This is a genomic window from Clavibacter sp. CT19, assembly GCF_027858075.1.
In the GTDB taxonomy this organism is placed as follows: Bacteria; Actinomycetota; Actinomycetes; order Actinomycetales; family Microbacteriaceae; genus Clavibacter; species Clavibacter tessellarius_A.
In genome coordinates, this window is record NZ_JAQHYR010000012.1 from 55,331 (window position 1) to 111,709 (window position 56,379).

Genomic DNA, 56,379 nt, shown 5'->3' on the forward strand with positions numbered 1-56,379 from the left:
CTCATCGCGCTCCTGCCGCTCATCGCCCTGTCGCTCGTCGGCGCCAACCAGAACTTCCCGTTCGGCGGCGCGAGCATCCTCATCGTCGTGGGCGTCGGCCTCGAGACGGTGAAGCAGATCGACTCGCAGCTGCAGCAGCGGCACTACGAGGGGCTGCTCAAGTGACCCGGCTCCTCATCGTCGGCCCTCCCGGGGCCGGCAAGGGCACGCAGGCCACGCGCATCGCCGCCGAGTACGGCATCCCGGACGTCTCGACCGGCGACATCTTCCGCCAGAACATCAAGGACGGCACCGAGCTCGGGCAGCAGGTCCAGGCGCTCGTCGACGCGGGCAACTACGTGCCGGACGAGCTGACCAACAGCCTCGTCACGGCACGCCTCCGGGAGGACGACGCGCGCGAGGGCTTCCTGCTGGACGGCTACCCGCGCACGCTCGCCCAGGTCGCGTACCTCGAGGATCTGCTCCAGGGCTGGGGCCACCAGCTCGACGCCGTGATCCAGCTCGTCGCCGACGAGGAGGAGGTCGTGGCCCGGCTCACCCGGCGCGCGGTCGAGCAGGGGCGCGCCGACGACGGCGAGGACGAGATCCGGCACCGCCAGGAGGTGTACGTCCGCGAGACGAGCCCCCTCATCGCCGTGTACCGCGACCGCGGTCTGCTGATCGAGATCGACGGCCTCGGCGACGTCGATGAGGTGGCGGCGCGCATCCGCACGGCCCTCGCCGAGCGCGGCGTCCGCCCCGTCTCCGACGCGGGCCGCGCCTAGACCGTGGGAGCGCTCCGCCGCACGCCCGGCATCTACAAGACGCCGGACGAGATCCGCCGCATGGTCGCTCCGGGCCTCGCGACCGCCGCGTCGCTCGACGCCGTGCGCGGGCTCATCGCGCCGGGCGTCACCACGGGCGAGCTCGACGCGGCCGCCGACGCCGCCATCCGCGCGCTCGGCGGGCACTCGAACTTCCAGCTCGTGCCCGGGTACCGCCACACGGTGTGCGTCTCCGTGAACGACGAGGTCGTGCACGGCATCCCGGGCGACCGCGTGCTGCAGCCCGGCGACATCGTCTCGGTGGACAGCGGCGCGGAGATCGACGGCTGGAACGGCGACTCGGCGATGACCGTGGTCGTGCCGGACCCCGCGAACCCGGATGTCGTGGAGGCGCGCGAGCGCCTGTCCCGCGTCACCGAGGACTCCCTGTGGGCCGGCATCGCCCGGCTCGCGACCGCGTCGCACCTCAACGAGGTGGGCGAGGCCGTCGAGGAGAGCGTGGAGGCGGCCGGCTCCTTCGGCATCGTCATGGACTACACGGGGCACGGCATCGGCCGCAGCATGCACGAGGATCCGCCGGTGTTCAACTACCGCGTGCGGGGCAAGGGCCCCGCGGTGAAGCCGGGGCTCGTCGTCGCGATCGAGCCCATGATCACCGACGGCGAGGCGGAGACGCGCGTGCTCGACGACGACTGGACCGTCGCGACCGTCGACGGCAGCATGGCGTCGCACTGGGAGCACTCGGTCGCGGTGCACGCGCGCGGCATCTGGGTGCTCACGCTCGCGGACGGCGGCGCCTCACGCCTCGTGCCGCTCGGCGTCACGCCCGTCGCCCCCTGACACGCTGATCCGCTGACCGTCGGCGGGCCCCCGCTCCGCCCGCTCAGGTGTCCATGACGTGCACGAGCTCCTCGATGAAGGAGCCGTGCGACCCGGACGCCCGCATGATCGCCTGCACGTCCCGGTGGTCGGAGAAGACCTCGACGAACTGGTCGAAGACGTGCTGGAAGCTCGAGCGCCCGCTCGCGCTGAAGGCCACGAGCGCGACCACGTGCACGCGGTTGCCGCCCCACTGCATCGCCTCGTCGTTGACGACGATGGCGATGGCCGTGCGGTGGGCGGTCATGGCGAGCGAGTGCGGCACGGCGAGCGTGTCGGTGAAGGCCGTGGACGAGAGCCGCTCGCGCTCGATCGCGCCCTCGATGTACTCGGGCTCGATGATGCCCTGCTCGACCATCCGCCCGCCGAGCAGCCGGATCATCGCCTCCTCGTCGGGGGCGTGCAGGTCGCGGAAGAAGAGCGACTCGTCGAGGAAGCGCAGCAGGTCGTGCTTCATCGCGCTGCGACGCGCGAGCCGGCGGACGCGCGCGACGGCCCGGCGGATCGCCTCGATGTCGTCGGGCGTCGGCAGCGGCTGCACCACCACGACGGCGTCGCCGGGCGGGCGGGATCCCGTGGCGTCGATGACGAGGTCGACCCCGAGCGCGTCGGCGTCCGCGTCGGTGCGCGTGATCACCGCGTCCACGCTGATGTCCGCGCCGAGCGCCTGCTCGATCCGCGAGCGCATGATCTGGTGCAGGTCGTAGTAGTTCGGGCAGACGAGCGCGCACGCGACCCGGTCGTCGCGGCGGGCGACGCGCTCCCGGTGCGAGCCCACGTGCAGCGCGATGTAGGCGATCTCGTCGTCGTTGATCGCGATGCCCCGGCGCCGCTGCACCTCGCTCGCGATGAAGACCGCGATCTCGTAGGTCATCGGGTAGGACGTCTTGATGGACCGGGCGAGCGGGTTGCGCGAGAACGAGCGGTCGGCGGCGCGGGCGACGAGGTTGCCGAGGTGCAGCGAGAAGCGCACCGTGAAGTCCTCGTCCTCGAGGTCGACCAGGTACTCCTGCTTCACGCGGCGCACGATGGCGCGCACCACGTCGAGGTCGCTCTCGACCACGTGGTCGCGCATCACGGTGGCGAGGGGCTGCTCGTTCCCGGGCGTGACGACGCGCGTGCGGACGAGGAGCGCGAGGTAGGCGACGTCGCCCGCGGGGACGGGCACGTCGAAGTGGGCGCCGAGGAGCCGGGCGAGCACGCCGCGGATCGCGAGGGCCGTGGGATCCGCGGCGGGGGAGCCTGCGTCGGCCGCGTCCGCGTCCACGTCGACTGCCTCGGCGTCGGACACCGCGCCGGCCGGTTCCGCGTGCGCCCGCCGCGGCGCCCGTGCCAGCCGGTCCACCGCGATCGCGACGTGCAGCAGCACGTTGTCGACGCCGTACTCGTTGACGAAGAAGCCGCGCTCCGTGAGCTCGCGGATGAGGTCGGTCTTGAAGGCGCGCAGCGAGTCGGAGGCGAACTCGCGCTGCACGCTCTCGAGCGGCAGGAACCCCTGCGCGCTCTCGTCGCGGAACATGCGCGACAGCAGCCGCCGGAAGTCGCGCTCGGACCCCGCGAGCACGACCTGGGATCCGGTGCGACGGAGCGCGAGCCCGGCGTCCTCCACGAGGGCGCGCACCTTGCGGAGGTCGGCCTCGATCGTGGACTCGCTCACGTGCAGCTCGTCGGCCAGCGCGAAGACGTCGAGGCCGGCGGGGGCGTCGCCCAGGCGGCGCACGAGCGCGTGCAGCCGGTCGCGCGGCGTGCCCTGCGCGTCGCCCGACGCGCGGCTGCCCCGGTGCCGGGCGTAGCTGCCGGCGTCGATGCGGTAGCCGTCGGGGGAGGAGGCGATCGCCACCTCCGAGCGCTCGCGCACCGCGGCCACGTAGCTCCGGACGCTGCGGGTGGTGACGCCCAGCCGGTCGGCGAGCTCCCCGGCCTCGACCCAGCGATCCGCCGTGGACAGGTAGTCCAGCAGCCTCTCCTGGTTGTCGCTGAGCATGCGCGTCCTCCCCGCGGCCGGGCGGATCCCGGGATCGAGGGGACGGGCGCGGCTCGCGTGCACGGTCGAGTCAACCATCCCCGGGTGCCGAGGGCGGTCCTCGCGGCCGCCCCGCCACCGGTCTTCCTACCGGGCGGAAGCGGATCTGCTGGTGGCGCGCCCCCGCCGCGGAGCACGATGGGACGACCAGCGACGACGCGAGGAGGCACAGCATGACCGGGAGGATCCTCGTCGTCTGCGGCTCCGGCGCATCCAGCACCTTCCTCGCCCACCGCCTCCGCTCCCTCGCCGAGGCCGACGGGCTCGAGATCGAGGCCGTCGCGGGATCCGTCGCGGACGTGCGCCTCGACGCCGCGGGCATGGACGTCGTCCTCCTCGGCGCCCACCTCGCCGACCGGATCGACCTCGTGCGCCGGGCCGCCGCCGACGAGGGCGCGACCGCCGTGCTCCTCGACGCGGCCGCCTCGCGTCCCGAGGGCGCCCGCGCCGCCCTCGACCGGGCCCTCGCCGCCATGCGCGCCGGCGGCCGCGCGATGGGGCTGGGCGCCGCGCCGGGCCGTCCCGTCGGGGGAGCGTCGCACCCCGCCTGACCGACCCGCCCGCCTCCGCGACCACCGGCGCCCGCGCCGACACCACCCGATCCCCCCCCGCACGACAGCGACACCGCACGACCACCGCCCACCAGGGCCCCGCCGACGGGGCCGATCGAAGGAGCCACCATGGCAGAACGCACCGTCACCATCGCCTCGTCGCACGGGCTGCACGCCCGCCCCGCCTCGCTGTTCACGCAGGCCGCCGCGAAGGCCGGGATCCCCGTGCAGCTCGCCAAGGGCGACCGCAGCGTCAACGCCGCCAGCATCCTCGGCGTGATCTCGCTGGGCGTCGACACGGGCGACGAGGTCGTCGTCTCCGCCGAGGGCGAGAACGCCGAGCAGGTCGTCACCGATCTCGCCACGCTCCTCGAGTCCGACCTGGACGCCGCATGAGCTCCCGCAGCCTGAACGGCATCGGCATCGGCCGGGGATCCGCCGTCGGCCCTGTCATCCGGATGCCCGACCCGCTCCCCGAGCCCGCCGACACCGCGAGCACCCTGACCGCCGACGAGGAGCGCATCCGCGTGAGCGCGTCGCTCGCCGCGGTCGCCGCCGACATCCGCATCCGCGGCGAGAAGGCCGGCGGCGCTGCGAAGGACGTGCTCGAGGCGCAGGCCTTCATGGCGGAGGACCCGACGCTCGTCGACGACATCACCGCGCGCCTCGCGACCGGCCGCACCGCCGAGCGCGCCGTGCACGAGGCGTTCGCGGGCTTCCGCGACCTGCTCCTCAGCATGGGCGGCTACATGGGCGAGCGCGCTACCGACCTCGACGACGTCTCGCAGCGCGTCGTCGCGCACCTGCAGGGCGTCGCCGCCCCGGGCGTGCCGGATCCCGACCACGCCTTCGTGCTCGTCGCCCGCGACCTCGCGCCCGCCGACACCGCCCTCCTCGACCTCGACAAGGTGCTCGCGCTCATCACGACCGACGGCGGCCCCACCTCGCACACGGCGATCCTCGCCCGCGAGAAGGCGATCGTCGCGGTCGTCGGCGTCGCGGCCGCGGCCGAGCTCGCCGACGGCCAGACCGTCGTGGTCGACGCCCTCACCGGCGCCGTCACCGTGGACCCGACGCCCGAGGAGGAGTCCGCCGCGCGTGACGCCATCGCGGCCCGCGGCGCCCGCGTCGCCGTGCCCACCGGCCCCGGCGCGCTCTCCGACGGCACGACGATCCCGCTGCTCGCGAACCTCGGATCCGCCGACGGCGCGGCCGACGCGGTCGAGAAGGGCGCCGAGGGCGTCGGCCTCTTCCGCACCGAGTTCCTCTTCCTCGACGCCACGAGCGCGCCGACCGTCGCCGAGCAGCAGGAGCACTACACGCGCCTGCTCCAGGCGTTCCCCGGCCGGAAGGTCGTGGTGCGGGCGCTCGACGCCGGCGCCGACAAGCCGCTCGCCTTCCTCAACGACGCCGACGAGGAGAACCCGGCCCTCGGGCTCCGCGGCCTCCGCGCGCTCAGGGCGAACGAGCAGATCCTCCGCGACCAGCTCACCGCGCTCGCGCAGGCCGACGCCGCCACCGAGGCCGACCTGTGGGTCATGGCGCCCATGGTCTCGACCGTGGAGGAGGCGCGCTACTTCTCGGCCCTCGGCCGCGAGCTCGGGCTGAAGACCGTCGGCGTGATGGTGGAGGTCCCGTCCTCCGCGCTCCTGGCCGACCGGATCCTCGGCGTCGCCGACTTCGCGAGCATCGGCACCAACGACCTCACGCAGTACACGCTCGCGGCCGACCGGCTGCTGGGATCCGTGGCCGCGTTCCAGGACCCGTGGCACCCCGCCGTCCTCCGCCTCGTGCAGGAGGTCGGCGCCGCCGGCCGCGCGCTCGGCAAGCCTGTGGGGATCTGCGGCGAGGCCGCGGCCGACCCGCTGCTCGCCGTCGTGCTGGTCGGCCTCGGCGCCACCAGCCTCTCGATGTCGCCAGCGGCCCTCGCCGACGTGCGCGCCGAGCTCGCCCTCCACTCGCGCGAGGAGGCGGAGGCCCTGGCCGCCGTCGCCCTCGCCGCCGACAGCGCCGTCGAGGCGCGTGCCGCGGTCACCGCGGCGTCGGCGCCCGTCACCGTCTGACCCGCCCCCTCACCGCACAGATCCCCCACCACCACCGCAGCAGGCGAGCCGACCGCAGGCCCGCCACCACCACGAACAGGAGCACCACCCCCATGACGACGACGTCACCCACCCGCAGCACGGGACAGTCCGTGCGGATCGGCGTGCAGAAGTTCGGCACGTTCCTCAGCGGCATGATCATGCCGAACATCGCGGCGTTCATCGCCTGGGGCCTGCTCACGGCCCTGTTCATCAAGGACGGCTACCTGCCCAACGCGGAGCTCGCCAGCCTGGTGAACCCGGTGCTGTTCTTCCTCCTCCCGCTGCTCATCGCGAACACCGGAGGCCGCATGGTCTACGACGCGCGCGGCGGCGTCGTGGCGAGCATCGCGACCATGGGCGTCATCGCCGGCACCATCGGCACCCCGTACTTCGACGGCGGCAGCCCGATGTTCCTCGGCGCCATGATCACGGGCCCGCTCGCGGCGTACCTGCTCAAGGTCATCGAGCGGCTCTGGATCGACCGGATCCGCCCCGGCTTCGAGATGCTCGTCAACAACTTCTCCGCCGGCATCCTCGGCGCGATCTTCGCGATCGGCGCGTACTTCGGCCTCACCCCGGTGATCCGCGGCATCACGTCGGTGCTCGGCGGTGGCGTCGGCTTCCTCGTGGACAACCACCTGCTGCCCCTCACGAGCATCGTCATCGAGCCGGCGAAGGTGCTGTTCCTCAACAACGCCATCAACCAGGGCATCCTCACGCCGCTCGGCACCGAGGAGGCGACCCGCACCGGCAAGAGCATCCTGTTCCTGCTCGAGGCGAACCCCGGCCCCGGCCTCGGCGTGCTCCTCGCGTTCACGATCTTCGGCGCGGGCGTCGCCCGCAGCACGGCCCCCGGCGCGATCCTCATCCAGTTCGTCGGCGGCATCCACGAGATCTACTTCCCGTACGTGCTCTCCAAGCCGCTCCTGTTCCTCGCGGTCATCGCGGGTGGCGCGTCCGGCGTCGCGACCAACGTCGCGTTCGGCTCCGGCCTCCGCGGCCCGGCCTCGCCCGGCAGCATCATCGCCGTGCTCGGCCAGACCGAGCGCAACAGCTTCCTCGGCGTGATCCTCTCGGTGCTCATCTCCGCGGCCGTCACCTTCGTCGTCGCCGCGGTCATCCTCCGCACCGGCAAGAAGTCCGAGGGCGACTTCGGCGCCGCGGTCGCCGCGACGCAGGCCAACAAGGGCACGGAGTCCTCGATCCTCTCGGGTCTCGGCGCCGAGACCGGCACCGCGGGCACGGTCGGCGGCCTCGCCGACGGCGCCACGGCCACGGGCGCGGGCACGGACGGCGGCACGGCCACGGCCACCCGCATCCAGGACATCGTCTTCGCCTGCGACGCCGGCATGGGCTCGTCCGCCATGGGCGCCTCGGTCCTCCGCAACAAGATGAAGAAGGCCGGCGTCACCGACGTCACCGTCGTCAACAAGTCGATCGCGGCCCTCGACGGCACGGCCGACCTCGTGATCACGCAGCGCGAGCTCACCGACCGGGCCCGCGAGAAGAGCCCGGCCTCGGAGCACGTCTCGGTCGACAGCTTCATGAACTCGCCGCGCTACGACGAGATCGTGGAGCTGGTCCAGAGGCAGCGCTCGGACAGCTGATCACCCGGGTCCGCCCCCGCGGCGGATCCCGCACCACCGCAATCGCGGGGCCGGGCCAGGCTGGAAGGCGCGGTCCGGCCCCGCACCACGCACACACGTCAGGAGCACCATGTCGAACGTCCTCGAACCCGCCCAGATCCGCGTCGGCGGCACCGCCGCGAGCGTGGAGGAGGCCATCGCCGAGGCGGCGGGCATCCTCGTCGCCGCGGGCGCCGTCACCCCCGAGTACCAGGGCTACATGCTCGAGCGCGAGAAGAGCGTCTCGACCTACATGGGCAACCTGCTCGCCATCCCGCACGGCACCAACGAGGGCAAGGACACGATCCTCGACTCCGCCCTCTCCTTCGTCCGCTACGACGCCCCCATCGACTGGGCGGGCAACGAGGTCCGGTTCGTCGTCGGCATCGCCGGCAAGGACAACGGGCACCTCGACATCCTCAGCAAGATCGCCATCATCTTCAGCGACGACGACGAGGTGCAGAAGCTCCTCGACGCCCCCGACGCCGCCGCGCTGTACGCGCTCCTGGCCGAGGTGAACGAGGCGTGAAGGCCGTCCACTTCGGCGCCGGCAACATCGGGCGCGGCTTCGTGGGGCTGATCCTGCACGAGGCCGGGTACGAGGTCGTCTTCGCCGACGTCAACGCCGAGCTCATCGGGCACCTCGCCGCCGCGGACTCGTACCGCGTCACCGAGGTCGGGCCGCATGCGCGCGACTGGACCGTGACGGGCTTCCGCGCGATCGACAGCGCCGCCGACGGCGAGGCGCTCATCGCCGAGCTCGCGACCGCGGACGTCGTCACCACGGCCGTGGGGCCGAACATCCTCCGCTTCGTCGCCCCGGCCATCGCCGCCGGCCTCCGCGCGCGCTCGGCCGACCTCGGTCCCGTCGCCGTCATGGCGTGCGAGAACGCGATCAACGCCACGGACGCGCTCCGCGCCGAGATCCGGGCGGCCCTCGTCGACGAGCCCGACGCGATCGGCCGCGCGATCTTCGCGAACACGGCCGTCGACCGCATCGTGCCGAACCAGGACCCCGCCGCGGGCCTCGACGTCACCGTCGAGGACTTCTCGGAGTGGGTCGTGGAGCGCGGCCCGTTCGGCGACGCCGTCCCGGAGATCGCGGGCGCCACGTTCGTCGACGACCTCGCGCCCTACATCGAGCGGAAGCTCTTCACGGTGAACACCGGGCACGCGACCGTGGCGTACCACGGCTACGCGCGCGGCGCCGTGAGCCAGTCGGACGCGATGGCGATCCCCGAGGTCGCCGACGAGGTCCGCCAGGTCCTGGAGGAGACCAGCGCGCTGCTGGTCGCCAAGCACGGGCTCGACGAGGCCGAGCAGGCGGCGTACCGCGAGAAGAACCTCGCGCGCTTCGCCAACGCCGCCCTCGCCGACACGGTCGAGCGCGTCGGCCGCCAGCCGCTGCGCAAGCTCTCCCGCGAGGAGCGCTTCGTGGGTCCCGCGTCGCAGCTCGCCGAGCGCGGCCTGCCGCACGAGGCGCTCGTCCGGGCGATGGGCCAGGCGCTCCGCTTCGACCCCGCGGGCGACCCGCAGGCGCTCGAGCTCCAGGAGCTCCTGCAGACGGACACCGCGGCCGACCTCGTCCGACGCGTCACCGGGCTCGACGACGTGCACCCGCTCACCGCGGACCTGGTCGCCGTGGTGGACGCCGCCCAGGCCGACCGCCGCAGCGCGCCGCGCCACCGCGCGGAGTAGCCGGGCGGGAGCCGCACGACGGCATGGGCACGGGCCGGGCGGGCGACCGCCCGGCCCGTGCGCATGCTCCCGACGGCGGTGGCGCTCCGTGGGCGCAGGCGCCGCCGCTAGCGCAGGATCCGCGGATCCGACCGCGACACGCGGGGAGAATTGCGACACGCCCGGGGATGCCGTACTCTCGACCCTTGGTGCGCGGCCGCCTCCCGGCGAGCCGTCCCCACCATGCGCGCTCCACCTGATGCGCATCCGCACGACCAGCAGACACCACCTCTAGCGACAGTGAGTATATGGCCAAGAAAGACGGCGTCATCGAGATCGAAGGCGGAGTTGTCGAAGCTCTGCCGAACGCGATGTTCCGCGTTGAGCTGAGCAACGGGCACAAGGTCCTCGCCCACATCTCGGGCAAGATGCGTCAGCACTACATCCGCATCCTCCCCGAGGACCGCGTGATCGTGGAGCTGAGCCCGTACGACCTCACGCGCGGCCGGATCGTCTACCGCTACAAGTAGGCCTGCTGCACAAGGAACGGCCCCGCATCCGCGGGGTACGAGGCCAGCGAAGAACACATAAGGAAGCGTCATGAAGGTCAACCCGAGCGTCAAGCCGATCTGCGAGAAGTGCAAGGTCATCCGACGCAGCGGCAACGTGATGGTCATCTGCGAGAACCCACGCCACAAGCAGCGCCAGGGCTGATCAGACCCATCGCACGGCACCACCCGCACCACCCATAAGAAGCACGACAGCAGCGCCGGAAGCCGGGACCCGCGAGGGTCCGGGGGACACCATCGGTCGGAGGCCGATGCACAGGCTCTGCTGCAGACCTCCATCCACCACCAGGAGAAGCCTCAATGGCACGTCTAGCAGGCGTCGACCTCCCGCGCGACAAGCGCGTCGAGATCGCACTCACGTACATCTACGGCGTCGGCCGCACCTCGAGCGTCAAGACGCTCGCGGACACCGGCATCGACAAGAACATCCGCGTCAAGGACCTCAGCGACGACCAGCTCATCGCGCTCCGCGACTACATCGAGGGCAACTTCAAGGTGGAGGGAGACCTCCGCCGCGAGGTCGCCGCCGACATCCGCCGCAAGGTCGAGATCGGCAGCTACGAGGGCATCCGCCACCGCCGCGGCCTCCCTGTCCACGGGCAGCGCACGAAGACCAACGCTCGCACCCGCAAGGGCCCGAAGCGCACCGTAGCCGGCAAGAAGAAGGCGCGCTAGGCCTCCGGCCCGCGCCTCGCCACCCGTAGATTCAGGAGAATTCCATGGCAGCACCCAAGTCGGCTGTTCGCAAGCCGCGCCGCAAGGACAAGAAGAACATCGCCGTGGGCCAGGCCCACATCAAGAGCACCTTCAACAACACCATCGTCTCGATCACGGACCCCACCGGTGCCGTCATCAGCTGGGCGTCGTCGGGCGTCGTGGGCTACAACGGCTCGCGCAAGTCCACGCCGTTCGCCGCGCAGCTCGCCGCCGAGTCGGCCGCCCGCCAGGCGCAGGAGCACGGCATGAAGAAGGTCGACGTGTTCGTCAAGGGACCGGGCTCCGGCCGCGAGACCGCGATCCGCTCGCTCCAGGCCGCCGGCCTCGAGGTGGGCTCGATCAACGACGTCACCCCGCAGGCGCACAACGGCTGCCGTCCCCCCAAGCGCCGCCGCGTCTAGCTCGCGCTGATCGGCCGCTGCCGTCCCGCTCCACCAGGAGGGGACGGCGTCGGCCGATCCGCCGTGTGTCCGTTCGACCACCTCCACCACCCGCCCGGGCCGCCACCCGGGGGGCATCGCAGACGTCATATAGCGGACGCCTCGCCGAAAGGAAACAACACAGTGCTCATTGCACAGCGCCCCACGCTCACCGAGGAGACCATCTCGGAGTTCCGCTCGCGGTTCGTCATCGAGCCGCTGGAGCCCGGCTTCGGCTACACGCTCGGCAACTCCCTCCGCCGCACCCTCCTGTCGTCCATCCCCGGCGCGGCCGTCACCAGCATCCGGATCGACGGGGTGCTGCACGAGTTCAGCACCGTCCCCGGCGTGAAGGAGGACGTGACCGAGATCATCCTCAACATCAAGGGCCTCGTCGTCTCCAGCGAGCACGACGAGCCGATCACCGCGTACCTGCGCAAGCAGGGTGCGGGCCAGGTCACGGCCGCCGACATCTCCGCTCCCGCGGGCGTCGAGATCCACAACCCCGAGCTCGTCATCGCCACGCTCAACGAGAAGGCGAAGTTCGAGCTGGAGCTGACGATCGAGCGCGGCCGCGGCTACGTCTCGGCGACCCAGAACCGCAGCGAGTTCAGCGAGGCCGGCCAGATCCCGGTCGACTCGATCTACTCGCCCGTGCTCAAGGTCACCTACCGCGTCGAGGCCACCCGCGCCGGCGAGCGCACCGACTTCGACCGCCTCGTGGTCGACGTCGAGACCAAGTCGGCCATCACGCCGCGCGACGCCATCGCGTCCGCCGGCCGCACGCTCACCGAGCTCTTCGGCCTGGCGCGCGAGCTCAACTCGGCCGCCGAGGGCATCGAGATCGGCCCCGCGCCGGTCGACGCCGTCCTCAGCTCCGAGCTGTCGATGCCCATCGAGGACCTCGACCTCTCGGTGCGGTCGTACAACTGCCTCAAGCGCGAGGGCATCAACAACGTCAGCGAGCTCGTCGCCCTCTCGGAGACGCAGCTCATGAACATCCGCAACTTCGGTCAGAAGTCCGTGGATGAGGTCAAGGACAAGCTGGTCGAGCTGGGTCTGTCGCTGAAGGACGCCGTCCCCGGCTTCGATGGCGCGCACTACTACAGCTACGACGAGGACGAGACCACCACCACCTGATCGTCCGGCCCCGGCCCGACTTCCTTTCGACCATTACGGAGACATAGACCATGCCCAAGCCCACCAAGGGTCCCCGCCTCGGAGGCGGCCCGGCGCACGAGCGCCTGATGCTCGCGAACCTGGCCCAGAGCCTCTTCGAGCACAAGTCCATCAAGACGACCGAGACGAAGGCCAAGCGCCTGCGTCCCGTCGCCGAGCGCCTGGTGACCTTCGCCAAGCGCGGCGACCTGCACGCCCGTCGCCGCGTCATGGGGATCATCCCCTCGAAGAGCGTCGTCCACGAGCTCTTCACGGAGATCGCGCCCCTCGTCGCCGAGCGCGACGGCGGCTACACCCGCATCACGAAGCTCGGCTTCCGCAAGGGCGACAACGCCCCCATGGTGCAGATCGAGCTCGTGCTCGAGCCGGTGACCCCGAAGGTCCGCTCCACGCGCACCGCGACCGCGACGGCTCCCGCCGCGGCGCCGGTCGCCGAGGAGTCCGACGTGCCGGTCGAGGAGACCGACGCCGTCGAGCACACCGACGCTCCCGCCGAGGAGTCGACCGATGCGGCCGCCGCCGAGGTCGAGGCCGACGCCGCGGAGAAGTCCGACAAGTAGGACGCTCCACCGCACCACACGAGGACCCCCGTCGCCCTGCGCGACGGGGGTCCTCGTGCGTCCGGGGCCGCCGGGGCGCCCGGGAGGCGAGGAGGGCGGATCCGGCCGCGGGGCGCGGATCCGGCCCCGGTAGCCTGGGAGCATGACCGACAGCAGCACGACCATGCCGGACGCCCCCTCCTCCACCGCGCCGGTCCCGCTCCCCGAGGGGCCCGACGGGATCACCTGGCGCCCCATGTCCCCGGACGACGTCGACGCGCTCGTCGAGCTCATGGGCGACGTGGCCGACGCCGACCACCCCGAGCACCGCGCCACCCGCGAGGAGATCGCGATGGCGCAGGGCTTCTCCTTCGTCGACCTCGCGCGGGACACGATCGTGGCCGTCGACGTCGACGGGCGCCTCGTGGCCGAGGGCGTCGCCGTCGTGAAGCCGGACGACGAGGCCGTCGTCCGCGCGAACGTGTCCGGATCCGTCCGCCCCGACGCCCGGCGTCGCGGCATCGGCGGTCGGCTGCTCGACTGGCAGGTCGCCCGCGCCACGCGCACCCTCGAGACCGCGCAGCCGGCCCCGCACGTCCGGGAGCCCGTGCCGACGCGCATGGGCTCGGAGGTGTCGGTGGACTCCGCCGGCGCGGTCGCGCTCCTCGAGTCGCGCGGGTTCACGCCGGGTCGCTACTTCATCGAGATGCACCGCGACCTGGCCGAGGAGCTGCCCGACGTGGCCGCGCCCGAGGGGCTCCGGCTCGTGCCCGTCACGCCCGAGTGGTCGGAGCGCACGCGGCTCGCCAAGAACGAGGTGTTCCGCGACCACTGGGGCTCCGAGCCCGTCAGCGTCGAGCGCTGGGAGGCGTACGCGTCGCTGCCGACCGCGCGCCACGACCTGTCCGTCATCGCGGTGACGGGGGACGGCGAGGACGCCGTCGTCGCCGGGTTCGCGCTGGCCGAGGTGTACCCGGACAACTGGGATGCCGCGGGCTACAGCTCCGCGTACATCGCCCTCGTCGGCGTGCGCCGCGAGTTCCGCGGACGTCGGCTCGCGCAGGCGCTGCTCTCCACCGCGCTCGCGGGGTTCCGCGCCGAGGGGCTCCAGCGCGCGGTGCTCGACGTGGACTCCGACAGCCCCACGGGCGCGCTCGGCCTGTACGAGCACCTCGGCTTCACGGAGGCGAGCCGCTCGGCCGTGTACGAGCGCGAGGTCGGCATGACGCGTCCGCGGGGATCCGCCGACCGATGACCGGGGACGCGGCGGAGACCGGCGGCGCGCGCATCCGCCTCGACGTCGCGTACGACGGCACGGGCTTCGCGGGCTGGGCGAAGCAACCCGGCCTCCGGACGGTGCAGGGCGCGCTCGAGGACGCGATCGCGCAGCTCCTCGCCCGCACGCCGCCCGCGCCGGGGCTCGTCGTCGCGGGCCGGACCGACGCCGGGGTGCACGCCACGGGCCAGGTCGCGCACCTCGACCTGACGGACGCGCAGGTCGCGTCCCTCGACCGCCCGCCGCGGGGGAGGGAGGCCGCCGGCCCCGCCGGGGGAGCGGGGCACGTCCCCTCCGCCGAGCGGGCGGCGGCCGCGCTCGCCCGGCGGATGAACGGCGTGCTCGGCGCGCGCTCCGACGTGGTCGTCACCGGCTCCTCCCCGGCGCCGGCCGGCTTCGACGCGCGCTTCTCCGCCACCTGGCGCGCCTACCGGTACCGGATCTCCGACGCGTCCGGCCCCCGCGACCCGCTGCAGCGGCACCGCACGGTCGAGGTGCCGGTGGAGCTCGACGCGGCCGTGCTCCAGCAGGCGGCCGACGCGCTGCTCGGCCTCCACGACTTCGCGGCCTACTGCAAGCCGCGCGAGGGGGCGTCGACCATCCGCACGCTGCAGGAGCTCACCTGGACGCGCGCTCCCGACGGCGCGCTCGAGGCCGTCGTGCGGGCGGACGCCTTCTGCCACAGCATGGTGCGCGCGCTCGTCGGCGCGTGCGTCGCCGCCGCATCCGGCCGCGCGACGGTCGCGCGGCTCCGGGAGCTGCTGGAGATCCGCGAGCGGACCAGCGAGTTCAGCGTCATGCCCGCCCGCGGCCTCGTGCTCGAGCGCGTGGGCTATCCGGCCGACGACGAGCTCGAGGCGCGCAACGCGATCACCCGGAACAGGCGCCGGGCGCACGAGGTGGACCCGGCCGCGGAGGGCGCCGCGGGGGCCGCACGCGCCCTCGCCCGGTTCGGCGACACGCCCGGGATTGCCTGATCCGCTCCGATCGCGTACTCTGAACCGGTTGTCTGCACGTCTGCGTGCGGCACGTACAAGGTTGAGCCCTCCACCGGATGCGTTCTCGTCAGAACGCCCACGGAGCGGGATCCACGACCATCTCACCTCGAAAAGAAGGCAGTCAGATCAATGACGCGCACCTATTCCCCCAAGGCCAGTGAGGTCCAGCACGACTGGGTCGTCATCGACGCCACGGACATCGTCCTCGGCCGTCTCGCCAGCCACGCCGCCGCGCTCCTGCGCGGCAAGCACAAGGCCACCTTCGCCCAGCACATGGACATGGGCGACTTCGTGATCATCGTCAACGCCGAGAAGGTGGCGCTCACGGGCCAGAAGCTCGAGAAGAAGCTGGCCTACCGCCACTCCGGCTACCCGGGCGGCCTCACGGCCACCACCTACGTCGAGATGCTCGAGAAGCACCCCACGCGCGCGGTCGAGAAGGCCATCCGCGGCATGCTGCCGAAGAACTCGCTGGGTGCGGCGCAGCTGAAGAAGCTCAAGGTCTACGCGGGCCCCGAGCACCCCCACGCTGCTCAGCAGCCCACCCCGTACACCCTCGGCCAGGTCGCTCAGTAGCTCCGGCTGCCGACAGCGACGACCAAAGACCTCAGAAGGAATCGAACCCAGTGGCTCAGATCTCAGACTCCCTCGACGTGGCTCCCGAGAGCTTCTCGACCGAGACCCCGAACGAGGAGGCCCCCAAGGCCCCCCGCGCGGTCCTCAACGTGTCCGGCGGCGCCGTCGGACGACGCAAGCAGGCCATCGCCCGCGTGCGCCTCGTCCCCGGCTCCGGCTCCATCACGGTCAACGGCCGTGAGTTCGCGGACTACTTCCCCAACAAGCTGCACCAGCAGCTCGTGAACGACCCGTTCAAGGTCCTCGACCTGCTCGGCAGCTACGACGTCGTCGCGCGCATCTCCGGCGGCGGCCCCTCCGGCCAGGCCGGCGCGCTGCGCCTCGGCATCGCCCGGGCCCTCAACGAGATCGACGAGGAGAACAACCGCGCCACGCTGAAGAAGAACGGCTTCCTCAGCCGCGACGCGCGCGTCAAGGAGCGCAAGAAGGCCGGACTCAAGAAGGCCCGCAAGGCGCCCCAGTTCTCGAAGCGCTAAGGCGCTCGGGCACACCGGCAGCCATGCCCCGGCTCTTCGGCACCGACGGCGTCCGCGGACTCGCCAACGGCGAGACCATCACCGCGGACCTCGCCCTGCGCCTGGCCCAGGCCGCCGCGCACGTGCTCGGCCAGGACGCGCGGGATTCCGGACGACGACCCACCGCGGTCGTCGCCCGGGATCCCCGCGTCTCCGGCGAGTTCATCGCGGCGGCCGTGGCCGCCGGCCTCGCGAGCTCCGGCGTCGACGTGTTCGACGCCGGGGTCATCCCGACGCCGGCCGCCGCCTACCTCATCGCGGACGTCCACGCCGACTTCGGCGTGATGATCTCCGCGTCGCACAACCCCGCCCCCGACAACGGGATCAAGATCTTCGCCGCCGGCGGCCGCAAGCTCGCGGACGAGCTCGAGGACCGCATCGAGGCGCAGCTGAGCCAGCCCGTCCTGCTCCCCACGGGAGCCGACGTCGGCCGCATCCGCCGCTTCGCCGACGCCGAGGACCGCTACGTCCTCCACCTGCTCGGCACGCTGCAGCACCGGCTCGACGGGATCCACGTGGTCCTCGACTGCGCGCACGGCGCCGCCGCGGGCATCAGCCCCGAGGTCTTCACGGACGCGGGCGCCCGCGTGACCGTCATCGGCAACGACCCCGACGGCATGAACATCAACGACCGGGTCGGATCCACGCACCTCGACCTGCTCGCGGACGCCGTCCTCGCGCACGGCGCCGACGTGGGCATCGCGCACGACGGCGACGCCGACCGCTGCCTCGCGGTCGACCACACCGGCCAGATCATCGACGGCGACCAGATCATGGCCGTCCTCGCGCTCTCCATGGCCCGCCGCGGACTGCTCGCGGAGCGCACGCTGGTGGCCACGGTCATGAGCAACCTCGGCCTCCGCATCGCCATGGCCGAGAACGACGTCACCGTCCTGCAGACGCGCGTGGGCGACCGCTACGTGCTCGAGGCCATGAACGAGGGCGGCTACTCCCTCGGCGGCGAGCAGTCGGGCCACCTCGTCATCGCGGAGCACGCGACGACCGGCGACGGCATCCTCACGGGCATCCAGCTGCTCGGCGAGATGGCGGCCACGGGCAAGACCCTCCGCGAGCTCGCGTCCGTCATGACCGTGTACCCGCAGGTGATGATCAACGTCCGCGGCGTCGACCGCGAGCGCGTGGGCGACGACGCGGAGCTCGCCGCCGCGGTCGCGCGCGCGGAGGCGGAGCTCGGCGACACCGGGCGCATCCTCCTGCGCGCGTCGGGCACCGAGCCGATGATCCGCGTGATGGTGGAGGCCGCCGACCAGGTGACCGCCGAGCGTCACGCGCAGCAGCTCGCCGCGCTCGTCACGGAGCGCCTCGCCATCTGATCGACGCACGCGGCTGCGCCTGACGGCAGCTGCTGTGGAGGAAGTCGGCGGCGTATACCGAGTTCCTCCGACATGTCCTCATCCTCGATCGAGGAGGGCCATTTTATGAACAACATGAACCGCCTGGCGCGAAACACGATTCTCGTAGCCGTAGTCATTGCGGTGGCAAGTCCGTCCCCAGCGTTCGCTGACGCGTCGGGGGACGCACGGGACGGAAACGTCGTCCAGATATGCGCTGGTCAAGCCATTGATCTTGATGATGCGAACGGCTCGCCGCTGCCAGTCGAACGGCAGCAGAGCCTTCGAGATCATGCGGAATTTCGCTGTAATCAGCCTGGGTTGGCATCCCGAGGTCGAACCGCGACGTCATCCTCAGCTGAGGCCGTGCACGCTGACTCGGACGGCTACTACCCGGTAGCGAATCTCGACATTCAGCCGGGTCAGGTCACGTGGCTGGCGACAGTGGGTGGTATGCCGGTGGGCCCATACAAGACACTGACCTGCGAGTGGCGTATCGACCATGGAGCTTGGCAAGACTGTGGAGCTGCCTCGGGGTCCGGGTCCGAATTGCGAACTCGTACGAATCAGTATTGCCCTTTCCCGGGTCTCCTATTCGAAGTAGAGGCGTTCGTTCATGTGAACAACGTGGATTACTTTGATAATGCAGACGGCATAACGCAATGAGTCGCGTGTTCTGCATCATCAGGTCGACGAGCCGCACCCCTGACCTCAGGTTGCGGACCCTGGATGCCCGACCCGGAGCGTGGGTCTGCATCCGCGCGGAGACGACCACCGCTCCACAAGGCCCCCATGCGACGGAGCGTTCGACCTCTGTCGCGGTCTTGCCCTCGCTGGAGGACGGTCGAGGGCATCGTGTCGTCGCGGAACGGGTGCTGAGCGGTGGCGGGGAGCCGCTCACCGGCGTCATCGACTGGATCTTCCGATGGCCCTACGAGGTGGACCTCACGCGCGCCTTTCGTCTGAGCGACGGCGACCGCTGGTCCGTGTCGTTCACGTGCCTCGACGTCGACGACATCCTCGACCAGCGGGGCCGCGAGTAGGTCAGAGCTTGCGGAGCGCCACGCTCGTCACGGAGTGGTCCGCGCCCTTGCGCAGCACGAGCGTCGCGCGCGAGCGGGTCGGGCGGATGTTCTGCTCGAGGTTCGGCTCGTTGATGCTCGACCAGATCCGCCGCGCGTGCGCCACCGCCTCGTCCACGCTGAGGTCGGCGTAGCGGTGGAAGTACGAGCGCGGGTTGCTGAAGGCGCCGCGTTGGAGGCTCAGGAAGCGCTCCTCGTACCACTGCGCGATGTCGTGCGTGCGGGCGTCCACGTAGATGGAGAAGTCGAAGAGGTCGCTGACGGCGAGCTTCGCGCCCGAGGCCGAGGGCTGCAGGACGTTCAGGCCCTCGATGATGAGCACGTCCGGCTGCCGCACGACGACCTCGGCGCCCGGCACGATGTCGTAGGCGAGGTGCGAGTAGAACGGCGCGCGCACCTCGGGGACGCCGCTCTTCACCTGCGTGACGAACCGCAGCAGCGCACGCCGGTCGTACGACTCCGGGAAGCCCTTCCGCTCCATGAGGCCGCGGCGCTCGAGCTCGGCGTTCGGGTGCAGGAAGCCGTCGGTGGTCACGAGCTCGACGCGCGGGGTGTCGTCCCAGCGGGCGAGCATCTCGCGCAGAAGGCGCGCGACCGTGGACTTGCCGACGGCCACGGATCCCGCGACGCCGATGACGAACGGCGTGCTCTTGGCGCGCTCGCCGAGGAACGCGCTCGTCTCGCGGTGGAGCTTCTTGGTGCCGGAGACGTAGAGGTTGAGCAGCCGGCTGAGCGGGAGGTAGACGTCGCCGACCTCGCGCATGTCGAGCCGGTCGCCGATCCCGCGCAGCTGCACGACCTCCGTCTCCCGGAGCGGGAGGTGCGTGGCGGGGGCGAGGGCGGCCCAGTCGGCCCGGGCGATCTCCACGAACGGGGAGACGTTGCCATGGCTCGTCGGGTGTCCCGTCGCGGTGTCTGGCATGGCGATCCCATCCTACGGCGGGGCTCGGGCGGCGTCCGGGCCGCGGGGGCGCGCCGCGGCGCCGGGCGCGCAGGGGAACCCGATCCGGACGACTAAAGTGGTGCCCCATGTGCGGAATCGTGGGATACGTCGGTGAGTCCAAGAGCCTCGAGGTGCTCCTCGGGGGGCTGCGGAGGCTCGAGTACCGGGGTTACGACTCCGCGGGGGTCGCGGTCCTCGACGCCGACGGCACGCTCGGCGTCCGCAAGCGCGCCGGCAAGCTCGACCGCCTCCTGGAGGACCTCGAGGCGTCGCCGCTGCCGAACGGATCCACCGGCATCGGCCACACCCGCTGGGCGACCCACGGCGGCCCGACCGACCGCAACGCGCACCCGCACCTGGGCGACGACGGCAAGCTCGCCCTCATCCACAACGGCATCATCGAGAACTTCGCGGAGCTCAAGGACGACCTCCTCGCGGACGGCTACGAGTTCCACAGCGACACCGACACCGAGGTCGCCGCGCAGCTGCTCGGCCGCGAGTACGGCATCACGCACGACCTCGAGCAGGCGTTCCGCAACACCGTGAGCCGCCTCGAGGGCGCGTTCACGCTCCTCGCGGTGCACCGCGACCAGCCCGGCCTCGTGGTCGGCGCGCGTCGCAACTCGCCGCTCGTCATCGGCCTGGGCGAGGGCGAGAACTTCCTCGGATCCGACGTCGCGGCCTTCGTGGAGTTCACGCGCCGCGCGGTCGCCATCGGCCAGGACCAGATGGTCGCCATCCGACCCGACTCCGTCACGGTCACCGACTTCCACGGCGCGCCCGTCGAGACGCACGAGTTCGAGATCGCCTGGGACGCCTCCGCCTCCGAGAAGGGCGGCTGGTCGAGCTTCATGGCGAAGGAGATCAGCGAGGGCCCGGACGCCGTGGCGAACACGCTGCGCGGCCGCATCGTCGACGGCGTCGTCGTGCTCCCCGACCTCGACGCGATCGGCGAGGTCGACCTCGCCGACATCTCGCGCATCGTCATCGTCGCGTGCGGCACGGCCGCGTACTCCGGCATCCTCGGCAAGTACGCCATCGAGAAGTGGGCCCGCGTCCCCGTCGAGGTGGAGCTCGCGCACGAGTTCCGCTACCGCGACCCGGTGCTCGACAGCACGACGCTCGTCATCTCCATCAGCCAGTCCGGCGAGACCATGGACACGCTGCTCGCCGTCCGCTACGCCCGCGAGGCCGGGGCGCGCGTGCTGTCCATCTGCAACACGCAGGGCGCCACGATCCCGCGCGAGTCCGAGGCGGTCGTCTACACGCACGCCGGTCCCGAGGTGGCGGTCGCGTCGACCAAGGCGTTCGTCGCGCAGGTCGCCGCGCTCTACCTCTTCGGCCTGCACCTCGCGCGCATCCGCGGCACGCTGTCGGCCGACGAGATCGTCGAGAACACCGAGGAGCTGCTCGCGGTCCCCGAGAAGCTCCAGGCCGTCGTGGAGCAGGGCGAGAAGATCAGCCAGCTCGCCGGGTGGATGGCGGACACGCGCGCCGTCCTCTTCCTCGGTCGCAACGTGGGCTTCCCCGTCGCGCTCGAGGGCGCGCTGAAGCTCAAGGAGCTCGCGTACATCCACGCGGAGGGCTTCGCCGCGGGCGAGCTCAAGCACGGGCCCATCGCGCTCATCGAGCCGGGCCAGCCCGTGTTCGTCATCGTCCCGAGCCCGGTGCACCAGCTCGCGCTGCACAAGAAGGTCATCTCCAACATCGAGGAGATCCGCGCGCGCGGCGCCCGGGTCATCGCGATCGCCGAGCAGGGTGACGCGTTCGTCCTCCCGCACGCCGACGAGGTCATCCCGATCCCGCTCGCCGCGCCGCTGTTCGAGCCGCTGCTCGCGGTCACGCCGCTCCAGATCTTCGCGATGGAGCTCGCGGCGGCCAAGGGCCTCGACGTCGACCAGCCGCGCAACCTCGCGAAGTCCGTCACCGTCGAGTGACCGGCCGCGCGTGATCAGGGGCATCGGCGTCGACGTCGTCGACGTCGTGCGCTTCGCCCGGAGCGCCGAGCGCACGCCGGGTCTCGTGCCGCGCCTGTTCGCGCCGGCCGAGCGTCCCCTGCCCGCGCGCTCGCTGGCGGCGCGGTTCGCGGCCAAGGAGGCGCTGATCAAGGCGCTCGGCGGACCGGGCGGCATCAGCTGGCAGGACATGGAGGTCGTGCGCGACGACCACGGCGATCCGTCGTTCCGGGTGCGCGGCGCCGTGGCAGAGGTCGCGGCCGCGCGCGGCGTGACGCGCATCCACCTGAGCATGAGCCACGACGCCGGCCTCGCGACCGCGTTCGTGGTGACCGAGGGGGAGGGCGCATGACCGACGAGGCCACCGTCCAGCTCCCCGCGGCCCTCCGCCGCGAGGCGCGCATCGACGCCGGCGCCATCTCCGCGAACGTCCGCACCCTGCGCGCCACCACGGGCGCGCCGCTCGTCATGGCCGTGGTCAAGGCCGACGGCTACGGGCACGGCGCGGTCGCGTCCGCGCGCGCGGCGCTGGCGGGCGGGGCCGACCGGCTCGGCGTCGTCGACATCCGCGAGGCGCTCGCGCTGCGGGCGGCGGGCATCGAGGCGCCGATCCTCACCTGGATGCACGCGCCCGGCGCCGACTTCGCCGCCGCGATCGCGCAGGGCGTCGACCTCGGCCTCAGCAGCCTCCGTCAGGTGCGGGAGGCCGCCGCGGCCGCGCGCGCGATCGGCCGGCCCGCCGAGATCCACGTCAAGGTCGACACCGGGCTCGGCCGCAACGGCGTCACGCCGGCGGAGTGGCCGGGCGTCGTCGCGGAGGTCGCGCGGCTCGTCGACGAGGGCGCGCTGCGGCTGGGCGGCGTCTTCAGCCACCTCGCCAACGCCGGCGCCGAGGAGGACCTCGCGCAGGTGCGCGCGTTCGAGGCGGCCCTCGACAGGGTGCGGTCCGCGGGGCTCGAGCCCGGCATCCGCCACCTCGCCGCCACCGCGGGAGCACTGCGCGTGCCCGAGGCGCGGTTCGACATGGTGCGTCTCGGCATCGGGATCTACGGCATCTCCCCGCTCGACGGCGTCACCTCGGCCGACCTCGGCCTCGTGCCCGCGATGACCCTCGTCGGCAGCGTCGTCGCGGTCAAGCGCGTGCCCGCCGACACGGGCGTCTCCTACGGCTACACGTACCGCACCACCCGGGCCACGACCCTGGCGCTCGTCTCGCTCGGCTTCGCCGACGGCGTGCCGCGCCTCGCCAGCAACCGCGCGCCCGTCGCGATCCACGGCGCCCGCTTCCGGGTGAGCGGCCGGATCGCCATGGACCAGTTCGTGGTCGACGTGGGCGACGGCCTGATCGACGGGCGGCAGGTGGCCGTGGGCGACGACGCCGTGCTGTTCGGGGATCCGGCCACCGGCGCCCCCTCGGTGGAGGAGTGGGCCGAGGCGACCGGCACCATCGGCTACGAGATCGTCACGCGCGTCGCCGGCCGCGTGACCCGGAGGCTCGTCCCATGACCGGATCCGCGCACGCCGCCGCGGCTGCTTCCGCTGCCGCCCCGCTCGCTCCCGCCGCCCCGCAGGCCCCCGGCCGCCGCGCCGTGGTCGACCTCGATGCGATCCGCCACAACGTCCGCACGCTCGCCGCGCTCGCGGCGCCCGCGCGCACGATGGTCGCGGTGAAGGCCGACGCGTACGGCCACGGCGCCCTGCAGGTCGCCCGCGCCGCGCTCGAGGCCGGGGCCGAGAGCCTCGCGGTGCTCGACGTCGCGTCCGCGGTCGAGCTGCGTCGCGCCGGGATCACCGCCCGCCTCCTCGCCTGGCTGCACGGGGTGGACACCGACTTCCGCGTCGCGGTCGAGGAGGGCATCGACCTCGGCGTCTCGGCGCTGTGGGAGCTGGAGCGCATCGCCGCGGCCGGCCGCGCCACGGGGATCCGCGCGCGCGTGCACCTCAAGGCCGACACCGGGCTCAGCCGCAACGGCGCGACCCCGGAAGCTTGGCCCGACCTCGTGCGCGCCGCCGTGGCGGCCGACGCCGCGGGCGAGCTCACGCTGCACGCGCTCTGGTCGCACCTCGCCGACGCCTCGCCCGAGGACGACGACGCCGCGCTCGCCCGCTTCCACGAGGCGGTGCGCGTGGCCGAGGAGCTGGGCGCGCGCCCGGTCGAGAAGCACCTGGCGGCGAGCTCCGCCGGGATCCGCCTGCCCGCCGCCCGCTTCGACATGGTGCGCTTCGGCATCGCCGTCTACGGCATCTCCCCGTTCGACGACCGCTCGGGCCGCGACCTCGGCCTGATCCCGGCGATGACGCTCGAGGCCGACGTCGTCTCCGTGAAGCGCGTCGAGGCGGGGCAGGGCGTCTCGTACGGCCTCGACTATCGCACCGCCGGCCCCTCGACGCTGGCGCTCGTGCCGCTGGGCTACGCCGACGGGATCCCGCGCATCGCCGGCCCCCGCGCCTCGGTGCTCCTGAACGGCCGCCGCTTCCCGATCGCCGGGCGCATCGCCATGGACCAGCTCGTGCTCGACGTGGGCGACCTGCCCGTCGAGGTGGGCGACACCGCCGTGATCCTCGGCACGGGCGACCGCGGCGAGCCCACGGCCGAGGAGTGGGCCGGCTGGGCCGAGACCATCGGCGACGAGATCGTGACGCGCGTCGGGCCGCGCGCGGACCGGGTCCACCTGCACGAGCGCGACGCATCGGCCGCGACCGGAGCGGCCTCCGCCGACGAGGTCCTCTCCGACGAGCTCGTCCCCGTCCCCACCCCGGACGCGATGGAGGAGCTCGGTCGCGCCTTCGCCGGCGAGCTCGGCGCGGGCGACCTCGTCGTCCTCTCCGGCCCGCTCGGCGCAGGCAAGACCACCTTCACGCGGGGGCTCGGCGCGGGCCTCGGCGTCCGCGGTCCGGTCACGAGCCCCACGTTCGTGCTCGCCCGCACGCACCCGAGCCTCGTCGACGGGCCGCCGCTCGTGCACGTCGACGCCTACCGCCTCGCCGACGCCCGCGAGCTCGACGACCTCGACATCGACTTCGCGCGCTCCGTCGTGGTGGTCGAGTGGGGCGAGGGCAAGCTCGACGGCGTCGCCGAGGAGTGGTGGGACCTCCGCATCGCGCGGCCCACGGGCGCCGGCGACGTCCACGCGGACGACGCCGCGGACGACGGCGAGGAGCCCGCGGATCCCGACGACGCCCCCGAGGAGCCGCGCACCGTCCGGGTCCGCCGTCTGCGCGCGCGCCCCCGCGCCTAGACTCATCCAGTGCTCCTCGCGATCGACACCTCCGCCGGAACGGGCGTCGCCGTGATCGACCCCGACGGCCGCGTGCTCGCCGAGCGCCAGGAGGCCGACACCATGCGGCACGCCGAGGTCATCGGCACCCTCCTCGACGAGTGCCTCTCCGCGTCCGGCGTCGAGCGCTGCGACATCCGCGCCGTCGTCGCCGGCATGGGCCCGGGTCCCTTCACGGGCCTCCGCGTCGGCATCGCCGCGGCCCGCGTGCTCGCGACCGGCCTCGACGTCCGCGTGATCCCGGTCGTCAGCCACGACGCCGTGGCGCACGACCACTACGCGGCGGGCGCCACCGGATCGCTCGTCGTCGTCACCGACGCCCGCCGCCGGGAGCTGTACTGGTCGGTCTACCGCGCCCCCGTCGACGGCGGCGTCGCCGAGCGCACCGCGGGTCCCGGCCTCAGCAAGCCGGACGACGTGCCGGCCGCGGACCACCGCATCGACGCCGCCGGGATCCGCGCCGCCTCCCTCGCGCAGGTCGCCCGCCGCATGGACGAGCTCGACCTGCCCTTCGCCGTCGACGAGGCCCTGTACCTCCGCTCGCCCGACGTCACGGTGTCGACCGGCCCGAAGCGGGTCACGTCGTGACCGTCCTGTTCCGCCCGGCGACCATCGACGACCTCGCCGCGCTCATGCACCTGGAGACGACCACGTTCGTCACCGACGCGTGGTCGTCCGACGCGATGCGCGGCGAGCTCACCTCCCGTCACGGCTGGTACGTCGTGGCTGCCGACGAGGCCGACGGCGGGATCCTCGGCTACGCCGGCTTGTCCTGCCCGCGGGGGGCGCAGGCGGCCGACGTGCAGACCATCGCCGTCGCCGAGTCCGCCCGGGGCCGCGGCATCGGCCGCGCGCTGCTCACGCGCCTCGTCGCCGAGGCCCACGCCCGCGGCGCGCGCGAGGTGCTGCTGGAGGTGCGCGCGGACAACCCTGTCGCCCAGGCGCTCTACACCTCGCTCGGCTTCGAGCCCATCGCCGTCCGCCCGCACTACTACCAGCCCGACGACGTGGACGCGGTCGTGATGCGCGTCGCCCTCGGCGGCACCCCGCCGTCCGTCTCCGAGCCCCGCGAGGCCACGGCCCCCGCCACCGGCGGCCCCGGAGTCGGCACGGAGGCGCGAGCCGACGACGACGCCTGCGTCGACGAGGACGAGTGCGACGCGACCGCCGGCCCCCTCGTCCTCGGCATCGAGACCTCCTGCGACGAGACGGGCATCGGCATCGTCCGCGGCCAGACCCTCCTCGCCAACGTCATCTCCAGCTCCATGGACGAGCACGCGCGCTACGGCGGCGTCGTGCCCGAGGTCGCGGCCCGCGCGCACCTCGAGGCGCTGACCCCGGCCATCGACGCGGCCCTCGAGGACGCCGGCGTCACGCTCCGCGAGCTCGACGCGATCGCGGTCACCGCAGGCCCCGGCCTCTCGGGCGCGCTGATGGTGGGCGTCGGCGCGGCGAAGGCGCTCGCCGTGGCCCTCGACATCCCGCTGCACGGCGTCAACCACCTCGTCGGCCACGTCGGCGCCGACCTGCTCAGCCTCGACGGCGGATCCGGCCGCCCGCTCGAGACCCCGTCCATCGCGCTCCTCGTCTCCGGCGGACACACCTCGCTGCTGCTCGTGCGCGACCTGGTCGACGACGTCGAGCTCCTCGGCGAGACCATCGACGACGCCGCGGGCGAGGCGTTCGACAAGGTCGCCCGCATCCTCGGCCTGCCGTACCCCGGCGGCCCGCACATCGACCGGGTCGCGGCCGACGGCGACCCGAGGGCGATCCGCTTCCCCCGCGGCCTCTCCCTCCCCAAGGACATGGAGCGCCACCGCTACGACTTCTCGTTCTCCGGTCTCAAGACCGCGGTCGCCCGCTGGGTCGAGAAGCGCCAGGACGCGGGCGAGCCCGTGCCGGTCGCCGACGTCGCCGCGAGCTTCCGCGAGGCCGTGGTCGATGTGCTGCTCACGAAGGCCGTCGCCGCGTGCGTCGACCACGGGATCCCGCGCCTGCTGCTGGGCGGCGGCGTCGTCGCGAACGCGCGCGTGCGGGAGCTCGCGGCGGAGCGGTGCGCGGCCGCGGGCATCGAGCTGCGCATCCCGCCGCTGTCCCTCTGCACCGACAACGGCGCGATGATCGCGGCCCTCGGCGCCCGCCTCATCACCTCCGGGCGTGCGCCGTCCGGCCTCGCGTTCGGCGCCGACTCCACGCTCCCCGTCACCGTCGTGCAGGTCGGCTGAGCCGGCGCACTGCAGCGACGCGCCGTGCGCATTGCATCCATTGCGCGCGTCCTCTCGCGCCGGGCCCGGAACACGGTATGTTCCCAGGGACGAAAGGAACCACCATGACCGATCCGCAGAATCCGGACCGCTCCTCCGACGACTTCCCGCCCGCACCGAGCCAGCCCTCCTACCCGGCGGCGCCCGCGGCCGGATCCGGCTCGCCCTACGCGGCCCCCTACCAGCCCGGCCAGGGCGGTGCGCCCAAGAAGGGCCTCGCCATCACCTCGCTGGTGCTCGGCATCGTGTCGCTGGTGCTCTCGATCCCCCTTTGGTTCCTCACGTTCTTCGTGGGCATCGCGGCGATCGTCACGGGCGTTCTCGCGCGCAAGCGCAACCCCGGCACCAAGGGCTTCTGGCTCACCGGCCTCATCCTCGGCATCGTCGGCGTGCTGGTCAGCGTGCTGATCGGCATCTTCGCGCTCGTGGTCCTCAACGCCATCAGCACCGGCCAGATCAACGGCACGCCGATCCCGATGCCGTCCGGGCGCTAGCACGCACCACCGCATCACACGCGCGGCCGTCCCCTCGGGGCGGCCGCGTCGTCGTGTCCGGGCAGCGGCCCGGCGGTCGGGCGTCAGCCCGCGTGCACCCCGTGCCGGTCCGCGAGGATCGCCACGCGCCGCCCGCCCACGCGCGTCGCGATGAGCGTCGCCGACGCGTCGCCCTTCAGCTGGAGTCGCGTCCGCAGCCGCGCCGGATCCACGTCGACTCCGCGCTTCTTGATCTCGAGCGTCCCGATGCCGCGCGCCCGCAGCTCGCGCTTCAGCCGCTGCTCGTCGAGCGGGAGCACCTCGCGCACCCGGAAGCCGCGCGCGAACGGCGTGGCCTGCTCCCGGTCCGCGGTGATCCAGGCGATCCCCTCGCCCACCATCCGCCCGTCGAGCGAGCGCGCCAGGTCGCCGATGAGGCGCGCGCGGATCACGGCGCCGTCCGGCTCGTACAGGTGCTCGCCGAGCTCGCCGAGCTCCGCGTCCGCGCTGTCGGCCGCCGCGGTGAGCTCCGCGTGCGACCCGCCGCTGATCACGAGCGCCGCCCGTCGCACGCCGTCGCGCCGCGTCGGCCCGAACCACAGGCCCATCTCCACGGCCTGCCCGTCGACCGACACCCACTGCGCCTCCGCCTCCGCCGGGATGAGGTCGCGGTCGAGGCCCGGGCCGAGCTTGATGCCGGCGGCGCGCCCCGACGCCCGCTCGAACGCGGCGGTGAGCGTGGGGGAGTAGGCGTCCGGATCCGAGATGCGCCGCGTCGACGAGTGCCCCTCCGTGCGCCGCGCCGGGTCGAGGTAGACGCCGTCCACGCGACCCGCGTCGAACGCCTCGGCTGTGCCCTGCTCGACGACCGCCTCGGGGAACGGCGCGAGGTTCCAGCCGGCGATCGCCGCGGTCACCTCGTCGCGCTCGACCGCTGTGACGCGGATCCCGATGGCCGCCATCGCCATCGCGTCCCCGCCGATCCCGCAGCCGAGGTCGGCGACGTGCGCGACGCCGGCCTGCTGGAAGCGGCCCGCGTGCTGCGCGGCGACCGGCAGCCGGGTGGCCTGCTCGAGCCCGGCCTCCGTGAACAGCATGCGCTCGGCGAAGTCGCCGAACTTCCCCCGCGCCTTCGCGCGCAGGCGGGACTGCGTGAGCACCGCGCGCACCCGCTCGGGGGAGTGGCCCTCGGCGCGCAGGGCGCTCACGATCCGCACGGCGTCATCGCCGGGCTGAGGCTGGGGCAGGGAGTCGAGCAGGCGGAGCCCCTCGAGGGAGAGGACCTCGCGGAGGTCGGTCTGATCCATCCGCCCACCGTATCGGGGCCGCTCCCCACCGATTGGCACTCGCGTTGCGCGAGTGCAAGCGCGGCCCGTAGAATCTCACCTGGCACTCTCCCCCGGAGATTGCCAATGAAGTCTTGTCCCTTAGTCACGAAGGAAGAGGTCAACCGTGTCGGTCTCCATCAAGCCGCTCGAGGATCGCATCGTCATCCAGCAGGTCGAAGCCGAGCAGACCACCGCGTCTGGTCTGGTCATCCCCGACACCGCCAAGGAGAAGCCCCAGGAGGGCGAGGTCGTGGCCGTGGGCCCCGGCCGCATCGACGACAACGGCAACCGCGTCCCCCTCGACGTCGCCGTCGGCGACAAGGTCATCTACTCCAAGTACGGCGGCACCGAGGTCAAGTACGACGGCAAGGACCTCCTCGTCCTCTCCGCGCGCGACGTGCTCGCCGTCATCGAGCGCTGACGCTCCCCACGTAGCGACACCGCACCACGCACCACGCGAGAGCCCGGCCGACACGTTCGGCCGGGCTCTCGTGCGTGCGGGGCCGACGGTCGCACGCCGATGCCCTCAATGGGATCCCGCAGCTGTGGGGGAACACCGACCGGGTGCCTGGGATCTGTGACACTCGTCGAGTGCATGCCGTCCCGATCCTCGCCACCTCCGCTCTACTCGCCCTCGCCTCCGACGACTCAGCGAGCCGCAGCCTGCTGGCCTCCGCTGTCACCGCGGCCCTCATGGGCCTGGTCTTCCTCGGAGTGGGTGCTCTGGCGTATTCCGGTGTGTGGCGATGGTGGGCCCGCATGAAGCGCCCCATCGTCACCATGTTCTACTTCCCGTACTTGCCCTTGGCGATCGGCTGGATGGGCGTGGGTCTTCTGATCATCGGTGCTTTCATCCTCTTCCCGCCAGCCGCTCGCTTGCCCGTCATCTACCTCGGGATCTTCGTGGAGATCCTCGCGGTGTGCAGCGCCATGTGGATGCCTCGTGCGCTCCTGCCTCGGTGGTACCGGGCCGCGAAGGGGCTGGACGGAAGCACGTCGAGCGATCGTCGCTACCCGATCTCGGCGGGCAGCCCGTCGCCGACGCAAGCGGGGGCTGGACCGGCCGCTCAGGGCGGCGCGTCCGGGAAAGACGAGACCGCTGTCAATGACGCGGTCAGCCGGACGTTCGGCTCGGCGGACTGAGCCGAGGCTGACGTGGAGGAGATCGTCTGCTCACGGACGCTGTCGTGATGCGGTCGGCCGCAGGAGTAGTCCACGCCCTCGTCGTCGCGGGAGGTGCCCCGAGCGGCGACACGTCTGCTTCGATCTACGTCGAGTCCTTCCTCGTCGGTGTGGTGATGGTGGCGATCGGGGCGGTCGCGTACACCGGGCTGTGGCGTGCGTGGTCGAGGAACCGATATACCTATCCTTTGGGAATCGGTGTCATGGGAGTGGGAGCCCTCGCCGTATCCGCCGGCAGAGTGCTCCCACCCTTCCTCAGCTCGGTCTTCCTGTACCTCGGGCTGGGCATCGGCGTGGTGGGTGCCATGTCGATGATCGGGGTCCCGAGGGTCCTGCTCCCTGCGTGGTACCGAGCGCGGATGGACATGGACTCTGATCGGAACGGTGAGGACCCGGTCGATCGGCCCTGAACGGCCCCGGCGATCGACGTGACATGCGCTGGCAAGTGTGGAAGCTCGGTCGAGTCGATCACCTGGACCCTATTGCTGGCGAATGCCCTCTCGCCTCAGCAGGTGAGGTGGAAAGGTGCTCAGGCTGTGGGCGACAGCCGGCGCAATTCCCACCATCTGCGAGGCTCAGCAGGTGCTCCCGTTCCGGTCGTCTCCTGCGTATTCATTCAGAGCGATGCTGAGCGAGACGAGCGGCGCGAGCGGAGGCATGTCCTCCCTCGGCATCGCGGCTGAAGGACTCGTGATGGCCATCGTGTTTCTCGCCATCGGGCTGCTGGCATTCTCCGGACTGTGGAGGTGGTGGGCTCGCTTGAAGCCCCCTGTGGTGAGCATCTACTACTTCCCGTATCTGCCGCTCGGCATCGGGTGGATGGGGGTGGGCTACGCGGTCATGGCTCCAGGGTTGTTCCTGCCTCCGGCGATCGAGATGCCGGTCATCTACCTCGGCGTGGCGATCGTGTTTCTCGGCTTGATCGGTATGCGCTTCATGCCCCGGGCACTCCTGCCTCGGTGGTACAGGGCCGCGAAGGGCCTCGACCGCCGAGCGGCGGATGCGTCTCTAGGCGCCACATTCTCACGCGACTCGCCCAACGGGCGGGCGGGCGACGAGCGCGCATGCCCGGGTGCTGAGTCGCCGACGGGGACACGAGACGGCGTCGCGATGGAAGAAGTGATGAGGAAGGCCTTCGGGTCATCCGACTGAGTCGAGGTGTCGCTCCTCTCGCGCCCGGGAGGCGCCCATGCGTGCGTCGCTTCGGAAGGGACATCGAGCGGCGGCGAGACGCCTACATCGATGACTCTCCGGTGGGGCCCGTTCGTCGAGGTGATGGCTCGGAGCCGAGCCCGATGTCGACACCTTTTCCGGGGTCGGAGGAGGCGCGCACGAGGGTTGTGCTCCTGAGCGACCGCCGGCTCTCGAGGGCAGGGGGTGTGGGGGACGGCCGACGGGGTTTCCCCGATTTGTGAGACTCGGCAGGTGCTGCTGCTTCTGCTCCCGATCTCCGCTTCGTCATCCTCGACCGCGATCGTCGGCATGACGAGTGCCTCGAGCCAGGACGCGTCTTCCCTTGGCATAGCGGCCCGGTTGCTCGTCCCGGCGATCGTCTTCCTCACTGTGGGTGCTCTCGCCTACTCTGGACTTTGGAGGTCGTGGGCTCGGTGGAAGCCACCTGTGGTGAGCATCTACTACTTCCCGTACCTACCGTTGGGCATCGGCTGGACGGGAGTGGGCCTTCTCCTCGGGGCTGTGGCGCTCGTCCTGCCTCCTCCGGCTCAGATGCCGGTTGCATTCCTCGTAGTAGCCATCGTGGTGCTAGGCCTGATCGGCATGGGGTTCATGCCCCGCGTGCTCCTGCCTCGGTGGTACAGGGCCGCGAAGGGCCTCGACCGCCGAGCGTCGGAGTCATCTCGAGGTGCTGCTGTCTCACGCGATGCGTCCGCTGTGCGGTCGACCGTCGCGGGTTCGGAGCAGGACGCCCCGTCGCCGAAGGGGACACGAGACGGCGTCCCCTTGGAAGAAGTGATGAGGAAGACGTTCGGCTCAGCTGACTGATCGAGTCCTCGCGAAGGGTGCGGCGGCCCTACGTGCGGGATTCGGCCGCTCAGGGCGCTGAGCGGACTGCCTCACGTTCCGGCTCCCCCCCCCAGAGCGGAAGTAGCTCGACGCCTCCCCTGTGCACAAGAGCGGTGCCGAACTCCTACCGCGTGTAAGGCTCCGCCCGTGTCCAGAATCTCGCCGATCATGCTTGCCTCGATTGCTACCGTCTCTCCTATCGTCGCGTCCGTCAGCGGTCGTCGTCACTTCGCGGCGGGACACCGGCCCACTGTGACGAACTCGTCCTCCTGGGAAGGCCGCGCGGCATGACCGGGCAGACCAGCGGCAACGGCTGGAGGATCGATCCCGACACGGTGAGGACCGTCCTCACCGCCACGCGCAATGACCTGTCCGGGCTGGACACCGCCAAGGCGGCAGTCACGAAGGCCATCGAAGGTGCCTCTGCTGTCGTCGGACCCAAGACAGCGGCAGCGCTCGCCCTCATCAGCGGGAATCCTCTCCTGTCCCAGATCGCCGCGGTCGACTCCGCAGTGGGCAAGGTCATCGACCAGACGCAGCTCGCCCTTGACGCCTACACCCAAGGCGACGACGAGATGGCCACCAACCTCTCCCAGGGGGCGGGCCGATGACGTCATCCGACCCCGCGGACCGGCTGTCGGACATACCGAGCGCGGCCGATGTCGAGACTGCGGCTGCCGCCTTCGACAAGATCGGCGCGGCGATGGACGAGGCCATGCAGTCAATCACCCGCTCATGGTCAGGCCTCTCGGCTGTCGACGTATTCGACACCCCTGACTCCGCACGACTATTCGATGCCCTCTCCTCCGCGCAGACGCTCTCGAGGACCCTTGGTGAGGATGCTGCCGCGGCGAAAGCGGCGCTCCTCGCCTATTCGACGTCTCTCGCCGACCTGCCGGCCAAGCGCAAGGAGGCGGCGGATTCCCTGGCGGCGGACAAATCATCCGAGGTTGCCACCGCGATTCCGCTCGCCCCGGGCATCATCGACGGATTCAACAACGAAGTCGACCATGCCGACGAGGAATGTGCAGAGGCTCTGCTCAAGCTGACGCGATACGCAGGCGATGCGCTCGTGGATGCGGTGCAGGGGATCGGCGAGACGCTGGAGCAGCCGGCCCTGAAGCTCGGGATCGATGGTGGTACGGACCTCATTAAGGATTCGCCGAAGGTCAAAGACGCATTTCACGCCGTGACGGACTTATTGGGGATCACGGAACAAGACGGCAACCACACTGCGGAGCCAGTCGTCGACGGCGCGCAACCTGCCTCTGAGCGTCTGACTGCGGCGGGCGACGAGGCCCTGGGTAGGCGTGTCGCCGAAGTCGGTGCTGCGGGGGAAGGAATCGCCCGAGGCTTAGGGGCCGCAGGCGTGCTGGTATCGGGTGCGGCGGCATTCGCCAATACGTACGACCACGATGAGGCGGAACATCCCGACTGGAATCCTACCGAGCGGGCCACACACGCGACGACGCATGCTGCGGTAGTTGCGGTAGGAGGAGTGGCGGGCAGCATAGTCGGCGGCGAGATAGGCACAGTCGCCGGAGAAGGCCTGGGCGCTGTGGTCGGCAGTGCAGTCTTTCCTCCGCTGGGTACCGTGGTCGGTGCGGAGATCGGTGGTTTCCTCGGCGGCCTTGCCGGAGGATATATCGGCGATAAAATAGGATCGACTTCAGGAGAGGGCTTCACCAACTTCGTTGATCACTTCTTCGGATGACGCGCGCGAGGCGATACGGCTACTTGAGTACTGAGAAAGCGATGAAATGACAGAGGACTGGACGGGCATCGAGACCCCGTGGCTGCACATGGAGATGCCCCCGACGTGGGAGAGGCTGCCGTCAGATGATGACCGCGCCGTCGCCATCGCGAACCCGAGCACGCCCGACGAGGGATTCCGGGCGAACGTCATCGTCGTGGTGCGCGCCTCGACGGAGACCGTGATCCAGCTCGGCGCGCGGAGCATCGCGGAGGGCCTGGTGTACCCGGGCTGGTCGCACGTGGTCTCGGACTCCGAATGGCGGCGTCCCGACACGACCGGGCGCGTGGTGAACTTCGTCCATGAGACCGCCGGGAGGTGCGTCGCCGTGACGCGCTCCGCGCTGGTCACCGGCTCGCACGTCCTCGAGGTGACGGCGAGCTGCGACATCGTCGACCGCTTGCGCTTCGAGGATCTGTTCAAGACGATCGCGCGCACTGCGCGAGTGGCGGTGCAGGCATGACCGACATCAGGCTGGACGAAGAGGCCGTGGCGCGCGGCGACGGCAGGCCGTTCGAGCTGGTCACCCGCGTCGCCGGGATGCAGCCGTACCCGGCCAGCTCGATCCTGCTCAGCCCGGCGGCCTGGGAGAAGCTGTGGTCGATCCGCAGGCGCGGGATCTTCGCGCGTCTCGGCGGCGACCCCGCGGAGGTGGCGGAGCTGTCCCGTGCGGGTCTGCTCGACCGGAGGGGTGGCCTGTCGGTGGCGAGCGAGGACCTCTTGCGTGTCCGCGCAACCGCGGTCCTCAACTTCGGCGGCACGGCAGACGCGCACGGCAAGCGGCGCACCTTCACCGGGTGGTACGTCGGCCGTGAAGCGCTCGTCGCCGCGGAGATCCCTCAAGAAGACGGATCGACGGTCATGTCCATCCACCGCACGACCTTCTCCGCGTCGCTGGGCCTGCTCATCTCGTGGCTCCGGATCGGGCCGGCATGGACCTTCGGCCATGACATCGGCGACGGCACGCACGATGCCGCTGCGGTGAAGCAGCGCATCGATGCGGCGCCGGATGACGAGATCCCGCTTCCCTCGGATGCCAGCCAGAGCACGACGCGAGCATGGCGCGCGGGCGAGTGGACCAGCTACTACGTCGGGTCTCCCGCCGCGGACATGGCGTTCCACCGGATCCGGACCGGAGAGGTCGGCTGGTTCAAGCCGGAGGAGCTGCCGGACGGCCGCGTCAGGCTGGCACCCGAGTCACCCCTCGACGTCATGCGCGACGTCGTCGGCCTGTTCCTGCAGGCGGTGCGCGCGACGCGCTGACGGAGGCCGGTTCATTCGCGCTGGCGGCGGCATCGCGACTCGGGCATCCATGACGTTGCAGGTCGGAGTGAGTGCACAAGGTGAGGGGAACCGGATGTCCACCCACGATGAAGCCCTGACGCCGGATTGGGCGACGGTCGAGAGCGCGCTGGCGACGGTCGAGATCCCCGACTTCTGGGAGGCTCTGCCCTCCGAGGACGACCGTGTGCTCACGGTCGCCGAGCGCACCGGCCGGAAGAGCACCTTCCGGGCGAACATCGTGGTGGTAGTGCGCCCTTCCATCGAGACGGTGGAGCAGCTGGGTGCGCGTTCGGTCGCCGAGGCGCTGGCGCTCCCGGGCTGGTCCCATGTCGTGGCCGACAAGGAGTGGCTGTACCCGGGGCTCACGGGGCGCTACGTCAAGTTCCTCTACGAGGCGTCCGGGGTGTGCGTGGAGGTCACGCGCCGAGCTCTCGTCACCGAAACCCAGGTGATGGAGGTCACCGCCAGCTGCGACGTCATGGACACGCTGCAGTTCGAGGTCGTGTTCAGCCGGATATCGCGCACCGCACAGCTGAAGGGCATCGCATGATCGACATCGCATTGGATGACGAGGCGAGCTCCCAGAACGAGGGCAAGCCCTTCGAGCAGCTCGTCGGCGTCGCGTCCCAGCAGCCTTTCCCGCTCGGCGAGATGCGGATGAGCCGCGCTGCCTGGGATCAGTTGTGGCTCATCAGGCGACGCGGCATCTTCGCCCGGGTCGGACGAGCCCCGGGCGTGACCGACGAGCTCCGCGCCCTCGGCCTCCTCGATCGACTCGGCGGGCTGACCCCCGCGGGAGAGGGTCTGCTGCGCGTCCGTGCGACCGCGAAGATCGTGTTCGGGGTGCTCGCGGACACCGGCCGACGACGCCGGATCCTCAACAGCTGGTACTCCGGCAGGGAGGCCTTGGTCGTCGCCGAGCTCCCCCTTCCCGACGGCTCCACCGTCATGTCCATCCACTCCACGACCATGTCGGCGTCCTTCGGCCTCCTCATCTCCTGGATGCGCATCGGTCCCGCGTGGGCCTTCCCCCACGGAGAAGGGCGGGGCGAGTTCGACGCTGACCTAATCACCCACCGCATCGACGCGGCGCCCGGCAACGAGCCGGCAGTCCCCGAAGGCGCGAGCGGGATGACCGCCCGAGCCTGGGCTGCCGGGGAGTGGACCCGATACACCGTCGCCTCGCCCCAGGCCGGCATCAAGTACGAGGCCATCCGGACAGGCGACGTCGGCTGGTTCCAGCCGGAGGACCTGCCGGACGGACGCGTGCGACTCGCCGTCGTGTCCGGCACCGATGTGATGCGGAGCGCCCTCGAGCTGTTCTTCGACACCATGGCCGCTCTCCGCAGGTGAGGCCGCGGCAAGAGCGCGCTCGGGTGACGCGTGGACCAGTCGCGGAGCACCTCTCGGACCGCTCGAGCGCGCGCTAGCCTCACGGATGTGACACCCGAACCGCGCGACACCCCCACCCGCACCGGCCTCCTCGCGGCGATCGGCGCCTACGGTCTCTGGGGCGTCCTGCCGGTCTTCTTCCTCCTGCTGGTGCCGGCGGGCGCGTTCGAGATCGTCGGCTGGCGGATCCTCTTCTCGCTCGTCGTGTGCGCCCTGGTCATCACGCTCGCGCGGCGGTGGCCGCACCTGGTCGCCATCGCGCGGCAGCCGCGGCTCCTGTTCGGCCTCGCCCTCGCCGGGCACCTGATCCTCGTCAACTGGACCGTCTACGTGTACGGCACGCTGTCCGGCCACGTGGTCGAGACCGCGCTCGGCTACTTCATCAACCCGATCGTCACGGTGCTGCTCGGCGTGATCCTCCTGCGCGAGCGCCTGCGTCCGCTGCAGTGGGCGGCGGTCGGCCTGTCCGCGGTCGCGGTGGCGGTCATCGCGATCGGCTACGGGCAGCTGCCGTGGGTGTCGCTCGCGCTCGCCGGGTCCTTCGGCCTCTACGGGCTCGTGAAGAAGCGCGTCAGCGGGGGAGCGGACGCGCTCTCCGGCCTCGCGCTCGAGACCGCGTGGCTCGTCCCCGCGGCGACGGTGATGCTCGTGATCACGGGCGCGGGCGCCGGCCTCACCATCGGCACGGTCTCGCTCGGGCACACGCTGCTCCTCGTCAGCACGGGCGTGGTCACCGCGGGCCCGCTCCTCCTGTTCGGCTTCGCCGCGGGCCGGCTCCCGCTCTCCGTCATCGGCCTCACGCAGTACCTGGCGCCGCTGCTGCAGTTCGCGTTCGGGGTGTTCGTGCTGCACGAGGCGATGCCGCCCGAGCGCTGGGCCGGCTTCGCGATCGTGTGGGCGGCGCTCGTGCTGCTCACCGTCGACATGCTCCGGGCGTCGCGCCGGCCGAGCGCGGCGTCGGCGCCCATCCGGAGGGATTCGGCGGTCGTCGACCGCATCTGATGCGGATCCCGTCGCGCATCGCGCGAACGGTAACGATCCGGTCGCGTTACACGACGGAAATGCCGATGCATTGTGCCCGTCTCATCCGCGCCCTAGGGTCGCACCAGGCGAGGCGCGCATTCGCGGGCCTCATGCACCACATTCCCGAGCATCACCACACACATCCATAAGGAGCACCATGAGCGCATTCGGCAGGGTCTCATCCTCCCGCTCACGATCTGCCCGCACAGCCCTCAGCGCGGTGACCATCGCGGTCGCCGGCGCCCTCGTCCTCGCCGGCTGCTCCGGCGGCGGCGGCAGCGGCGGCACCACCGCGAGCGGCGACCTGGACCTCAAGATCGGCACGATCCTGCCGCAGACGGGCTCCCTCGCCGTGCTCGGCCCGCCCGAGATCGCGGGCGTCGGGCTCGCCGAGAAGGACATCAACGATGCCAAGGCCGGCATCCAGGTGACCGTCACCGACAAGGACTCGGGCGACACCACGACCGACATCGCCAGCCAGTCGGCCACCTCGCTCATCGCGGACGGCAACAGCGCCATCATCGGCGCGGCGTCCTCTGGCGTCTCGAAGACCTTCATCGACCAGGTGACCCAGGCCGGCGTCGTCCAGCTGTCGCCCGCGAACACCTCGCCCGACTTCTCGACCTACAAGGACGACGGATACTTCTGGCGCACCGCCCCCTCGGACGTGCTCCAGGGCCGCATCCTCGGCAACAAGATCCTGAAGGACGGCAAGACCAACGTCTCGATCCTCTACATGAACGACGCCTACGGCACGGGCCTCGAGGCGAACATCAAGAAGACGCTCGAGGACAACGGCGCCACCATCGCGGCCGAGCAGGTGTTCGAGCCGTCCGCGACGGACTTCAACAGCGCCATCACGTCCGTGCTCGCGCCGAACCCCGACGCGCTCGTCGTGATCTCGTTCGACGAGGTCAAGACCATCGCCGACCAGCTCGCGTCGAAGGGCTTCGACTTCAACAAGTTCTACGGCACGGACGGGAACTACGGCATCATCACCGAGGCCGACACCAACGTCGACATCGCGGGTGCGCAGTTCACGAACCCCGGCGTCGAGGCCAAGGAGGACTTCCAGTCCCGCCTCCAGGACATGGTGAAGGCCGAAGGCGACCCCGCCCTCACGGTCTTCAGCTACTCGGCCGAGTCGTACGACGGCACCGTGCTCCTCGCGCTCGCCGCTCTCCAGGGCAAGAGCACCGACGGCGCGACGCTGAAGGCCAACCTGAAGTCGGTCTCCGAGGGCGGCACCAAGTGCGAGTCGTTCGCCGACTGCGCGAAGCTCATCAAGGAGGGCACCGACATCGACTACGACGGCCTCTCCGGCCCGATCACGTTCGATGACAACGGCGACCCGACCGAGGCGTACGTCTCCGTCTACAAGTACGGCCAGGGCAACACGCGCACCTTCTCCGAGCAGGTCTACGGCAAGCTGAACTAGCACCCGCACCACGCACTGCTGAGGGCCCGGTCCGCATGGACCGGGCCCTCCGGCGTGCTCGGGGTGGAGCCGAGGCCCCGCGGGCGTGCGGCGGCGTCCACCACGGCGATCGCGGGATCACCCACCGGCCCGCGCGCCTCGCCGTCGACGTGCTCCCGCTCCCCGCCCCGCCCCCGACACGACGACGCGGCACCCCCGGAGGGATGCCGCGTCGCGTGGTGCGGGAGGGCGGATCAGGGCTGGGGCGCCGCCTTCGCCTTCTCCTGGTCGGCCGCGAGGGTGCCGAGGTACAGCTCGATGACCTTCGGGTCGTTCATGAGCTCGCGCCCACGACCCTCGTACGCGTCCTTGCCCTGGTCGAGGACGTAGCCGCGGTCGCAGATCTGCAGCGCGCGGCGGGCGTTCTGCTCCACGATCATCACGGAGACGCCCGCGCGGTTGATCTGCGCGACGTTGATGAACGTCTCGTCCTGGCGCACGGGGGAGAGGCCCGCCGACGGCTCGTCGAGGAGCAGCACCGTCGGGTCCATCATCAGCGCGCGCGACATGGCGACCATCTGGCGCTCGCCGCCGGAGAGGGATCCGGCGCGCTGCTTCAGCCGCTTGCCGAGCTCCGGGAACAGGTCGGTGACGAACGCCAGCCGCTCCTTGTACATCTTGGGCTTCTGGTAGGCGCCCATCTGCAGGTTCTCGTCGATGGTGAGGGTGGGGAACACGTTGTTGTTCTGCGGCACCATGCCGACGCCCCGCGAGACGAGCTTGTCGGCCTTGAGCCCGGTGATGTCCTGGCCGTTCAGCTCGATGCTGCCGCCGCGCACGTCCACCTGGCCGAAGATCGCCTTGAGGAGCGTGGACTTGCCGGCGCCGTTCGGGCCGATGATGCCGACGAGCTCGCCCTTGTCGACGTGCACGTTGCATCCGTTGAGGATGTTGACGCCGGGCAGGTAGCCCGCGTGGAGGTCGGTGGTCTGGAGGACCCGCTCTGTCGTCACTTCTCTGCCGCTTCCTTCTCGATCTCGTCCTTGACGAGGTCGGACTCCATGTCCTTCGCCACCTCGCGCTGGCCCGTGAGCGTGCCGAGGTCGGTGTCGTGGTGAGCGCCGAGGTAGGCGTCGATGACGGCCGGGTCGCTCATCACCGTCGAGGGCGGGCCCTCGGCGACGATGCGGCCCTCGGCCATGACGACCACCCAGTCGGCGATCTCGTTGACCATGTGCATGTCGTGCTCGACGAACAGCACGGTCATGCCCTCGGTCTTGAGGTCGAGGATGTGGTGGAGCAGCGACTGCGTGAGCGCCGGGTTCACGCCGGCCATGGGCTCGTCGAGCATCACCAGCTCGGGCTCGGTCATGAGCGCGCGGGCCATCTCGAGGAGCTTCCGCTGGCCGCCGGAGAGGCTGGCCGCGTAGTCCTCCTCCTTGGCGTCGAGCTTGAACTTCTTCAGGAGCCCGCGGGCGCGCTCCGTGATCGCGTCCTCCTTCGTGCGCCACAGCGGGCGGATCAGCGCGGAGAAGAAGTTCTCGCCGCCCTGGCCGGTGGCGCCGAGGCGCATGTTCTCCAGCACGGTCATGCCGCCGAGGGCCTTGGTGAGCTGGAAGGTGCGCACCATGCCGAGGCGGGCCACGCGGAACGCGCTCATCCCGGCGAGGTCCCTGCCGGAGAACTCCCACGTGCCGGTGTTCGGCTTGTCGAAGCCGGTCAGCAGGTTGAAGAACGTGGTCTTGCCGGCGCCGTTCGGGCCGATGAGCGCGGTGATGGAGCCGCGCGGGATCTCCAGGTGCTCCACGTCGACCGCCGTGAGGCCGCCGAACTGGCGGCTGACGCCGTGCGCGACGATGATCGGGTCCTTCTTGGCGCAGCCGGGCCCGGCGTCGCCGTCGAGGATGGCCGAGACCGGGGTCTTGTCAGGCAAAGTGCGTCTCCTTCTTCTTCCCGAAGATGCCCTGTGGTCGGAAGATCACGAGCAGCATGAGCGCGACGCCCACGATGATGAAGCGGATCGGGCCCTGCTGGGTGCTCGAGATGGGCAGCCAGCCGTTGGTGACCGCGAGGCTGAGCAGGCCGTCCGAGAGCGACAGCGTGACCCAGAAGATGATCGAGCCGATGACGGGGCCGAAGATGGTCGCGGCGCCGCCCAGCAGCATGATCGTGTAGAGGAAGAACGTGAGCTGCGTGCCGTAGTTGTCGGGCTGCAGCGACCTCGGGAGGATGAAGACCACGCCCGCGAGCCCGCCGAACACGCCGCCGAGCACGAGCGCCTGCATCTTGTAGGAGTACACGTTCTTGCCGAGCGCGCGGACGGCGTCCTCGTCCTCGCGCACGCCCTTCAGCACGCGGCCCCAGGGGCTGCGCATGAGGAGGAACACGAGGAGGCAGGCGATGCCCACGAGGCCCCAGCCGACGATGCGGATCCACCACTGGTCGGAGGAGTACGTGAGCACGCCGGCGCCGAAGCGGCCCTCGGGCAGCGGGTTCAGCTCGTTGAAGCCGACGGCCGCGCCGTTGATGCCCTCGGAGCCGCCCGTGACGTCCGAGAACTCGGGTGTCTTGACGCTCAACCGGATGATCTCCGCGGCCGCGATGGTCACGATGCTGAGGTAGTCCGCCCGCAGCCGCAGCGTCGGGATGCCGAGGATGAGCGCGAACACGGTCGACGCCAGGATGGCCATGAGGAGGGACGCCCACACGGGCCAGCCGTAGATGACCGCAGTGACGGCGAACGCGTATCCGCCGATGGCCATGAACCCGGCCTGTCCGAAGTTGAGCAGTCCCGTGAAGCCGAAGTGCACCACGAGGCCGACCGTCGCGAGCGCGTACGCCGCGGTGGTGGGCGAGAAGATCTCGCCGATCGCCAGGAAGATGAAGTTGGTGTTCATGCGCGGCTAACCGATCCGATCTTTCCGGCCCAGGATGCCCTGGGGCCTGATGAGCAGGATGACGATCATGACCACGAGCGCGGCCACGTACTTCATGTTCTCGGGCAGGACCATGGTGCTGACGTTGATGAACACGCCGATCACGATCGAGCCGATGAGGGCGCCGAACGCCGTCCCGAGCCCGCCGAGCACGACGGCGGAGAAGACGAGCAGCAGGATGGACGCGCCCGTGTCCCAGCGCAGCGACTGGTAGTAGGCGATGAAGACGCCCGACAGCGCGGCGAGGGCGGCGCCGCCGACCCAGACCACGCGGATCACACGCTCCACGTCGATGCCGGACGCGGCCGCGAGCGAGCGGTTGTCGGAGACGGCGCGGGTGGCCTTGCCGATCTTCGTGTAGAGCAGCACGTACGCGACCGCCAGGAGCAGCACGATCGAGACGATCGCGCCGGCGACGTCGGTGAACTTGAGGCTCACCGGCCCGACCACGAGGAACGGCGCGGGGCTGTTGGGGAGCGTCAGGCGGTCGGCGCCGAAGATGAACTGGAAGAGGTAGCGCAGGGCGAGCGAGAGGCCTATGGTGACGATCATCAGCGGCACGAGCCCGAGGCTCCGCTTCCGCAGCGGCTTCCAGATGAGCCAGTCCTGCGCGTACCCGAACGCCCCGCCGAGGACCACCGTGATCGCGATCGCGAGCACGGGGTTGAGCCCGAGCAGGTTGCTGAAGAGGTACGCCATCAGCGCGCCGAAGGTGACGAGCTCGCCGTGCGCGAAGTTGTTGAGGCCCGTGGTGCCGTAGATGAGGGAGAGCCCGATGGCCGCGAGGGCGAGGAGGAGGCCGAAGATGAGGCCGGTCACCACCTTGGGCCAGAAGATCTTCCAGAAGTTGTTCTGGGTCACGGGCTCCGCGGTGCCGGAGACCGCGCCGGTCTCGGTGTCCGGCGCGGCCGTCTCGCCCCCGGTGGGGGTGGACGCGCCGGCCCCGGCGCTCGCGCTCGGCGCGGGGGTCGACCCGCCGGAGCCGCCCGCCGCCGCGTCGGGCGAGACGAAGAAGAAGGCCGGGACGCCCTTGTTGCCCGGGGAGACGTCGATCTCGCGCGGGCTCGAGCCGGCGCGGGGGACGCCGGCGCCCTGCGGGATGGTCGACTCGTCGACCTGGACGGTGAACGACCCCGGCGCGGCGAGCCCGACCTCGGCCTTGCCGTCGGCGCCGGTGACGCCCGTGGTCTCGACGCCGCCGCCGGTCACCGTGACGGTGACGCCGGCGATGCCCGTCTTGTCGGCGTCGGCCCGCACCCAGACGAGCAGCGACTGCTCGGCGGTGGCCGGGTCGACCGCCTGCGGTGCCCCGCGCGGATCCGCGTGGGCGCCGGCCGGGGCCGAGAGGACGAGCGCGGCGCAGGCGAACGCCACCGCGAGAATCAGGGCCCAGACGCGCTGCGCGCGCGCTCCGGCCGAACCAGTGGCTATCACTAGACCTCCATGGGGGGAGCCGGCGGATGGTGAGATCCGCGCAGGCGCCGCGACTACCGTCAGGACGACGTTGGTTGACAGTACGTGCTGATTATGTCCTGGATGTTTCAGCCGTGTGCCGCGTGGCGGCGTGCTACGGCGGGAATGCGCACCGGCTACGGCGGTTAACATCGACACACCGGTTGCCGACGCGGTCCCCCGGCCCCACCACCCGCCTCTCATCCCCCCTGGAGGGAACTTGGATCAGTCCGACCCGTTCGGCGTCATCGGCCTCACCTACGACGACGTCATGCTCCTGCCGGGGCACACCGACGTCATCCCGAGCGAGGCGGACACCACCTCCCGGCTGACGCGCAACATCAGCGTCGCCGCCCCCCTCCTCTCCTCCGCCATGGACACCGTCACCGAGGCGCGCATGGCCATCGCGATGGCGCGCCAGGGCGGCCTCGGCGTGATCCACCGCAACCTCTCCATCGAGGACCAGGCCGCCTTCGTCGACAAGGTGAAGCGCAGCGAGTCGGGCATGATCACCAACCCCGTCACCACGCGCCCCGACGCCACGGTCGCCGAGGTCGACGCGCTCTGCGGCCAGTTCCGCGTCTCCGGCCTCCCGGTCGTGGAGTCGGACGGCACGCTCGTCGGCATAATCACGAACCGCGACATGCGCTTCGTGTCGCCCGTGCAGGCGGCGACCACCCTCGTGCGCGACGTCATGACCCGCACGCCGCTCATCACCGGCCGCGTCGGCATCGACCCGGACCACGCCATCGCGATCTTCGCGGAGCACAAGATCGAGAAGCTCCCGCTCGTCGACGACGCGGGCAAGCTGCGCGGCCTCATCACGGTCAAGGACTTCGACAAGTCGGAGCAGTACCCCGACGCGACGAAGGACGCCGAGGGGCGCCTCCGCGTCGGCGCGGCCATCGGGTTCTTCGGGGATGCCTGGCAGCGCGGCATGGCCCTCGTGGACGCGGGCGTCGACGTGCTCGTCGTGGACACGGCCAACGGCGACAGCAAGGGCGTGCTCGACATCATCCGCCGCCTCAAGTCCGACCCCGCGTCGGCGCACGTCGACGTGATCGGCGGCAACGTCGCCACGCGCTCGGGTGCCCAGGCGCTCATCGACGCGGGCGCCGACGCGATCAAGGTGGGTGTCGGCCCCGGATCCATCTGCACCACGCGCGTCGTCGCGGGCGTGGGCGTGCCGCAGGTCACCGCGGTCTACGAGGCGTCGCTGGCGGCGCGCGCGGCGGGCATCCCCGTCATCGCCGACGGCGGGCTGCAGTACTCGGGCGACATCGCGAAGGCGCTCGTCGCCGGCGCGGACACCGTCATGCTCGGCAGCCTCCTCGCCGGCTGCGACGAGAGCCCCGGCGACCTCATGTTCGTCGGCGGCAAGCAGTTCAAGAGCTACCGCGGCATGGGCTCGCTCGGCGCCCTGCAGACGCGCGGATCCAAGACCTCGTACTCGAAGGACCGCTACTTCCAGTCCGACGTGCCGAGCGACGACAAGCTCATCCCCGAGGGCATCGAGGGCCAGGTGCCCTACCGCGGGTCCCTCGCGAACGTGGTGTACCAGCTCACGGGCGGCCTCCGGCAGTCGATGTTCTACGTCGGCGCCCGCACGGTCGGCGAGCTGAAGGACCGCGGCCGCTTCGTGCGGATCACGGCGGCGGGGCTCAAGGAGTCGCACCCGCACGACGTGCAGATGGTCGTCGAGGCGCCCAACTACCGGCGCTGACGCGGGAACGGGGCGGGAGCCGCTCGGGTCCCGCGCGGCCGAGGAGGGGCCGGTGCATCGTGCGCCGGCCCCTCCTCCGCGTCCCGGGCCTCCCTCACAGGCGACGGGCGGCCACGCGCGTCCGGCGCGTCCTCGACGAGCGGCCCACCGCATCGGCGACGCGGCGACACTGCCCGCATGCCCTCGCATCCGCCCTCCTGCTGCCCGCCTCCCCCTCCACCCGTCCCCGGCCTCCGCGCGTGGGCGCTCGGTCCGCCCGGTGTGGTCCTGATCCTCTCGGGGCCCCCGGCGGCGGCTCCGGCAGCAGGCGCGGGCACGGCGGTCGCCGCGGTCGAGGAACGCGCCGAGGCCGCCACGGTGGCGCGTGCCGAGGCGCGCGGCGAGCTCGTGCGGCTGCGCGCCGGCGTGCACGTGGACCGGCGAGCGTGGGAGGCGGTGTCGGCGCGGGAGCGGCACCTCCTGCGCATCCGCGCGCTGGCCCGCGTCTCGACGACGCCCGTGGTGCTGGGCGGGGCGTCGGCGGCGGCCGTGCACGACCTGCCGCGCATCGCGCCCTGGCCCGCGCTCGTGACGCTGCTCGACGCGCCGGGCACGTCCCCGGGCCGCCGGGCCGGCACGCGCGTCGTGCGGGACCCGGCGGAGGGGCGGTCCCCGCTGGTAACCGTCGCCGACGCAGTCCGCGCGCCGGGCCTGGCCGCCGCCGCGCTCGCCGCCTCCCACGACGCGGCGATGGAGGCGGTGCGTTCCGCCGCTCCCCGCGGTCCCGGCTGGTTCGCCCACGGGCTCGTCGCGCTGGATGCCGCGCTCGCCGCGGGACGCCCCGCGCCCTGCAGCCGATCCGCTCTCGACGCCGAGCGCGCTCTCCGCGGGCCCGGCCCCTGGAGCCGGCGGTCCGAGGCGCTCGTCGCCGCGGCGGACGGGGCGTCGGCGTCCGCCGTCGAGTCGATCGCCCGGGGGATCGCCCACGAGGCCGGGCTCCCCGTCCCCCTGGTGGCGCCGCACGCGCCCGGGCACGGTCGTCTCGCCCTGGCGTGGTCGCGCGAGCGGGTGGCTCTGCGGATCCTCGGCGGGTCCCCTCGCGACGCTCCGACGGCCGCGCCGGCGACGGGGCCGACGGGCGACTCGGAGGGATCGGACGGCGGCTGGCGCGTCATCGAGGTCGCCGAGCGCGACGTCCTGGGGGCAGGGCGCCTGAGGGCGCTCCTCCTCCACGCCGGCCTCGAGCCGGAGCGGCGGTCCGCGCCCGCCGGGGTCCCGGGTGGTCGCGGCGGCCCGGCCGACGACCGGCCGCGCAGGAGCCCGCCGCTAGGCTGTGGGGGTGAGTGATGTAGAGATCGGCCGCGCCAAGCGCGCCCGCCGCGTGTACGCGTTCGACGACATCGCCATCGTCCCGTCGAGGCGCACGCGCGACCCGCAGGACGTCGCGGTCTCGTGGTCCATCGACGCGTACCAGTTCGAGATCCCGATCCTCGCGGCGCCCATGGACTCCGTGGTCTCCCCGACCACGGCCATCGCGATGGGCCGCTTCGGCGGCGTCGGCGTCCTCGACCTCGAGGGCCTCTGGACCCGGTACGAGCACCCCGAGCGGCTGCTCGAGGAGATCCGCTCGCTCCCGCCCGAGTCGGCCACCGCGCGCATGCAGCAGATCTACGCCGAGCCGATCAAGCCCGAGCTCATCACCGCGCGCATCGCCGAGATCCGCGCGGCCGGCGTCGTCGTCGCCGCCGCGCTCTCGCCCCAGCGCACCGCCGACCACTACGAGACGGTCGTCGCAGCGGGCGTCGACCTCTTCGTCATCCGCGGCACCACCGTCTCCGCCGAGCACGTCTCCAAGGGCGCGGCGCCGCTCAACCTCAAGAAGTTCATCTACGAGCTCGATGTGCCCGTCATCGTCGGGGGCGCGGCCACCTACACGGCGGCCCTGCACCTCATGCGCACGGGCGCGGCCGGCGTGCTCGTCGGGTTCGGCGGGGGAGCGGCGTCCACCACCCGGTCCACCCTCGGGATCCACGCGCCCATGGCTACCGCGCTCTCCGACGTCGCCGGCGCTCGCCGCGACTACATGGACGAGTCCGGCGGCCGCTACGTGCACGTCATCGCGGACGGCGGTCTCGGCAGCTCGGGCGACATCGTCAAGGCCATCGCGGTCGGCGCCGACGCGGTCATGCTCGGGAGCACGCTCGCCCGCGCCACCGATGCGCCCGGCCAGGGCTACCACTGGGGCGCCGAGGCGCACCACTCCGAGCTCCCGCGCGGGCACCGCGTGCGGGTCGACCAGGTGGCGCCCCTCGAGCAGATCCTCTACGGCCCGTCCACCACGGCCGACGGGAGCGCCAACCTGGTCGGCGCGCTCCGTCGTGCCATGGCCACCACCGGCTACTCCGACCTCAAGGAGTTCCAGCGCGTCGAGGTCGTCGTCGCGCCGTACGGCAAGTAGCCCGCGTCCGGCCGCCCGGCCGGTCCGGATCGCGCAGGCGGCACGGGAACATGCGGGGCGCGGCCCGCGTTGTGAACCACAGGAAGAGGGAGGTGCGCGCATGGCGGAGGTCCGTCGCGTCAAGCTGCCTGGTGTCGGCGTGCTGCACACCTTCATCACGGACGATGGGGGCAAGGTCGGCGTCATCGCCCACCGCTCCGGCCACAGCGACCTGATCACCTTCTCCGAGGAGCAGGACGGGCCCGACACGCAGAAGGTGTCGCTCCGCCTCAGCGAGGACGAGGCCCACACGCTCGCGGAGCTCCTCGGCGGCACGCGCATCACGGAGTCGCTCGACAAGCTCGACCAGATCCCCGGCCTCAGCATCGACTGGTTCACGGTCGACTACGACGACCACATCGCCGGACAGGCGCTCGGCAACCTCGCGTCCCGCGGCGTCGTCGGCCTCACGGTGGTCGCGGTCGTCCGCGGCGAGTCCGCGAACCCGGCACCGTCCGACGACTTCACCGTCTACCCGGGCGACACGCTCGTGGTGGCCGGATCCCCCGAGAAGGTCGCCAAGGCCTTCGCGTTCTACCGGACGGGCGAGTTCCCGCACCGCCCCGCCTCCGGCTCCGCGCCGGACGGAGGGTAGCGGGTGCATCACGGCCTCGACCTCATCGTCCTCGGCCTGCTGTTCGTCCTCGCCTACGCGTTCGGCCAGCTCGGCAAGCGCATCGGCCTGCCCGCGATCCCCATCTACATGCTCGTCGGGCTCCTCGCGAGCCCGAGCGTGGAGTGGTTCCCGCTCGACTTCGCCTCGGGCGACATCGAGCTCATCGCCGTCTTCGGCCTGATCCTGCTGCTGTTCAACCTGGGCCTCGAGTTCGACCAGGACGAGTTCTTCGGCAACGCCGGGAAGCTCATCGTCTCGGGCGGCTCGTACGTGCTCATCAACATGGGCGTCGGGTTCGCGTTCGGCTTCGCCCTCGGCTGGGGCACGCGCGAGGCGCTCGTCATCGCGGGCATGACGGCGACCTCGTCGAGCGCCATCGTCACGAAGCTCCTCATCGAGCTGAACCGCCTCGCGAACGACGAGACGCCCATGATCCTGGGCGTCACCGTGGTCGAGGACATCTTCATCGCCGTGTACCTCGCCATCGTGTCGGTCGTCCTGAGCGGCCAGACGGAGCCGTGGGCCGTGGTCGGGCAGCTGGCGATCTCGTTCGCGTTCCTCGTGGTCATGTTCACGGTCGCGCGGAAGGGCGGCGCGTTCCTGTCGCGCTTCATGCGCACGCGCGACGTGGAGCTCTTCACGGTGCTGTTCTTCGGCCTCGCGATCCTGTTCGGCGGCATCGGCGAGGTGCTCGGCGTCACGGACGCGATCGGCGCGTTCCTCATCGGCCTCGTGCTCGGGGCGACGCGCATGCGCAACCGCATCGAGCAGATCGCCATCCCGCTCCGCGACGTCTTCGGCGCGTTCTTCTTCCTCAACTTCGGCCTCGCGCTCGACCCGCGGGAGTTCCCCACCGTCCTGATCCCGGTGCTCGTCGCCGTGCTGATGACCGTCGCGCTGAACCTCATCGCCGGCCAGTTCGTCGCCTGGCTGAACGGGCACGGCGCGCAGGCGGGCATCAACACGGCCTTCATCCTGCAGAACCGGGGGGAGTTCGCGCTCATCCTGGCGACGCTCTCGCTCTCGGCGGGGCTCGACGAGCGCATCCAGCCGTTCGCGGGCCTCTACGTCCTCGTGATGGCGATCATGGGGCCGCTGCTCGCCGCCAACTCGGTGCGCATCGGCACGGCCGTGCTGCCCACCCGCTACCGCTCCGCCACCAAGCGGGCCGCCGCCAAGGCCGAGCGCGACGCGGAGCGGGCGGACGCGCTGGCGCTGTTCGAGGCGGCCGAGCGCGGCGAGGCGCGTGGCGACGCGGCCTCCGAGGCGTACGACGACGGCCTCGCGGTGACGGGATCCCGTCCGGGCACGGCCGCCCGCGGCATGGCGCCGGGCACCGGCCCGGAGGCCGACGGCGCCCGCCGACCGACCGCCGCGGCGGTCGGCCCCGACGCCGGTGCGCCCGACGACGACGACGCCGACGGGCACCCCGCCCCCGACCGGCGTCGCGCCGAGCAGGCCGGCCAGCAGTCCGACCACGACACCTGGACACCGCCCACCCGCGAACGGGAACCCGACTACTGATGACGCACGCACCCGAGCCCCGCCCCGGCCCCGCCGCCGGATCCGCGCACCTCGCCGACGAGGCGGACCCCGTTGCTCCCACCGTCGGCCAGGTCGCCCGCCGACCCCGCTTCATCGCGCTGCTCGCGCTGGCGCTCCTCATCGCCGCGGGCTTCGCCGCCCTCGGGCAGTGGCAGCTGGCGCGCGCGGTCGAGTCCGGCGTCGTCATCGAGCGCGACACCGAGACCGCGCTGCCGCTCGGCACGCTCGTCGAGCCGCAGGGCTACGTGACGGACCGGTCGGCGGGTCACCTGGTCACGGTGTCGGGATCCCTGGTGCCCGGCGACTACGTCGTCGTGTCCGACCGCCTCAACGACGGACGCACGGGCGCCTGGGTCGTCGGCCACCTCGCCATCTCGGACGCGGGCGCGCCCGGGGGAGACACCGACGGCGGCCTCCCGGACAGCGTGCCCGTCGCCCTCGGCTGGGCCGCCACGGACGCCGATGCCGCGGGCGTCGCCGCCGCGCTGAACGCGGGCGTCGGCGCGCCGACGGGCGACGCCGAGCTCGTCGGCCGCTTCCTCCCGAGCGAGTCGCCCGAGCCGCCCGGATCCGGCCAGGACCCCGCGCGCATGACGCGCCTCGCCACCTCCGCGCTCGTCAACCTCTGGCCGGGCGACGTGGGCGACGTCTACAACGGCTTCATCGTCGCGTCGACCCCGGTCGCCGGCCTCCAGGCCATCGACTCGCCGCCGCCGAGCGAGGCCGTGCAGCTCAACTGGCTCAACATCTTCTACGCGGCCGAGTGGGCCGTCTTCGCGATCTTCGCCATCGTCATCTGGTACCGCACCGTCCGCGACGCGTGGACGCGCGAGCAGCCCGGCTACCGCGAGGACGACGAGGACGAGGACGACGAGGATCCGCTCCCCGAGGATGCCGACGACGAGGTCTCCGGCGCTCCCCGCCGCGGGAGCCGCGCAGACGCCGACCGGTAGGATCCACGCATGGCCTACGGACTCAAGCGCTCCGACGTCCCGCAGATCCGGAGGGTCCTCGGCTTCTACCGCGTCATGGCGTTCATCACCGGCGCGTTCCTGCTCCTCCTCGTCGTGGAGATGGGCTTCAAGTACCTGCCGGGCTTCCAGTTCGTCGACGGATCCCTGCAGTACCTCGCGGGCGCCGGCTACGAGCTCGAGCTGAACGGCCCGTCCGGCTTCCTGGCGCTGTCGCCGGCCGACACCCTCACGGGCACGAACCTCAGCCTCATCATCCAGATCGTCCACGGCAACATCTACGTGGTCTACCTCATCAGCGACTTCCTGCTCTGGCAGAAGATGCGCTGGTCGTTCACCCGCTTCATCCTCATCGCCGCGGGCGGCGTCGTGCCGTTCCTCTCCTTCGTCGTCGAGTCGCGCATCGCGCGCCAGGTGCGGGAGGTCATCGCGAAGCTCGAGACCCCGCGGCGCGCGAACGCCGCCGACCGCGACGACGAGGACCCCCGACCCATCGACCCGACCACCACCACGGAGGCCACCACTTGAGCGTCGACAACCCCACGAACCAGCGCCCCGTCCTCGTCGTCGACTTCGGCGCCCAGTACGCGCAGCTGATCGCCCGCCGCGTCCGCGAGGCCAACGTCTACTCGGAGATCGTGCCGTCCACGATCACGGCCGAGGAGATCCGCGCGAAGGACCCGTCCGGCATCGTCCTCAGCGGCGGCCCGTCGAGCGTCTACGAGGAGGGCTCGCCCGGCCTCGACGAGGGGATCCTCGACCTCGGCGTCCCCGTGCTCGGCATCTGCTACGGCTTCCAGGTCATGGCCCGCGCCCTCGGCGGCGAGGTCGCGCACACCGGGCAGCGCGAGTACGGATCCACCGCGGTCACGCTCACGCCCGGCAGCACCCTGCTCGACGGCCAGCCCGACGACCAGACCGTGTGGATGAGCCACGGCGACTCCGTGTCGAAGGCGCCCGAGGGCTTCGAGGTGCTCGCCTCCAGCGCCTCCACGCCCGTCGCCGCCTTCGCGAGCGACGAGCGCCGCCTCTACGGCGTGCAGTGGCACCCCGAGGTCAAGCACTCCGCGCACGGCCAGGCCGTGCTCGAGAACTTCCTGCACCGCGCCGCCGGCATCCCCGGCGACTGGAACAGCGGCAACGTCATCGCCGAGCAGGTCGAGCGGATCCGCGCCCAGGTCGGCGACGCGAAGGTCATCTGCGGCCTGTCCGGCGGCGTCGACTCCGCGGTCGCCGCGGCCATCGTGCATCGCGCGGTCGGCGACCAGCTCACCTGCGTCTTCGTCGACCACGGCCTCCTCCGCCACGACGAGCGCCGCCAGGTCGAGGAGGACTACGTGGCCGCCACGGGCGTCCGCCTCGTCACGGTCGACGCGGCCGAGCAGTTCCTCGACGGGCTCGCGGGCGTCACGGATCCCGAGGCCAAGCGCAAGATCATCGGCCGCGAGTTCATCCGCTCGTTCGAGGGCGCCGCGGAGGCGCTCGTGCTCGAGGCGAAGGCCGACGGCGAGCCCATCCGCTTCCTCGTGCAGGGCACGCTCTACCCGGACGTGGTGGAGTCGGGCGGAGGCACGGGCACCGCGAACATCAAGAGCCACCACAACGTCGGCGGCCTCCCGGAGGACCTCAAGTTCGAGCTCGTCGAGCCGCTCCGCACCCTGTTCAAGGACGAGGTGCGCGCCATCGGCCGCGAGCTGGGCCTGCCGGAGGTCATCGTGGGACGCCAGCCGTTCCCCGGCCCCGGCCTCGGGATCCGCATCGTCGGCGAGGTCACGGCCGAGCGCCTCGAGCTGCTGCGCAAGGCCGACGCCATCGCGCGCGCCGAGCTCACCGCCGCGGGCCTCGACCAGGAGATCTGGCAGTGCCCCGTCGTGCTCCTCGCGGACGTCCGCTCGGTCGGCGTGCAGGGCGACGGACGCACCTACGGCCACCCCATCGTGCTGCGTCCCGTCTCCAGCGAGGACGCGATGACCGCCGACTGGACCCGCCTCCCGTACGACGTGCTCGCGCGCATCTCGAACCGCATCACGAACGAGGTGGACGGCGTGAACCGCGTCGTGCTCGACGTCACGTCGAAGCCGCCGGGGACCATCGAGTGGGAGTGATCCTCCCGCGCACGCCGTGAACGACGAAGGCCGCTCCCCTAGGGGAGCGGCCTTCGTCGTGCTGCAGGTCCGCGGTGCTGTGCCGGGGACCTGCGGTGGTGCTAGTTGTTGCCGCGCAGGATGGCGAACAGGCGGAGCAGCTCGACGTACAGCCACACGATGGTGACCACGAGGCCGAACGCCGCGGTCCAGCCGTAGCGACGCGGGGCGCCCGAGCGGACGCCGCGCTGGATGAAGTCGAAGTCGAGCACCAGCGAGTACGACGCGAGGATCACGACGAAGATGCCGAGGATCACGCCGAGCGGGATGCCGAAGACGGGCTCGCTCCGGAGGCCGAACGCGCTGTTCGTGACGCCGAACGCCATGAGGGCGAAGTTCAGCACGGAGAACAGCAGGTAGCCGACCATGGCGACCATGAAGATCTTCGTGGCCTTCTTCGACGCCCGGATCCTGCCGCTGCGGAACAGCAGCAGCACGGTGACGAAGACGGCCGCCGTGCCGAGGACGGCCTGCGTGGCGACGCCGGGGTAGATGCCCTCGAAGACGCGCGAGATGCCGCCGACGAAGAGCCCCTCGAACGCCGCGTACGCGACGATGAGCGGGACGGACGGCTCCTTCTTGAAGGAGTTGACGAGGCCGAGCACGAGGCCGCCGATGGCACCGAGCATGGCGAGGGGGAGCGCGAGCGGGCCCGAGAGCCACGCGACCGCGCCGAGGACGACGACGATGGCGAGCAGGCTGACCGTCTTGACGGTCGTGTCCTCGAAGGTCATGCGGTCGGTCTCGGAGGCCGTCGCGGACGGGCGGCTGTACAGCTCGTCGAGGCTCTCCGGGGTCACATCCCTCGTGGGCGTCGCACCTCGGCCGTTGAAGACCGGGTTGTTGGAGAACGTGGGGTTGGCCATGATCCTTCTACTCTCGATGGTGGATGAACGTGATCGGGGTCAATTTAGCCGACCAGGCTGGGAAAGCACTCGCGCGGGCCCTGAATTTCCCCAGATGAGTACGCGCCCGCCGTCCACCCGGCGCCTGTAGCGTGCGCGGCGTGCATCACGCCTCCCGCCCCCGCCCCCTCGTCATCGCCCATCGCGGAGCCAGCGGCTACCGCCCCGAGCACTCCGCCTCCGCCGTCCGGCTCGGCTTCGCCCAGGGCGCCGACGCGGTCGAGCCCGACCTCGTCGCGTCGTCGGACGGCGTGCTCGTCATCCGGCACGAGAACGAGCTGTCCGGCACGACCGACGTCGCCGACCGTCCCGAGTTCGCCGACCGCCGCGCCACCCGCGTCGTCGACGGCGTCGAGCGCACCGGCTGGTTCACCGAGGACATGACGTGGGCCGAGATCCGCACGCTCCGCTGCCGCGAGCGGATCCCGGCCGTCCGCCCCGCGAGCGCCGCGCACGACGACGAGGAGACGGTGCTCTCGCTGCCCGACCTGCTGCGCATCATCGACCAGGAGTCCGCGCGCCGTGGCCGCCCGTTCGGGATGGTCGCCGAGATCAAGCACGCCACGCACTTCGCCGGCCTCGGGATGCCGCTCGACGAGCTGCTCGCCCGCGACCTCGAGGCCCACGGCTGGGCCTCGGACGCCTCGCGGCTCACCATCGAGTCGTTCGAGCGCGACGTGCTGCTGGGCGTGCGGGAGCGGGGGATCCGCGCCCGGCTCGTCTACCTCCTCGAGGGTCGCGGCGCCGCGATCGACGAGGTCGCGCGGCACGGCGACGACGCGATCACGTTCGACGCGCAGCTCACGGACGCCGGGCTGGCGGCGCTCGCCGCGGACGTCGACGGGATCAGCGTGGGCCTCGAGCGCATCTGCCCGGCGGCCGGCTTCGGCGGTGCCGGGAGCCCGGGCGACGCGCCCGTCTCGGACCTCGTCGACCGGGCGCACCGCGCGGGGCTCTCCGTCTTCACGTGGACGCTCCGGCCCGAGAACGCGTTCCTCCCCCGTCCCCTCCGCGGCGCCGGCGCGAAGTCGGACCACGGCGACCACCGCGCGCACTGGGGCCGCCTGCTGGACGCGGGCGTCGACGGCGTCTTCGCCGACCATCCCGACCTGGCGGTGCGGCTCGTGGCCGACCGCGCGGAAGCGGCGGGCGTGGCCGCCGGGTAGGGGAGGCCCGCCCGGCGGTGCGCGAGGTGCCCGGACGCGTCGTGCGCCGGGCACCTGCCGTGTCGGCAGGACGCCCGACGACCGTCGGCGGCTGCGCCCGGAGGCCCGTCGGGGGCAGAGCCTAGGATCGAAGCCGACATGAGTGCCGACCCCGCAGCCGTTCCCGCCTCCCGCCCGCCGATCATCCTCGACGGTCGGCAGGGCGGCGTCGGCGGGCCGGGTGCACCCGCGGATCCGCTGCTGGAGGGGCTGAACCCGGAGCAGCGCGAGGCGGTCGTGTACCGGGGCCCCGCGCTGCTCATCGTGGCCGGCGCCGGCTCCGGCAAGACGCGCGTGCTCACCCACCGCATCGCGAGCCTCATCGAGTCGCGGGAGGCGTGGCCCAGCCAGATCCTCGCCATCACGTTCACGAACAAGGCGGCGGCCGAGATGCGCGAGCGCGTCGAGTCGCTCCTCGGGCAGGCGTCCGAGGGCATGTGGATCTCGACCTTCCACTCCGCGTGCGTGCGGATCCTCCGCCGAGAGGCCGAGGCGTTCGGCTTCACCCAGAACTTCACGATCTACGACTCGGCCGACAGCCGGGTCCTCATCAAGCGGATCATCAAGCAGCTCGACGCGGACACGCTGGGCTTCACGGTCTCCTCGGTGTCCGGGCGCATCTCGAAGCTCAAGAACGAGCTCTCCGACGCGGACACGTTCGCGCGCACCGCGAACTTCAACGACCCGGCCGAGGCGATGTTCGTGGAGATCTTCCGGCAGTACACGCGCTCGCTCGCCGCGGCGAACGCCTTCGACTTCGACGACCTCATCGGCCAGACCGTGTTCCTCTTCCGGGCGTTCCCCAAGGTCGCGGCGCTCTACCAGCGCCGCTTCCGCCACGTGCTCGTGGACGAGTACCAGGACACGAACCACGCGCAGTACTCGCTCATCCGCGAGCTCACGCGCGCCGTCGCCCCGGAGGACGTGCCCGTCGACACGCGCATGTCGACCAACGGCATGGGCGGCATCGACGGCGCCTCCCTCACGGTGGTGGGCGACAGCGACCAGTCGATCTACGCCTTCCGCGGCGCCGACATCCGCAACATCACCGAGTTCGAGCGCGACTTCCCGCAGTCGAAGGTCGTGCTCCTCGAGCAGAACTACCGCTCGACGCAGAACATCCTCACCGCCGCCAACGCCGTGATCTCGAACAACTTCGACCGCAAGGACAAGAAGCTGTGGACGTCCATCGGCGACGGCGACAAGA

General features: G+C 71.7%; 59 protein-coding genes (2 of these 59 only partly in view). 50 read left to right on the forward strand and 9 right to left on the reverse strand.

The window, feature by feature from the left end:
* The 3 genes in view from secY to map are tightly spaced (at most 3 nt apart) and all read left to right on the forward strand, a layout consistent with a single transcriptional unit that may run on beyond the window.
* On the forward strand, window positions 1–165 hold the 3' portion of the coding sequence (gene secY, locus PED38_RS14460) for a preprotein translocase subunit SecY (RefSeq protein ID WP_063070801.1). It extends 1,158 nt beyond the left edge of the window; 165 of the gene's 1,323 nt are visible here — the last part of the coding sequence; the start codon falls outside the window, past its left edge; its stop codon occupies window positions 163–165.
* Window positions 162–764, forward strand: coding sequence for an adenylate kinase (locus PED38_RS14465; RefSeq protein ID WP_270981775.1), 603 nt, complete (start codon window positions 162–164; stop codon window positions 762–764). The genes secY and PED38_RS14465 overlap by 4 nt, the downstream gene beginning before the upstream one ends.
* Before the next feature lie 3 nt (window positions 765–767).
* On the forward strand, window positions 768–1,604 hold the full coding sequence (gene map, locus PED38_RS14470; RefSeq protein ID WP_063070803.1) for a type I methionyl aminopeptidase: 837 nt from the start codon (window positions 768–770) through the stop codon (window positions 1,602–1,604).
* Between the two features lie 43 nt (window positions 1,605–1,647).
* Here map and PED38_RS14475 read toward each other — a convergent pair whose 3' ends face one another.
* Complete coding sequence (locus PED38_RS14475) at window positions 1,648–3,627, reverse strand: BglG family transcription antiterminator (RefSeq protein WP_270981804.1); 1,980 nt, start codon at window positions 3,625–3,627, stop codon at window positions 1,648–1,650.
* A gap of 212 nt (window positions 3,628–3,839) precedes the next feature.
* Here PED38_RS14475 and PED38_RS14480 point away from each other — a divergent pair, with 212 nt between their 5' ends.
* The 17 genes from PED38_RS14480 to glmM all read left to right on the forward strand — a co-directional run bounded on the left by PED38_RS14480 (window position 3,840) and on the right by glmM (window position 17,785).
* On the forward strand, window positions 3,840–4,217 hold the full coding sequence (locus tag PED38_RS14480; RefSeq protein WP_063070805.1) for a PTS sugar transporter subunit IIB: 378 nt from the start codon (window positions 3,840–3,842) through the stop codon (window positions 4,215–4,217).
* A 129-nt stretch (window positions 4,218–4,346) separates the two neighbouring features.
* Window positions 4,347–4,613, forward strand: coding sequence for an HPr family phosphocarrier protein (locus PED38_RS14485; RefSeq protein ID WP_012039282.1), 267 nt, complete (start codon window positions 4,347–4,349; stop codon window positions 4,611–4,613).
* Window positions 4,610–6,280, forward strand: a complete 1,671-nt coding sequence (gene ptsP / locus PED38_RS14490; protein WP_270981776.1) for a phosphoenolpyruvate--protein phosphotransferase — start codon at window positions 4,610–4,612, stop codon at window positions 6,278–6,280. The genes PED38_RS14485 and ptsP overlap by 4 nt, the downstream gene beginning before the upstream one ends.
* A 92-nt stretch (window positions 6,281–6,372) precedes the next feature.
* Complete coding sequence (locus PED38_RS14495; protein ID WP_063070809.1) at window positions 6,373–7,908, forward strand: PTS mannitol transporter subunit IICB; 1,536 nt, start codon at window positions 6,373–6,375, stop codon at window positions 7,906–7,908.
* 109 nt (window positions 7,909–8,017) lie between these two features.
* Window positions 8,018–8,455 (forward strand): PTS sugar transporter subunit IIA, encoded by a 438-nt coding sequence (locus PED38_RS14500; RefSeq protein WP_063070810.1) that lies wholly within the window; start codon window positions 8,018–8,020, stop codon window positions 8,453–8,455.
* Entirely contained in the window at window positions 8,452–9,624 is a 1,173-nt protein-coding gene (locus PED38_RS14505) for a mannitol-1-phosphate 5-dehydrogenase (protein ID WP_063070811.1), read from the forward strand. Before PED38_RS14500 ends, PED38_RS14505 begins: the two co-directional genes overlap by 4 nt.
* Window positions 9,625–9,911: 287 nt before the next feature.
* A complete protein-coding gene (gene infA, locus PED38_RS14510; protein WP_012039277.1) occupies window positions 9,912–10,133 on the forward strand; it encodes a translation initiation factor IF-1 in 222 nt (73 codons plus the stop codon).
* A 70-nt stretch (window positions 10,134–10,203) separates the two neighbouring features.
* Window positions 10,204–10,317: a 50S ribosomal protein L36 gene (rpmJ, locus tag PED38_RS14515; protein ID WP_043668846.1), complete on the forward strand. Its 114-nt coding sequence runs from the start codon at window positions 10,204–10,206 to the stop codon at window positions 10,315–10,317.
* Window positions 10,318–10,472: 155 nt separating this feature from the next.
* Window positions 10,473–10,847: a 30S ribosomal protein S13 gene (gene rpsM, locus PED38_RS14520; protein ID WP_063070813.1), complete on the forward strand. Its 375-nt coding sequence runs from the start codon at window positions 10,473–10,475 to the stop codon at window positions 10,845–10,847.
* A gap of 44 nt (window positions 10,848–10,891) precedes the next feature.
* Entirely contained in the window at window positions 10,892–11,290 is a 399-nt protein-coding gene (gene rpsK, locus PED38_RS14525) for a 30S ribosomal protein S11 (protein WP_012039274.1), read from the forward strand.
* Between the two features lie 162 nt (window positions 11,291–11,452).
* Entirely contained in the window at window positions 11,453–12,448 is a 996-nt protein-coding gene (locus tag PED38_RS14530) for a DNA-directed RNA polymerase subunit alpha (RefSeq protein ID WP_063070814.1), read from the forward strand.
* Window positions 12,449–12,498: 50 nt separating this feature from the next.
* Entirely contained in the window at window positions 12,499–13,047 is a 549-nt protein-coding gene (gene rplQ, locus PED38_RS14535; protein ID WP_270981777.1) for a 50S ribosomal protein L17, read from the forward strand.
* Between the two features lie 142 nt (window positions 13,048–13,189).
* Window positions 13,190–14,281 carry a GNAT family N-acetyltransferase gene (locus PED38_RS14540; RefSeq protein ID WP_254654465.1) on the forward strand — a complete coding sequence of 364 codons (1,092 nt, stop codon included), beginning with the start codon at window positions 13,190–13,192 and terminating at the stop codon, window positions 14,279–14,281.
* Complete coding sequence (locus PED38_RS14545) at window positions 14,278–15,279, forward strand: tRNA pseudouridine synthase A (RefSeq protein ID WP_270981778.1); 1,002 nt, start codon at window positions 14,278–14,280, stop codon at window positions 15,277–15,279. Before PED38_RS14540 ends, PED38_RS14545 begins: the two co-directional genes overlap by 4 nt.
* A gap of 150 nt (window positions 15,280–15,429) precedes the next feature.
* Entirely contained in the window at window positions 15,430–15,876 is a 447-nt protein-coding gene (rplM, locus tag PED38_RS14550) for a 50S ribosomal protein L13 (protein ID WP_063070817.1), read from the forward strand.
* Window positions 15,877–15,926: 50 nt separating this feature from the next.
* Window positions 15,927–16,412: a 30S ribosomal protein S9 gene (gene rpsI / locus PED38_RS14555; RefSeq protein ID WP_043668864.1), complete on the forward strand. Its 486-nt coding sequence runs from the start codon at window positions 15,927–15,929 to the stop codon at window positions 16,410–16,412.
* A 23-nt stretch (window positions 16,413–16,435) separates the two neighbouring features.
* A complete protein-coding gene (glmM, locus tag PED38_RS14560; RefSeq protein WP_063070818.1) occupies window positions 16,436–17,785 on the forward strand; it encodes a phosphoglucosamine mutase in 1,350 nt (449 codons plus the stop codon).
* A gap of 78 nt (window positions 17,786–17,863) precedes the next feature.
* Here the strand turns inward: glmM and PED38_RS14565 are convergent, their stop codons facing one another.
* A complete protein-coding gene (locus tag PED38_RS14565; protein ID WP_270981779.1) occupies window positions 17,864–18,097 on the reverse strand; it encodes a hypothetical protein in 234 nt (77 codons plus the stop codon).
* 377 nt (window positions 18,098–18,474) lie between these two features.
* On the opposite strand from PED38_RS14565, the gene PED38_RS14570 reads away from it, so the two are divergent.
* On the forward strand, window positions 18,475–18,846 hold the full coding sequence (locus tag PED38_RS14570; protein ID WP_270981780.1) for a hypothetical protein: 372 nt from the start codon (window positions 18,475–18,477) through the stop codon (window positions 18,844–18,846).
* Between the two features lies 1 nt (window position 18,847).
* Here PED38_RS14570 and coaA read toward each other — a convergent pair whose 3' ends face one another.
* Window positions 18,848–19,807 (reverse strand): type I pantothenate kinase, encoded by a 960-nt coding sequence (gene coaA / locus PED38_RS14575; RefSeq protein WP_063070861.1) that lies wholly within the window; start codon window positions 19,805–19,807, stop codon window positions 18,848–18,850.
* A 107-nt stretch (window positions 19,808–19,914) separates the two neighbouring features.
* Between coaA and glmS the strand changes: the two genes are divergently transcribed.
* From glmS to PED38_RS14610, 7 genes are all read left to right on the forward strand, one after another.
* Window positions 19,915–21,765 (forward strand): glutamine--fructose-6-phosphate transaminase (isomerizing), encoded by a 1,851-nt coding sequence (gene glmS, locus PED38_RS14580; protein WP_270981781.1) that lies wholly within the window; start codon window positions 19,915–19,917, stop codon window positions 21,763–21,765.
* A gap of 10 nt (window positions 21,766–21,775) precedes the next feature.
* Complete coding sequence (locus PED38_RS14585; protein ID WP_270981782.1) at window positions 21,776–22,135, forward strand: holo-ACP synthase; 360 nt, start codon at window positions 21,776–21,778, stop codon at window positions 22,133–22,135.
* The gene (gene alr, locus PED38_RS14590) at window positions 22,132–23,289 is read left to right on the forward strand and encodes an alanine racemase (RefSeq protein ID WP_063070821.1); all 1,158 of its coding nucleotides are present in this window, start codon (window positions 22,132–22,134) and stop codon (window positions 23,287–23,289) included. Before PED38_RS14585 ends, alr (PED38_RS14590) begins: the two co-directional genes overlap by 4 nt.
* Window positions 23,286–25,022, forward strand: a complete 1,737-nt coding sequence (gene alr, locus PED38_RS14595) for an alanine racemase (RefSeq protein ID WP_270981783.1) — start codon at window positions 23,286–23,288, stop codon at window positions 25,020–25,022. Before alr (PED38_RS14590) ends, alr (PED38_RS14595) begins: the two co-directional genes overlap by 4 nt.
* 9 nt (window positions 25,023–25,031) lie before the next feature.
* Window positions 25,032–25,649, forward strand: a complete 618-nt coding sequence (gene tsaB, locus PED38_RS14600) for a tRNA (adenosine(37)-N6)-threonylcarbamoyltransferase complex dimerization subunit type 1 TsaB (RefSeq protein WP_063070823.1) — start codon at window positions 25,032–25,034, stop codon at window positions 25,647–25,649.
* Window positions 25,646–27,286 (forward strand): tRNA (adenosine(37)-N6)-threonylcarbamoyltransferase complex transferase subunit TsaD, encoded by a 1,641-nt coding sequence (gene tsaD, locus PED38_RS14605; protein WP_270981784.1) that lies wholly within the window; start codon window positions 25,646–25,648, stop codon window positions 27,284–27,286. The genes tsaB and tsaD overlap by 4 nt, the downstream gene beginning before the upstream one ends.
* Before the next feature lie 104 nt (window positions 27,287–27,390).
* Complete coding sequence (locus tag PED38_RS14610) at window positions 27,391–27,819, forward strand: DUF4190 domain-containing protein (RefSeq protein ID WP_063070825.1); 429 nt, start codon at window positions 27,391–27,393, stop codon at window positions 27,817–27,819.
* Window positions 27,820–27,902: 83 nt separating this feature from the next.
* On the opposite strand, the gene PED38_RS14615 is transcribed toward PED38_RS14610, so the two are convergent.
* On the reverse strand, window positions 27,903–29,105 hold the full coding sequence (locus tag PED38_RS14615; protein WP_270981785.1) for a class I SAM-dependent methyltransferase: 1,203 nt from the start codon (window positions 29,103–29,105) through the stop codon (window positions 27,903–27,905).
* 145 nt (window positions 29,106–29,250) lie between these two features.
* Between PED38_RS14615 and groES the strand changes: the two genes are divergently transcribed.
* The 12 genes from groES (at window position 29,251) to PED38_RS14675 (ending at window position 39,220) form a co-directional block, all read left to right on the forward strand.
* Window positions 29,251–29,547, forward strand: a complete 297-nt coding sequence (gene groES / locus PED38_RS14620) for a co-chaperone GroES (protein WP_063070827.1) — start codon at window positions 29,251–29,253, stop codon at window positions 29,545–29,547.
* A 170-nt stretch (window positions 29,548–29,717) separates the two neighbouring features.
* On the forward strand, window positions 29,718–30,269 hold the full coding sequence (locus PED38_RS14625) for a hypothetical protein (RefSeq protein WP_063070828.1): 552 nt from the start codon (window positions 29,718–29,720) through the stop codon (window positions 30,267–30,269).
* A gap of 663 nt (window positions 30,270–30,932) precedes the next feature.
* Window positions 30,933–31,460: a hypothetical protein gene (locus tag PED38_RS14630; protein ID WP_270981786.1), complete on the forward strand. Its 528-nt coding sequence runs from the start codon at window positions 30,933–30,935 to the stop codon at window positions 31,458–31,460.
* 273 nt (window positions 31,461–31,733) lie between these two features.
* Window positions 31,734–32,309, forward strand: coding sequence for a hypothetical protein (locus PED38_RS14635; protein ID WP_131798097.1), 576 nt, complete (start codon window positions 31,734–31,736; stop codon window positions 32,307–32,309).
* A gap of 308 nt (window positions 32,310–32,617) precedes the next feature.
* On the forward strand, window positions 32,618–32,941 hold the full coding sequence (locus tag PED38_RS14640) for a DUF6507 family protein (protein WP_063070832.1): 324 nt from the start codon (window positions 32,618–32,620) through the stop codon (window positions 32,939–32,941).
* Entirely contained in the window at window positions 32,938–34,044 is a 1,107-nt protein-coding gene (locus tag PED38_RS14645; protein ID WP_063070833.1) for a hypothetical protein, read from the forward strand. Before PED38_RS14640 ends, PED38_RS14645 begins: the two co-directional genes overlap by 4 nt.
* 46 nt (window positions 34,045–34,090) lie before the next feature.
* On the forward strand, window positions 34,091–34,546 hold the full coding sequence (locus PED38_RS14650) for a hypothetical protein (protein ID WP_063070834.1): 456 nt from the start codon (window positions 34,091–34,093) through the stop codon (window positions 34,544–34,546).
* Entirely contained in the window at window positions 34,543–35,346 is an 804-nt protein-coding gene (locus PED38_RS14655) for a hypothetical protein (protein ID WP_063070835.1), read from the forward strand. Before PED38_RS14650 ends, PED38_RS14655 begins: the two co-directional genes overlap by 4 nt.
* 94 nt (window positions 35,347–35,440) lie before the next feature.
* Complete coding sequence (locus PED38_RS14660) at window positions 35,441–35,917, forward strand: hypothetical protein (protein ID WP_063070836.1); 477 nt, start codon at window positions 35,441–35,443, stop codon at window positions 35,915–35,917.
* Window positions 35,914–36,720 (forward strand): hypothetical protein, encoded by an 807-nt coding sequence (locus tag PED38_RS14665; protein WP_270981787.1) that lies wholly within the window; start codon window positions 35,914–35,916, stop codon window positions 36,718–36,720. Before PED38_RS14660 ends, PED38_RS14665 begins: the two co-directional genes overlap by 4 nt.
* An 87-nt stretch (window positions 36,721–36,807) precedes the next feature.
* Entirely contained in the window at window positions 36,808–37,761 is a 954-nt protein-coding gene (rarD, locus tag PED38_RS14670; protein WP_270981789.1) for an EamA family transporter RarD, read from the forward strand.
* Between the two features lie 241 nt (window positions 37,762–38,002).
* Window positions 38,003–39,220 (forward strand): ABC transporter substrate-binding protein, encoded by a 1,218-nt coding sequence (locus tag PED38_RS14675; protein WP_270981790.1) that lies wholly within the window; start codon window positions 38,003–38,005, stop codon window positions 39,218–39,220.
* 233 nt (window positions 39,221–39,453) lie between these two features.
* Here the strand turns inward: PED38_RS14675 and PED38_RS14680 are convergent, their stop codons facing one another.
* The 4 genes from PED38_RS14680 to PED38_RS14695 are packed head-to-tail and all read right to left on the reverse strand — an operon-like array spanning window position 39,454 to window position 43,569.
* Window positions 39,454–40,212 (reverse strand): ABC transporter ATP-binding protein, encoded by a 759-nt coding sequence (locus PED38_RS14680; protein ID WP_063070840.1) that lies wholly within the window; start codon window positions 40,210–40,212, stop codon window positions 39,454–39,456.
* Window positions 40,209–41,132 (reverse strand): ABC transporter ATP-binding protein, encoded by a 924-nt coding sequence (locus PED38_RS14685; protein ID WP_063070841.1) that lies wholly within the window; start codon window positions 41,130–41,132, stop codon window positions 40,209–40,211. The genes PED38_RS14680 and PED38_RS14685 overlap by 4 nt, the downstream gene beginning before the upstream one ends.
* The gene (locus PED38_RS14690) at window positions 41,125–42,096 is read right to left on the reverse strand and encodes a branched-chain amino acid ABC transporter permease (RefSeq protein ID WP_063070842.1); all 972 of its coding nucleotides are present in this window, start codon (window positions 42,094–42,096) and stop codon (window positions 41,125–41,127) included. Before PED38_RS14690 ends, PED38_RS14685 begins: the two co-directional genes overlap by 8 nt.
* Before the next feature lie 6 nt (window positions 42,097–42,102).
* The gene (locus PED38_RS14695) at window positions 42,103–43,569 is read right to left on the reverse strand and encodes a branched-chain amino acid ABC transporter permease (protein ID WP_270981791.1); all 1,467 of its coding nucleotides are present in this window, start codon (window positions 43,567–43,569) and stop codon (window positions 42,103–42,105) included.
* A gap of 238 nt (window positions 43,570–43,807) precedes the next feature.
* Between PED38_RS14695 and guaB the strand changes: the two genes are divergently transcribed.
* The 8 genes from guaB to guaA all read left to right on the forward strand — a co-directional run bounded on the left by guaB (window position 43,808) and on the right by guaA (window position 53,023).
* Window positions 43,808–45,310, forward strand: coding sequence for an IMP dehydrogenase (guaB, locus tag PED38_RS14700; protein WP_063070844.1), 1,503 nt, complete (start codon window positions 43,808–43,810; stop codon window positions 45,308–45,310).
* A gap of 177 nt (window positions 45,311–45,487) precedes the next feature.
* Window positions 45,488–46,636, forward strand: coding sequence for a hypothetical protein (locus PED38_RS14705; protein ID WP_270981792.1), 1,149 nt, complete (start codon window positions 45,488–45,490; stop codon window positions 46,634–46,636).
* On the forward strand, window positions 46,629–47,747 hold the full coding sequence (locus PED38_RS14710; RefSeq protein ID WP_063070846.1) for a GuaB3 family IMP dehydrogenase-related protein: 1,119 nt from the start codon (window positions 46,629–46,631) through the stop codon (window positions 47,745–47,747). The genes PED38_RS14705 and PED38_RS14710 overlap by 8 nt, the downstream gene beginning before the upstream one ends.
* 100 nt (window positions 47,748–47,847) lie before the next feature.
* Window positions 47,848–48,381 (forward strand): cation:proton antiporter regulatory subunit, encoded by a 534-nt coding sequence (locus tag PED38_RS14715; RefSeq protein ID WP_043668926.1) that lies wholly within the window; start codon window positions 47,848–47,850, stop codon window positions 48,379–48,381.
* A 3-nt stretch (window positions 48,382–48,384) separates the two neighbouring features.
* Window positions 48,385–49,926: a cation:proton antiporter gene (locus PED38_RS14720; protein ID WP_270981793.1), complete on the forward strand. Its 1,542-nt coding sequence runs from the start codon at window positions 48,385–48,387 to the stop codon at window positions 49,924–49,926.
* Window positions 49,926–50,900: an SURF1 family cytochrome oxidase biogenesis protein gene (locus PED38_RS14725; protein ID WP_270981794.1), complete on the forward strand. Its 975-nt coding sequence runs from the start codon at window positions 49,926–49,928 to the stop codon at window positions 50,898–50,900. Before PED38_RS14720 ends, PED38_RS14725 begins: the two co-directional genes overlap by 1 nt.
* A gap of 9 nt (window positions 50,901–50,909) precedes the next feature.
* Complete coding sequence (locus PED38_RS14730) at window positions 50,910–51,446, forward strand: DUF3817 domain-containing protein (RefSeq protein ID WP_063070849.1); 537 nt, start codon at window positions 50,910–50,912, stop codon at window positions 51,444–51,446.
* Entirely contained in the window at window positions 51,443–53,023 is a 1,581-nt protein-coding gene (gene guaA, locus PED38_RS14735; RefSeq protein WP_063070850.1) for a glutamine-hydrolyzing GMP synthase, read from the forward strand. Before PED38_RS14730 ends, guaA begins: the two co-directional genes overlap by 4 nt.
* Before the next feature lie 101 nt (window positions 53,024–53,124).
* On the opposite strand, the gene PED38_RS14740 is transcribed toward guaA, so the two are convergent.
* Window positions 53,125–53,928 (reverse strand): Bax inhibitor-1/YccA family protein, encoded by an 804-nt coding sequence (locus PED38_RS14740; RefSeq protein WP_063070851.1) that lies wholly within the window; start codon window positions 53,926–53,928, stop codon window positions 53,125–53,127.
* A 131-nt stretch (window positions 53,929–54,059) separates the two neighbouring features.
* On the opposite strand from PED38_RS14740, the gene PED38_RS14745 reads away from it, so the two are divergent.
* Together PED38_RS14745 and PED38_RS14750 are read left to right on the forward strand one after the other, a co-directional pair.
* The gene (locus PED38_RS14745; RefSeq protein ID WP_270981795.1) at window positions 54,060–55,133 is read left to right on the forward strand and encodes a glycerophosphodiester phosphodiesterase family protein; all 1,074 of its coding nucleotides are present in this window, start codon (window positions 54,060–54,062) and stop codon (window positions 55,131–55,133) included.
* 138 nt (window positions 55,134–55,271) lie between these two features.
* Window positions 55,272–56,379: the start of an ATP-dependent helicase gene (locus PED38_RS14750; protein ID WP_270981796.1), read on the forward strand. It continues 1,343 nt past the right edge of the window; the window shows 1,108 of its 2,451 coding nt (coding positions 1–1,108); the start codon lies at window positions 55,272–55,274; its stop codon lies beyond the right edge, outside the window.

What these genes read in the sequence shown, in the direction of transcription:
- PED38_RS14475 (WP_270981804.1), bottom strand. Translation starts at nt 3,627, where the DNA reads ATGCTCAGCGACAACCAGGAGAGGCTGCTGGACTACCTGTCCACGGCG.
- PED38_RS14480 (WP_063070805.1), top strand. Translation starts at nt 3,840, where the DNA reads ATGACCGGGAGGATCCTCGTCGTCTGCGGCTCCGGCGCATCCAGCACC.
- PED38_RS14485 (WP_012039282.1), top strand. Translation starts at nt 4,347, where the DNA reads ATGGCAGAACGCACCGTCACCATCGCCTCGTCGCACGGGCTGCACGCC.
- ptsP (WP_270981776.1), top strand. Translation starts at nt 4,610, where the DNA reads ATGAGCTCCCGCAGCCTGAACGGCATCGGCATCGGCCGGGGATCCGCC.
- PED38_RS14495 (WP_063070809.1), top strand. Translation starts at nt 6,373, where the DNA reads ATGACGACGACGTCACCCACCCGCAGCACGGGACAGTCCGTGCGGATC.
- PED38_RS14500 (WP_063070810.1), top strand. Translation starts at nt 8,018, where the DNA reads ATGTCGAACGTCCTCGAACCCGCCCAGATCCGCGTCGGCGGCACCGCC.
- infA (WP_012039277.1), top strand. Translation starts at nt 9,912, where the DNA reads ATGGCCAAGAAAGACGGCGTCATCGAGATCGAAGGCGGAGTTGTCGAA.
- rpmJ (WP_043668846.1), top strand. Translation starts at nt 10,204, where the DNA reads ATGAAGGTCAACCCGAGCGTCAAGCCGATCTGCGAGAAGTGCAAGGTC.
- rpsM (WP_063070813.1), top strand. Translation starts at nt 10,473, where the DNA reads ATGGCACGTCTAGCAGGCGTCGACCTCCCGCGCGACAAGCGCGTCGAG.
- rpsK (WP_012039274.1), top strand. Translation starts at nt 10,892, where the DNA reads ATGGCAGCACCCAAGTCGGCTGTTCGCAAGCCGCGCCGCAAGGACAAG.
- rplQ (WP_270981777.1), top strand. Translation starts at nt 12,499, where the DNA reads ATGCCCAAGCCCACCAAGGGTCCCCGCCTCGGAGGCGGCCCGGCGCAC.
- PED38_RS14540 (WP_254654465.1), top strand. Translation starts at nt 13,190, where the DNA reads ATGACCGACAGCAGCACGACCATGCCGGACGCCCCCTCCTCCACCGCG.
- PED38_RS14545 (WP_270981778.1), top strand. Translation starts at nt 14,278, where the DNA reads ATGACCGGGGACGCGGCGGAGACCGGCGGCGCGCGCATCCGCCTCGAC.
- rplM (WP_063070817.1), top strand. Translation starts at nt 15,430, where the DNA reads ATGACGCGCACCTATTCCCCCAAGGCCAGTGAGGTCCAGCACGACTGG.
- glmM (WP_063070818.1), top strand. Translation starts at nt 16,436, where the DNA reads ATGCCCCGGCTCTTCGGCACCGACGGCGTCCGCGGACTCGCCAACGGC.
- PED38_RS14565 (WP_270981779.1), bottom strand. Translation starts at nt 18,097, where the DNA reads ATGATCTCGAAGGCTCTGCTGCCGTTCGACTGGCAGCGGCGAGCCGTT.
- coaA (WP_063070861.1), bottom strand. Translation starts at nt 19,807, where the DNA reads ATGCCAGACACCGCGACGGGACACCCGACGAGCCATGGCAACGTCTCC.
- glmS (WP_270981781.1), top strand. Translation starts at nt 19,915, where the DNA reads ATGTGCGGAATCGTGGGATACGTCGGTGAGTCCAAGAGCCTCGAGGTG.
- alr (WP_063070821.1), top strand. Translation starts at nt 22,132, where the DNA reads ATGACCGACGAGGCCACCGTCCAGCTCCCCGCGGCCCTCCGCCGCGAG.
- alr (WP_270981783.1), top strand. Translation starts at nt 23,286, where the DNA reads ATGACCGGATCCGCGCACGCCGCCGCGGCTGCTTCCGCTGCCGCCCCG.
- PED38_RS14610 (WP_063070825.1), top strand. Translation starts at nt 27,391, where the DNA reads ATGACCGATCCGCAGAATCCGGACCGCTCCTCCGACGACTTCCCGCCC.
- PED38_RS14615 (WP_270981785.1), bottom strand. Translation starts at nt 29,105, where the DNA reads ATGGATCAGACCGACCTCCGCGAGGTCCTCTCCCTCGAGGGGCTCCGC.
- PED38_RS14630 (WP_270981786.1), top strand. Translation starts at nt 30,933, where the DNA reads ATGCTGAGCGAGACGAGCGGCGCGAGCGGAGGCATGTCCTCCCTCGGC.
- PED38_RS14640 (WP_063070832.1), top strand. Translation starts at nt 32,618, where the DNA reads ATGACCGGGCAGACCAGCGGCAACGGCTGGAGGATCGATCCCGACACG.
- PED38_RS14645 (WP_063070833.1), top strand. Translation starts at nt 32,938, where the DNA reads ATGACGTCATCCGACCCCGCGGACCGGCTGTCGGACATACCGAGCGCG.
- PED38_RS14650 (WP_063070834.1), top strand. Translation starts at nt 34,091, where the DNA reads ATGACAGAGGACTGGACGGGCATCGAGACCCCGTGGCTGCACATGGAG.
- PED38_RS14655 (WP_063070835.1), top strand. Translation starts at nt 34,543, where the DNA reads ATGACCGACATCAGGCTGGACGAAGAGGCCGTGGCGCGCGGCGACGGC.
- PED38_RS14660 (WP_063070836.1), top strand. Translation starts at nt 35,441, where the DNA reads ATGTCCACCCACGATGAAGCCCTGACGCCGGATTGGGCGACGGTCGAG.
- PED38_RS14665 (WP_270981787.1), top strand. Translation starts at nt 35,914, where the DNA reads ATGATCGACATCGCATTGGATGACGAGGCGAGCTCCCAGAACGAGGGC.
- PED38_RS14690 (WP_063070842.1), bottom strand. Translation starts at nt 42,096, where the DNA reads ATGAACACCAACTTCATCTTCCTGGCGATCGGCGAGATCTTCTCGCCC.
- PED38_RS14705 (WP_270981792.1), top strand. Translation starts at nt 45,488, where the DNA reads ATGCCCTCGCATCCGCCCTCCTGCTGCCCGCCTCCCCCTCCACCCGTC.
- PED38_RS14715 (WP_043668926.1), top strand. Translation starts at nt 47,848, where the DNA reads ATGGCGGAGGTCCGTCGCGTCAAGCTGCCTGGTGTCGGCGTGCTGCAC.
- PED38_RS14725 (WP_270981794.1), top strand. Translation starts at nt 49,926, where the DNA reads ATGACGCACGCACCCGAGCCCCGCCCCGGCCCCGCCGCCGGATCCGCG.
- PED38_RS14730 (WP_063070849.1), top strand. Translation starts at nt 50,910, where the DNA reads ATGGCCTACGGACTCAAGCGCTCCGACGTCCCGCAGATCCGGAGGGTC.
- PED38_RS14740 (WP_063070851.1), bottom strand. Translation starts at nt 53,928, where the DNA reads ATGGCCAACCCCACGTTCTCCAACAACCCGGTCTTCAACGGCCGAGGT.